The organism is Streptomyces djakartensis, from assembly GCF_014651075.1.
Taxonomy (GTDB): Bacteria; Actinomycetota; Actinomycetes; order Streptomycetales; family Streptomycetaceae; genus Streptomyces; species Streptomyces djakartensis.
The window spans coordinates 282,948-339,222 of the sequence record NZ_BMWE01000001.1 but is presented as its reverse complement, the minus strand read 5'-3'; the positions used below and the strand labels follow the sequence as shown (position 1 = coordinate 339,222).

Here is a 56,275-nt window from a genome sequence, read left to right as displayed (position 1 = left end):
GTGATTGCTGGTCACGCCGTCTCTTACGGAAAGCGCTCGCCGCGCGTTCACGATTCGACAACATTTTTCGGTTGGTCCGGAACCGAAGGCCCTCACGGGCCGGGAAAGTACTTTCACTCGCCCCGTTGCGGCCGTGCTGTCCCGCGAAGACACCTCCGGCGCCCTCCCCGGACAGCACGTGCGTCCGCCGGGCCACGACACCAAGGGCGCATGTCACATCAAAGAGAACAAAACGACTGCGGCGGAGCGGTCGCCCAAGGGGGGCCGTGCGCGCACTCCCGCGCCGGTCTCTAGGCTGACCGCTCGGCAGTACATGACAGGAGCCAATCAGGGGGAGACACGGACATGGCGGAAACTCGGCGACGGCTGCGCTCGAGCACGGTGGTGCTGGGTGGCATGGGTGTCCTGGCGGCGGCCCTGTCCGCGTGCGGCTCCGACCCGGACCGCCGCTGCGTGGACCGGGACAGCTACGACTACATCAAGGGCTACAAGATCGTCGCCGACAAGAACTGCAAGTCGGGCAGCTCCTCCGCCGGCAAGAGCCGCAAGACCGGCAAGACCGGCAAGGCCAAGGTCGCGGACGCCGACTGGTACTACGACGCCGACGTCAGCGGCGGCTACGCCGAGGACGGCACCTTCAGCCGCAGCGAGGCCGTCGACCGGGGCGGCTTCGGCTGCTCGGGCTCCGGCAGCGGCGGCGGCTGACCGGGCCGGCCGCACATGGAACGCCGCACCATCGAGCCCCGCCCCGGCTGGCAGCGGACCGTCGAGGAACAGGGCCTGATATACCCCCTCACCCGCTACCCCGACGGCTCCCTGCGCCCCTACTGGGACGAGAGCGCGTACTACGTCTTCTCCCTTCCGGAGGTCGAGGCGCTGGAAGAGGTCGTCGAGGAACTCCACCGCATGTGCCTGGCGGCGGCCGACCACATCGTCTCCGAGGACCGTTTCGCGGACCTGGGCATCACCGACCCGCGGGTGGCTCGGGCCGTCGCCGAGTCCTGGCACCGCCGCGCCGAACTCCCCTCCGTCTACGGCCGCTTCGACCTCCGCTACGACGGCACCGGCCCGGCCCGACTGCTGGAGTACAACGCCGACACCCCCACCTCACTGGTGGAGGCCGCGTCCCCCCAGTGGTTCTGGATGGAGGAACGCTTCCCCGGCGCCGATCAGTGGAACTCCCTCCACGAACGCCTCATGGACGCCTGGCGCAGACAGGCCGCCCTCCTCCCGCCCGGCAGCCCCCTGTACTTCGCGTACTCCTCCGCCGACGAACTCGGCGAGGACCTCATGACGGTCGCCTACCTGAAGGAGACCGCCGAGCAGGCAGGCCTGGCCACCGACTGGATCTCCATGGAGGAGATCGGCTGGGAGCGCCTCTCCGGCCGCTTCGTCGACAACCGCCTCCGCTTCATCCGCAGCATCTTCAAGCTCTACCCCTGGGAGTGGCTGACCACCGACCGCTTCGCCGACCACGTCCTCGACACCCTCGACAACGGCGGAGGCACCGGCTCCACCCTGTGGATCGAACCGGCCTGGAAGATGCTCCTCAGCAACAAGGCGCTGCTGGCGATCCTCTGGGAGCTGTACCCGGACCACCCGAACCTTCTCCCCGCCTACCTGGACGGCCCCCGGGACCTGCCCGCGAAGGGCTGGGTCGCCAAGCCCCTCCTCGGCCGCGAGGGCGCGGGCGTCACGATCCACCAGCCCGGCTCCGACCCCGTCCTCCGCGACGAGCCCTGCTGCTACCAGCAGCTGGCCCCGCTGCCCGACTTCGACGGCAACCGCGTGGTGCTCGGCGCCTGGGTGGTGGAGAACGAGTCGGCGGGCCTGGGTATCCGGGAGTCCTCGGGCCTGATAACGGACGAGTACGCCCGGTTCCTGCCCCACGTGATTCTTTGAGTTGGGCCGGGGTCCGACGCCCTCAGGGGCGCGGAACTGCGCGATCAACCACGGCGGACCCGCACCCGACGACGGAGGACAACCCGGCAGACGCTCCCCGCCCACCTCACCCGGTAGGCTGGCCGAGGGCCGTGACTGGCGCGCTGGGATGGGCTGAACCATCGGGGAGCGGCCCGAGCAGAGAGAGCCGTGCGCCTGGGCCGTACCGTGAACGCTGAACACAACGTCCGGAGGTCCACCATCATGTCAGCCGAGCCCCTCTCCACCGCTTCCACCGCCTACCGCGCAGCCCTCGACGTCATCCGCGCCGTGGAACCCCGCGTGGCGGACGCCATCGGCCAGGAGGTCGCCGACCAGCGCGAGATGCTCAAGCTGATCGCCTCCGAGAACTACGCCTCCCCGGCCACACTCCTGGCGATGGGCAACTGGTTCAGCGACAAGTACGCCGAGGGCACCGTCGGCCGCCGCTTCTACGCCGGCTGCCGCAACGTCGACACCGTCGAGTCCCTCGCCGCCGAGCACGCCAAGGAGCTCTTCGGCGCCCGCCACGCCTACGTCCAGCCGCACTCCGGCATCGACGCCAACCTCGTCGCCTTCTGGGCCGTCCTCGGCGCCCGAGTCGAGGTTCCCTTCCTGGAGAAGACCGGCGTCCGCCAGATCAACGACCTGACCGACGCCGACTGGGCCGAGCTGCGCCAGGCCTTCGGCAACCAGCGGATGCTCGGCATGTCCCTGGACGCCGGCGGCCACCTCACCCACGGCTTCCGCCCGAACATCTCCGGCAAGATGTTCGACCAGCGCTCCTACGGCACCGACCCGGCCACCGGCCTGATCGACTACGAGGCGCTGCGCGCCCAGGCCCGCGAGTTCAAGCCGCTGATCATCGTCGCGGGCTACTCGGCCTACCCCCGTCTGGTGAACTTCCGGATCATGCGCGAGATCGCCGACGAGGTCGGCGCGACCCTCATGGTCGACATGGCGCACTTCGCGGGCCTGGTCGCCGGCAAGGTCCTCACCGGCGACTTCGACCCGGTGCCGCACGCCCAGATCGTCACGACGACCACCCACAAGTCGCTGCGCGGCCCCCGTGGCGGCATGGTCCTGTGCGACGACTCGCTCAAGGACCAGGTCGACCGCGGCTGCCCGATGGTCCTCGGCGGTCCGCTCCCGCACGTCATGGCCGCCAAGGCCGTCGCCCTCGCCGAGGCCCGCCAGGAGTCCTTCCGCGACTACGCCCAGCGCATCGTCGACAACTCCCGCGCCCTCGCCGAAGGCCTGATGCGGCGCGGCGCGACGCTGGTGACGGGCGGCACGGACAACCACCTGAACCTCATCGACGTCGCCTCCTCCTACGGCCTCACCGGCCGCCAGGCCGAGGCCGCCCTGCTCGACTCCGGCATCGTCACCAACCGCAACGCGATCCCCGCCGACCCGAACGGCGCCTGGTACACGTCGGGCATCCGCATCGGCACGCCCGCCCTGACGACCCGTGGCCTCGGCACCGCCGAGATGGACGAGGTGGCCGGCCTGATCGACCGCGTCCTCACCTCCACCGAGCCGGGCACCACCAAGTCGGGCGCCCCCTCCAAGGCGGCCCACGTCCTCGACGCGAAGATCGCCGACGAGATCTCCCGCCGCGCCACCGACCTCGTGGCCGGTTTCCCGCTGTACCCGGAGATCGACCTGGGCTGACGCCCACGGCCCGTCACTCGTCCAGGTCGATCAGCACCTGACGCGGCTCCTCCCGCGGCGGTCCGGCTTCCCGCCGGGCCGCCGCGCGGCGTATCAGCAGCGTGCCGCCGGCGCCGGCCACCAGTCCGGCGGCCAGGCCCGCCACCGCCCACCGGGCGTCACCCCGCACCGGGCCGGACAGCCCGCCCGCGGCCGTGCTCCCGACGGGCCCGCCCTCCGTACCGCCGTCACCGAGCAGCCGCCCCAGATCGAGCCGATCGAGGACGGAGCGCGGCGCCCGGTGCCAGCGGATGTCGTCGTCCGCCACGGCCGGCGCGGGATCCGAGCGCACCCAGGGCGTGCCGTCCTCGGCCACGAACAACTGGTCCTGACGCTCGACGGCCACGTCTCCACCCGGCGGCCGGTTCGTGCTCGGCCAGCCGCCGACCCCGGACAGCCCCCACACCACCGTGAGCCGGACCGGCGGATACCGTCCCTCGGCCCAGTCCTCGGGCACCCGTTCCGACCCCGCGTGCATCGGCTGCAGCAACTGCCACAGACGGGCGAAGGCCGGCTCGCCCGACCGCACCGCCGTCGCCCGGCCCGTGCCGCCCGCGACGACCATCGCCACGTCGGGCACGTCCCGCCCCCGCCCCTCGAGGGCCGCCGCGGCGGTCGTCGCCGTCGCGCACAGCACCAGAGCGGCCGCCACCGTCACGAGCAGCGCCCGCCACACCGTTCCGCCCGGGCCCCACCCCGGCCCCGGCCCGCATCGCGCCCCCATCGCCTCGCCTCCCCCTCCGCCTCCACGTCCTCACCCCTTGTTACACCGGAGTGGCGGAAGGGCAGCCCCTCTGTTTCCGGCCGGTTCCCGATCGCTCCCCGGGACCTGAGAGAATGGTGAACATGGCCTCTGACCGACCTCGCGTGCTCTCCGGGATCCAGCCCACCGCCGGCTCGTTCCACCTCGGCAACTACCTCGGCGCCGTCCGCCAGTGGGTGGCCCTGCAGGAGACTCACGACGCGTTCTACATGGTCGTCGACCTGCACGCGATCACCGTCCCGCAGGACCCGAAGGACCTGCGCGCGAACACCCGCCTGGCCGCCGCGCAGCTGCTCGCCGCGGGCCTGGACCCGGACCGCTGCACGCTCTTCGTCCAGAGCCACGTCCCCGAGCACGCCCAGCTCGCCTGGGTCATGAACTGCCTCACCGGCTTCGGCGAGGCGAGCCGGATGACCCAGTTCAAGGACAAGGCCGCCAAGCAGGGCGCCGAGCGCGCCTCCGTCGGCCTGTTCACGTACCCGATCCTCCAGGTCGCGGACATCCTCCTCTACCAGGCCCACGAGGTCCCGGTCGGCGAGGACCAGCGCCAGCACGTCGAGCTCACCCGTGACCTCGCCGAGCGCTTCAACGGCCGTTTCGGCCAGACCTTCACCGTCCCGAAGCCGTACATCCTCAAGGAGACGGCGAAGATCTACGACCTCCAGGACCCGTCGATCAAGATGAGCAAGTCGGCGTCCACGCCGAAGGGCCTCATCAACCTCCTCGACGAGCCGAAGGCCACCGCCAAGAAGGTCAAGAGCGCCGTCACGGACACCGACACCGTCATCCGTTACGACGCGGCGGAGAAGCCGGGCATCAGCAACCTCCTCGGCATCTACTCGACCCTCACCGGGGCGAGCGTCGCCGAGCTGGAGGAGAAGTACGCCGGCAAGGGGTACGGCGCGCTCAAGACGGACCTCGCCGAGATCATGGTCGACTTCGTCACGCCGTTCCGGGAGCGCACCCAGCAGTACCTGGACGACCCGGAGACGCTCGACTCGATCCTCGCCAAGGGCGCCGAGAAGGCACGCGCCGTCGCCGCGGAGACCCTCTCCCAGGCGTACGACAGGGTCGGCTTCCTGCCCGCCAAGCACTGAACCCGCTCCCGCGCACAGCCGTACCACCGGACAGCGCTGTACATCACTCCGGTTGCGCCTGCCCGTAACCGGGTCGTGGTCGTACAGTCGATAACCGGGTGGTCGTATCAGCGGCCCGCTAACTGAAACGACAGGAGACGACGTGGGGACCGTAACGATCGGTGTTTCGATCGCGGTCCCGGAGCCTCACGGCAGCCGGCTTCAGCAGCTGCGCGCGGGCTTCGGCGACGCCGCGGCTCACGGTATCCCCACGCACGTCACGCTGCTCCCACCGACAGAGGTCGACGAGTCCGCCCTGCCCGCCGTCGAGGCACACCTGACCGAGGTCGCCGCGGCCGGCCGCCCGTTCCCGATGCGGCTGTCCGGCACCGGTACGTTCCGGCCCCTGTCGCCGGTCGTCTTCGTCCGGGTCGTCGCCGGCGCGGAGGCCTGCACCGCGCTGCAGGAACAGCTCCGCGACCCCGCCGGGCCGATCGCACGCGAACTGGCGTTCCCGTACCACCCGCACGTCACCGTCGCCCACGGCATCGACGAGGCGGCGATGGACCACGCCTTCGAGGAACTCGCCGACTACGAGGCCCAGTGGCCCTGCACCGGCTTCGCCCTCTACGAACAGGGCGCCGACGGCGTGTGGCGAAAGCTGCGCGAGTTCCCCTTCGGCGGTGCGGTCGTCCCGCCCCAGGCCGGCCACGTCGAGCGCGGCTCGGTCCCCACGCGCTGACCGTCCCGACCGGACCGGCAGACCCACCGGGACGCCGCGCGCGGTCCGGATCGCTGACCGCGCCGGATCTCCATGAGCGCGCCGAACCAGCGGCCCCCGGCGCATCGCACGCCGACCGGACCGGCGAACCGCCGGAACATCGCGCCGGTTCAGGTCGCCGAAATCGCCCGAACACCGCCCTGGTTCAGACCGGCACCGCCGGAACACCCCCGCTTCAGACCGGCAGCCGCCGGAACACCGCGCGTGGCAGGTGCCGCAGGGCCGACATCACCACGCGGAGCGCGCCCGGTACCCACACCGTCTCCGAGCGGCGGCGCAGCCCCAGCTCCACGGCCGCCGCGACCGCCTCGGGCGTGGTGGCCAGTGGCGACTCGGGCAGGCCGGCGGTCATCCGGGTCCGGACGAAGCCGGGGCGGACGACCATGACGTGCACGCCGGTGCCGTGCAGCGCGTCGCCCAGGCCCTGCGCGAAGGCGTCGAGGCCCGCCTTGCTGGAGCCGTAGATGAAGTTGGCGCGGCGGGCCCGCTCGCCCGCGACGGAGGACAGGACGACCAGGGAGCCGTGCCCCTGGGCCTGGAGCGAGCGGGCACACACCAGGCCCGCCGAGACCGCGCCGGTGTAGTTGGTCTGCGCGACCCGCACCGCCGCCTGGGGGTCCCTTTCGTCGCGGGCCTGGTCGCCGAGGAGGCCGAAGGCGAGCAGCACCATGTCGACGTCGCCCTCGGCGAAGACCTTGCCCAGTACGGCCTCGTGGGAGGTGGGGTCGAGCGCGTCGAAGGCGACGGTGTGCACGTCGGCCCCGAGCCCGCGCAGCTGCCCGGCGGCCTCCTCCAGGGCGGGTGAGGGGCGGCCCGCCAGCCAGACCGTGCGGGTGCGGCGGGCGATCAGCCGGCGGGCGGTCGCCAGCGCGATCTCCGACGTGCCGCCGAGGACGAGCAGGGACTGGGGGAGGCCGAAGGCGTCCTTCATGACAGCTCCTAGAGGTTGCCTAGAGATCGAGGCGGCGGGCCAGGTCGGAGACGAACACCCCGCGCGGGTCCAGCTCGGCGCGCAGGGCGCGGAAGTCGTCCAGACGGGGGTACATCGCCGCGAGCAGCTCCGGGCGGAGCCGGGCGTCCTTGGCGAGGTAGACGCGTCCGTCCGCGGCGGCGACCTCCTCGTCGAGTTCGTCGAGGAACGCGCCGAGGCCGGGCAGGCCCGCCGGGATGTCCAGCGCCAGCGTCCAGCCCGGCACGGGGAAGGACAGCCAGCCCGGGTCGGACTCCCCGAAGCGCTTCAGGACGGCCAGGAAGGACGGACAGCGGCGCCCGGAGATGCGGCGCACGACGCGCCGCAGGGTGTCCTCCTGGCCGTGGCCGACGACGAACTGGTACTGCACGAATCCGCCGCGGCCGTACACCCGGTTCCAGTGGGGCACACCGTCCAGAGGGTGGAAGAAGGCGGAGATCCGCTGGAGTTGGCCGGACCGCGCGCGGGGGGCCTTGCGGTACCAGAGTTCGTTGAAGAGGCCCACGGTGGTCCGGCTGAGCAGGCCCTCGGGCAGGACGGCGGGGGCGGAGGGGAGGCGCAAGGTGCGGAAGGACAGCGGGTCGCGGCGCGCGCGTGCGGGGAGCGCGTCCAGGGGCGCGTGGTCGCCCCGGGTGAGGACCGCCCGGCCGGTGGCGGCGCCCCGGGCCAGCAGGTCGATCCAGGCGACCGAGTAGCGGTAGCGGTGGTCGGTGGCCGCCAGCCGGGCCATCAGATCGTCGAGGTCCGCGACCCGTTCGGTGTCGACGGACATCATCGCGGTCTCGACCGGCTGGAGCCGGATCGTCGCGGTGAGGATCACACCGGTGAGCCCCATGCCGCCCGCCGTCGCGTCGAAGAGCGGCGTGCCGGGGACCAACGTGCGGATCTCACCGTCGGCGGTGAGCAGTTCGAGGGAGAGCACGTGCCGCGAGAACGACCCCGAGACGTGGTGGTTCTTGCCGTGGATGTCGGCGCCGATCGCCCCGCCGACGGTCACATAGCGCGTGCCGGGGGTGACCGGCACGAACCAGCCGAGCGGCAGCAGCACCTCCATCAGCCGGTGCAGCGAGACGCCCGCGTCGCACAGCACGATGCCGCCGTCGGCGTCGATCGCGTGGACGCGGTCCAGGCCCGTCATGTCGAGCACGGCACCGCCCGCGTTCTGCGCCGCGTCCCCGTAAGCCCGTCCGAGACCCCGGGGGATACCGCCGCGCGCTCCGCAGTCCCGGACGGCCGCCGCGGCTTCCTCGTACGTCCGCGGGCGGATCAGCCGGGCCCCGCTGGGGGCGGTGCGGCCCCAGCCGGTGACCGTGGTGTGGTCCAGGCCCGTGACGTGCGGGGTGGAGTCGGTGTCGGCAGACATGTTCGTGACCGTAGCGCCCTGTTATGACCTATCAGTCAGAGAACATGGCATCCCTCCCCGAAATGGGTGATTAATGGGATGTCGCCCAATATTGCCGGAATTTGGGGCGGTCGGGCGTGAACAGTGAGTCCACATGGACGACCTCGACGACCTGCACGACATGGACCACCGGATCGTTTCGGCGCTGAGGGCGTGCGGCACCGACCCGCGTGTGGCCGGCGCCGCGCGCGCCCTGTCCTGGGCGGGGGAACACGCGGCGCTGTGGCTGGTGGCCGGGCTCACCGGAGCCGCAGTGGACGGCGGGCGGCGCGGCGCCTGGCTGCGCGGCACGGCCCTCACCGCGGGGGCGCACGTCGTCAGCATGGGCGTGAAGCGGGTCGTGCGCCGGCCGCGCCCCGCGCACGTCCAGCCCCTGGTGCGCACCGCCGGACGGCACTCCTTCCCCAGCTCGCACGCCACCTCCGCCGCGGCCGCCGCCGTCGCCTTCGGCGCCCTGGGGGCCCGCGCGGTCCCGCCCCTGGCCGCCCTGGTGTGCGTCGCACGGCTGGTGGCCGGCGTCCACTACCCCTCGGACATCGCGGCCGGTGCGGCCCTCGGCGCGCTCACGGCCCGGCTCGGCGCCCGCTGGATGAGGGGAGGCGCCCACCATGACTGAGACGGCCGTCCTGCGGCAGCGCACCCCCGAGGAGCGGCCCGCGCCACCCCGCAGGGGCGGTCTCCTGGCCGGTCTCGTCAGGACCACCCGCCCCCGGCAGTGGATCAAGAACGTCCTCGTGGTCGCCGCGCCGGCCGCCGCCGGGGAACTCTTCTCGCGGCACGCCCTCATCCAACTCGGCCTCGTCTTCCTTCTCTTCACCGCCTGCGCGGCCGCCGTCTACCTCGTCAACGACGCCCGCGACGTCGATGCCGACCGCGCCCACCCCACGAAGCGGCACCGCCCGATCGCCGCCGGGCAGGTCCCGGTACCCGTCGCCTACGCCGTCGGCGGCTGCCTCGCCGTCCTCGCGCCCGCCGCCGCGGCCTGGCTGTGCTCCCCGGTCGTCGCCGCGCTGCTGACCGCGTACGTGGGCATGCAACTGGCCTACTGCGTCAGCCTCAAGCACGTCCTCGTCGTCGACCTCGCCGTCGTCACGACCGGGTTCCTGATGCGGACGATGGCCGGCGGGCTCGCCCTCGGCATCCCGCTGTCGCGCTGGTTCCTGATCACGACCGGATTCGGCGCGCTGTTCATGGTCTCGGCCAAGCGCTACTCGGAGGCCGTGCAGATGGGCGGGTCGGCGGGCACCACGCGCGCGTTGCTCACCGAGTACACCACCGGCTACCTCCGCTTCGTCTGGCAGCTCGCGGCCGGCGTCGCCGTCCTCGGCTACTGCCTGTGGGCCCTGGAGGAGGGCGGCGTACCGCACACCAGCGTGCTGCCCTGGCGGCAGCTCTCCATGGTCGCCTTCATCCTCGCCGTCCTCAGGTACGCCGTCTTCGCCGACCGCGGCACCGCCGGCGAACCCGAGGACGTCGTGCTGCGCGACCGGGCGCTCGCCCTCATCGGCCTGGCGTGGGCGGCGATGTACGGCCTGGCGGTGGCCAATTGGTGACGACGCGCGCGTGGGAGAACCGGCCGGCTCTCCCCGGGCGCCGCGAACTGGCCGGCTTCGCCGTCGTCGGTCTCCTCGCCTACACCGTCGACCTGGCCCTGTTCACCTGCCTGCGCGGCCCCGCCGGACTCGACCCGCTCACCGCCAAGGCCCTGTCCTTCCTCGCCGCCTGCTCGGTCGCCTACGCGGGCAACGCCCTCGGCACCTACCGGAACACCCGGATCAAGGGCCTGCGGCCGTACGCCGTCTTCTTCGCGGTGAACCTCGCCGGTGCCGCCGTGCAGCTGCTGTGCCTGGCCGTCAGCCACTACGGCCTCGGCCTCACCTCGCAGCGCGCCGACACCGTCTCGGGCGCGGTCGTCGGTATGACGCTGGCCACAGTCCTGCGGTTCTGGGGTACCCGTACATGGGTGTTCCGGGCGGAGGGCAGAGTCGGATCATGGACTGGCTGAAAACGCTCCCTGTGGTGGGGCCGTGGGTGGGACGGTTGACGATCACCCACGCGTGGCGCTCGTACGAACGGCTCGACCGCGTGAAGTGGACGCGGCTGGCCGCCGCGATGACCTTCACGAGCTTCGTCGCGCTGTTCCCGCTGCTGACGGTGTCCGCCACCATCGCCGCCGCCACGCTCAGCACGGAGCAGCAGGACAGGCTCCAGGACAAGCTCGCCGAACAGGTGCCCGGCATCTCCGACCAGCTGGACATCGCCGGGCTGGTCGACAACGCCGGGACGATCGGCCTCATCGCCGGCGCCCTGCTGTTCTTCACCGGCGTCAGCTGGGCCGGTTCGATGCGCGAGTGCCTGCGGGCGGTGTGGGAGCTGCCCGACGAGGAGGAGAACCCCGCCCTGCGCTACGGCAAGGACGCGGGCGTCCTGATCGGCCTCGGCGGCGCGCTCCTGGTCACCATCGGCGCGTCCGCCGTCGCCTCCGCGATGGTCGGCTGGATCACCCGGCACCTGGGTGTCGACGAGGGCGGCTGGGGCGGCGTCCTGCTGCACGTCGCCGCGTTCCTGATAGCCGTGCTCGCGAACTTCCTGCTCCTGCTCTACGTCCTGACGCTGCTGCCCGGCGTCGAGCCGACGCGCCACCGCCTGGTCGTCGCCGCGCTGACCGGCGCGGTCGGCTTCGAACTGCTGAAACTGCTGCTCAGCGGCTATCTCCAGGGCGTAGCCGCGAAGAGCATGTACGGCGCCTTCGGCGTGCCCGTCGCGCTGCTGCTGTGGATCAACTTCACCTCGAAGCTGGTGCTGTTCTGCGCCGCCTGGACGGCGACGCAGAGCAAGGAGGAGGACGAGATCCCGGCCGTCAGGGGCGAGTCCGGCGGCGCACCAGATCCGGCAGCGGCCAGCGGCGGTTGACCAGGAACGCGCCGCCCGCGAGCAGCACCAGCACACCACCGGCGATGCCGAGCGCCGTCCCGATGCCACTGGCGCCGTCCGCGCCCGCGGCACCGGCCACCGGCTTGGAACCGGCCCTGGCCGTGCCGCTCCCGCCGTCCCCGGAGCCGCCGGCCTCGCCGGAGGGGTTCGCGCCGGGCCGGTCACCGGCCCCCGCGGCGCTCTTCGGCGGCACCAGCTCGCCCACCGGCTGCACCTTCCCGGCCGCCTGGAAGCCCCAGTCGAACAGCCTGGCGGTCTCCTTGTAGACCTCGTTGTGCTCCCTCTTCTCCGGGTTCATCACCGTGACCAGCAGCACCTTGCCGTTCCGCTCGGCGACACCGGTGAAAGTGGCTCCCGCGTTGGTGGTGTTGCCGTTCTTGACGCCCGCGATGCCCTGGTAGACGGGCAGGCCCGCGTCGCCGCTCAGCAGCCGGTTGGTGTTCTGGATCTCGAAGGGCGTGCGGACCTTCTTGCCCTTCTTCGTCTCGCCGGGGAACTTCGCGGTGACCGTCGAGGCGTACTCGCGGAAATCCTTCTTCTGCATCCCGGAGCGGGCGATCAGCGTCAGGTCGTAGGCCGACGACACCTGCCCCTCGGCGTCGTAGCCGTCCGGGCTGACGACATGCGTGTCGAGGGCCTGGAGCTCCTCGGCGTGCTCGTTCATCTCCTTGACGGTGTTGCCGACGCCCTTGTTCATCGCGGACAGCACGTGCACGGCGTCGTTGCCGGAACGCAGGAAGACCCCGAGCCACAGATCGTGCACGGTGTAGGTCTCGTCCTCCTTTATCCCCACCATGCTGGAGCCCGGGCCGATACCGGCCAGGTCGGCGGGGACGACCTTGTGCTCGGCCGTCCTCGGGAACTTCGGCAGCAGCGTGTCCGCGAACAGCATCTTCAGCGTGCTCGCCGGGGCGAGCCGCCAGTGCGCGTTGTGCGCGGCCAGCACGTCGCCGGTCTCGGCGTCGGCGACGATCCAGGAGCGGGCGCTGACGTCCTTCGGCAGCACCGGCACGCCGCTCGCCAGGTTCACCTGCGTCCCCGGCCGCCCGAGCCGGGCCCCGCCCACCGTCGACATCGACGCCGGGGGAGTGGCCGAGGGGCTCGCCGACGAGCTGCCCGAGGGCTTCGGGGCGGCGACGGCGGCGGGCACGGCCAGGGCCAGGGACGACAGGACGACGGAGGTGACCAGCAGGGATCGCCTGCTGGTCTTCTTCGGAGCGGGCACGGTCGGAAACGTACATGCCGTCCGGGGGGAAGTCCCGCCTCCGCCCCCACCCCGGGAACGGAACCGGACACGCGGTGGCGATACTGGGTGCATGAAGCTCAGCCGTCCCGTCTCCTGGTTCCTGCTCGCCTTCGGGGTGTGGAGCTGGGTCATCTGGATCACTTTCGTCAAGAACCTCGTCAAGGACGGCAGCGGGCTCGCCTTCGACGATGGTCATCCCACGGCGTACTTCTGGGTGCACCTGCTGCTCGCGGTCGTCTCCTTCGTATTGGGGACGGCCATCGGGGCCATCGGGTTGCGTGGTCTGCGCGCACTGCGCCGGACGTCATAACGGCAGTCGGGAGACACCACACCGTGATCATCGCCTTCGTGCTCGTCGCGACTGTGGTCCTGGCCGTCCTCGTGACGGCCAACTGGTACGTGTGGCGACGCCTGTTCCGCGACACGACCCGCGGCCCCGGGCTCGCCCGTCGCGCGGGCGCCGCCCTCATCGCCGGCGGCTGGGCCCTCGCGATCGCCGCCCTGGTCGCCGAACGCACCGGCGCCCCCTTCTGGCTCCAGCGGACCCTCGCCTGGCCGGGCTTCCTGTGGCTGGCCCTGTCGGTCTACCTGCTGCTGGGCGTGGTGGCGGGGGAGGCCGTACGGCCACTGCTGCGGCGGTTCCTGGCACGGCGGGCGAGCGCGAGCGCCGTAACGGGGCCGGGGACGGCGGTGAAGCCCGGCGCACCGGCGGAATCCGGGGCGGCAGCCGACGCCGGGCCCGGCACCGGCACTCCCGCCGCGCACGGCGGACCGGCGACCTCCGCGCCGCGGGCGGACCGGTCCGGCGCGCCCGGCGCGGCGCCCGCCCCAGCGGCCGCCACCGCCCAGACCGCCCACGGCGGCGGAGCGACCACTTCCGCCACGGCCGCCGAACTTTCCGCGAAGGCCGCGGATCCTTCCGCGAAGGCCGCCGATCATGCCGCCCCCGACCCGCGGGCGGAGCTCACGCCCCGCGCCCCCGGGGCTTCCCCGCAGTCACTCACCACCGCGACCGGCACGAACAACACCACCGCACCCGGTCCGTCCCGGCGTCTCTTCGTGTCCCGCGTCGTCGCCGGGGCAGCCGCAGCCGCCGCCGCCGGGACCGTGGGGTACGGCACCTACGGCGTGCTGAGGGGGCCCGGGGTCAAGCGCGTCACCGTGCCGCTGGCGAAGCTGCCGCGTGCCGCGCACGGCTACCGCATCGCCGTGGTCAGCGACATCCACCTCGGCCCGGTCCTCGGCCGCGGCTTCGCCCAGAAGGTCGTCGACACGATCAACTCGACCCAGCCCGACCTGATCGCGGTGGTCGGCGACCTGGTCGACGGCAGCGTGAAGGACCTGGGCCCCGCCGCGGCGCCCCTGGCCCGGCTGAGGGCCCGTCACGGCTCGTACTTCGTCACCGGGAACCACGAGTACTTCTCCGGCGCCGAACAGTGGGTCGAGGAGGTCCGGCGCCTGGGTCTCGACCCGCTGGAAAACGCCCGCAGGGAGATGCCGTACTTCGACCTGGCCGGAGTCAACGACGTGGCGGGCGAGGAGGAGGGCCAGGGCCCCGACTTCGCACGGGCCCTCGGCGACCGCGACACCGCACGCGCCTGCGTCCTGCTCGCCCACCAGCCCGTCCAGATCCACGACGCCGTCGAGCACGGCGTCGATCTCCAGCTCTCCGGCCACACCCACGGCGGCCAGCTCTGGCCCGGCAACCTCATCGCCGCCGGCGCCAACCCGACCCTCGCGGGCCTGGAGCGCTACGGCGACACCCAGCTCTACGTCTCCCGAGGCGCGGGCGCCTGGGGCCCGCCCACCCGGGTGGGCGCACCGTCGGACATCACACTGATCGAGCTGGCGTCGAAGCAGGCCTGACCTGTGAGAACGCTGTGAAAACGGACCTCCGGATCTGAGGTCTAGGAGCCGGTGCCGCGCGCTGACGGGTCCGGGACCGCCTTCGTCATGCCCGGCAGGAAGTCCGTGAACAGCTCGTGCACCTCCCGCACGAGCGGCCGCAGCACCCGGAAGCGGGCCAGGGCGACGCCCCGTGCGGTGAGCCGGGCCCCGCGCTCGGCGAGCCGGTAACTGCGCTCCCGGCCCTCGGTCCGGTCGAAGACCCAGTACAGGACGAGTCCCATCTGCGACAGCCACATCAACTCGGGCAGGACATCCCGCAGTTCCTCCGGAACCTTCGTCTTCGTCGCCCCGGCCAGCACCTCCCGGTGGATGCTGATGGCCTCCTCGCGCGCGTGCTCCGACTCGGGCGAGAAGGGGCTGAGCGGGCTGTCCGGGTCGGCGGCGTTCTTGAAGAACTGCACCGCGAACTCGTGGTACGGCCTGGCGATGTCCAGCCAGGCCCGCAGCACACCCGCGAGCCGCGCCTCCAGGTCGGTCTCCCGCGCCAGGACCTCCCGCACCGCCACCTGGTGCTCGGTGGCGATCCGGTCGTAGAAGCCCTGGATCAGGTGCTCCTTGCCCGCGAAGTAGTAGTACGCGTTGCCGACGGAGACCCCGGCCTCCTTGGCGATGGCCCGCATCGTCGTCTTGTCGTACCCGCGCTCCTGGAACAGCCGCATGGCCGTCTCCAGGATCAGGGCGCGGGTCTGCTCGGACTTGCTGGGGGCGGCGCCGTCACCGGGGCCGTCGTTCTTCGCGCACACGGGAAGAGAGCCTATCGCCGGTACCGGCGCGGTCACCGGGGGGCGCAGGTGCCGTCGGCGCAGCCGGGCGCGGTGTGGCTCCAGCCGCCGTCCGGGTCGTACGTCCACCCGTCCGCGCGCCGGTACCCCCGGCCGCCCCACTGCGCCCCGCGCCACTTGGCGGCGGTGAGCACCGCGCCTCTCGCGAGCCAGGCCCCGGACGGCGTGCTGAGCCGGTGGGCGAGCGGCCGGTACTCCCGCAGCGCCCACAGGGTGACGACCCACGCGGCGGGCCCCCGGTAGACCTGCCCGGCGTCGCCGACGACGGTGATCTCCTCGAGGGTGGTGCCGTGGTCGAGGCCGGGGAACCGCCGCCGGGCCTCCTCGGAGCCGGCCGGGACCGGCTCCAGCGGCACCAGCTGGGGCTGCCGCCGGAGCCAGTCGCGCAGGAACGCGCACAGGGAGCACTCGGCGTCGTACAGGACGGTGAGCCGGCGGACCGGTGCGGTGGCGTCCATGCCGCTCTCCGCTCAGGCCTTGGCCTGCGGGGCCACCCAGCCCTGCGGCGGCACCGGCGGCGTCTGCTCCCGCTCCATCGCACCCCGCCGCCGGATCCGGTTGAGCACGTAGACGTTGCCCAGGTGCATCACACCCAGCACCAGCAGCACGACGCCGAGCTTCGTCGACAGCGCCTCGAAGACGCCACGGGCGGTGGTGATGGTCTCGTCGCCGCTCAGGTACAGCGCGACGAACCCGAGGTTGACGAGGTAGAAGCCGACCACGAGGAGGTGGTTGACGGCATCGGCGAGCTTCTCGTTGCCGTGCAGCACGTCGGCGAGGAAGACCCTCCCGTTACGGCTCAGCGTGCGAGCCACCCAGACGGTCAGCCCGATGCTGACCAGCAGGTAGATGACGTAGGCGACGACCGTGCGGTCCATTGCCCCACCCTTCTTGAACACGTTCAACCGCTGTCGTGGATGACTCTATCCTATTTTTGAACGTGTTCAACAAGCTGGGTCGATGTGTGTGGGCAGGGCCTCGGACAGCCCGGGACACGAGAGAGGGCCGGGACCGTCTGCCGAAGACGGCGGTCCCGGCCCTCATGTCTCGACGACGTCACCCGAGCCGGCCCACGCCTGGACGTCGAAGATCGAACCGACCGGCGGCGGCACCGGCTGCAAGTCGGCCAACGGCACCACCAGGGGCCCCGGACCACCTACGCCTTGTCCTCGGGCCCGGTAGCCGACGCACCCGACGCGGCAGCGGACGCCACCGCCCCCGACGACCCCTCGCTTCGACCCTCGCGGCGGCGGCCCCGGCCCGCGACACGGTGGCCACGGGCACGACGGCCTACCACCATTCGTTCACCTTCGACTGGCTCGGCAACCGGCCAAGCTTACGGAACACGACCCTGCGGACGCGGCGAGAAACGTCACCTGCACGTACGGCTACAGCAAGACGGTTGCGGGCAGCGGCACATCGACCTACACGTCCCAACCGCACACCATGACGTGGATCCTCCGTGAGCCGGTCGCGGCCACGTTCACTCCCGTTTCCAGCGGGACGCCGTTGGCTGATCTGATCGGCAACCACAACAGTCGTTTGCGTCTCAGCGACACGCCGGCCTTACCGCGTGCCGCTGAGACTGAGCGGACACTCACCGCTCGCTCGGTGCGCCGGCCTTGCTGATCAGTCGGCCGCTTTCGGCTGGCCGGCCTTGAGGATCTCGGCCACGTCGAGGGTCACTTTGGCGCCGATGGAGTCGGGGAGGGTGACGAGCTCGCCGGGGGCGTGCGGGCGGTGGTTCTCGTAGGTGCTTCCCGCCGGGTCGGTCAGGACGTGGAGACGTTGGTGCTTGCGGTCCACGATGACGTAGACCGGAACTTTCGCCTCGGCGTAGGCGGCCACCTTCGTCTTCAGGTCGTTCTTCCAATTGCTGGAGGTGACCTCCAGCACCAAGCGGAAGCAGACCGCGTCGTAGGCGTTGTTCTCGACGTGATGGTCCTCGAAATCGGCGTCCACGATCGCAAGATCAGGGATGGCGTAGTCCTCCGGCTCCATGGGCAGCCAAAGACCGACGCCCTGAAGGACCTCGGTTTCGCCTCCATCCAGGTCGGCTGCCATGAAGGGACGCATGAGCTTGGTCAGCGCGCGAGCATGGGCGCCGTCAGGGGACGGGGTCACGAGGAGATGGCCTCCGATGATCTCGACGCGGTAGCCCGGATGGCGCTCCATGATCTCGTCGGCGATGGTCGTCAGGGTGACCGGCTCTTCGTCGTGGAAGGGCTGCTCGACGGAAGCTGCGGACATCAGGTGCCTCCTGGGGGCTGGTGTCGAGAGCATCATCGTAGGTCGGAGGGTGCCAGGGCGTCCTTCGCAGCCGCTTCACCCGAAGGTGTGGCATATGCCAGAGGGCCCCGTCACCAGCGGAAACGGGGCCCTCATGAGCAAGCGGCGAAGCTCAGTACCGGCGCGTGATCAGCGCCCGCTTCACCTCGGCGATCGCCTTCGTGACCTCGATACCGCGCGGGCAGGCGTCCGTGCAGTTGAAGGTCGTGCGGCAGCGCCACACGCCGTCGCGGTCGTTGAGGATCTCCAGGCGCTGCTCGCCCGCCTCGTCACGCGAGTCGAAGATGAAGCGGTGCGCGTTGACGATGGCGGCCGGGCCGAAGTACTGGCCGTCGTTCCAGAAGACCGGGCAGGACGTGGTGCAGGCCGCGCAGAGGATGCACTTCGTGGTGTCGTCGAAGCGCTCGCGGTCCTCGGCGGACTGCAGCCGCTCACGCGTGGGCTCGTTCGTGTCCTTCGTGATGAGGAAGGGCATGACGTCCCGGTACGCCTGGAAGAACGGCTCCATGTCGACCACGAGGTCCTTCAGGACCGTGAGGCCCTTTATGGCCTCGACCGTGATCGGCTTCTCGGGGTTGATGTCCTTGATCAGGGTCTTGCAGGCGAGACGGTTCTTGCCGTTGATCCGCATGGCGTCGGAGCCGCAGATGCCGTGCGCGCAGGAGCGGCGGAACGTCAGCGTGCCGTCGAGCTCCCACTTGATCTTGTGGAGGGCGTCGAGGACACGCTCCTTGGGGTCGATCTCCACCTGGAAGTCTTCCCACACCGCCTCCGCCGCGACCTCGGGGTTGAAGCGGCGGATGCGGAAGGTGACCGTGATGTAGGGGGAGTCGGCGAAACCGGCCTCGGGCTTGCCGGCCGCGTCTCCCTTGTCCAGAACGGGGGTAGCCATCAGTACTTACGCTCCATCGGCTGGTAGCGGGTCTGGACGACCGGCTTGTAGTCGAGACGGACGGTTTCGGTGCCGTCGGCGCCGACCTCGCGGTACGCCATGGTGTGCCGCATGAAGTTGACGTCGTCGCGGTTCGGGTAGTCCTCGCGGTAGTGACCGCCGCGGGACTCCTTGCGGGCGAGCGCGGAGACCGCCATGACCTCGGCGAGGTCCAGCAGGTTGCCCAGCTCGATGGCCTCCAGCAGGTCCGTGTTGAACCGCTTGCCCTTGTCCTGGATCGAGACGTTCTTGTAGCGCTCGCGCAGCTCCGCGATCTTCTCGACCGCCGTCTTGATCGTCTGCTCGGTGCGGAACACCATGACGTTGGCGTCCATGGTCTCCTGCAGCTCGCGACGCAGCACCGTCACGCGCTCGGTGCCGGTGGAGTTGCGCAGCCTCTCCACCTGCTCGATCACGAGCTCCGCGGGGTTCTCCGGCAGCTCGACGAACTCCGCCTTCTGCGCGTACTCCGCGGCCGCGATGCCGGCGCGCTTGCCGAACACGTTGATGTCCAGCAGGGAGTTCGTGCCGAGCCGGTTCGCGCCGTGCACGGACACGCAGGCGACCTCGCCGGCCGCGTACAGGCCGGGGACGACCGTGGTGTTGTCCGCCAGGACCTCACCCTCGACGTTGGTCGGGATGCCGCCCATCGCGTAGTGCGCGGTGGGCTGGATCGGGATCGGGTCCGTGTAGGGCTCGATGCCGAGGTAGGTGCGGGCGAACTCGGTGATGTCGGGCAGCTTGGCGTCCAGCTGCTCCGGCGGGAGGTGCGTGAGGTCGAGGTAGACGTGGTCGCCCTCGGGGCCGCAGCCGCGGCCCTCACGGATCTCCGTGTAGATCGAGCGGGACACGACGTCCCGGGACGCGAGGTCCTTCATGACCGGCGCGTACTTCTCCATGAAGCGCTCGCCGTCCTTGTTGCGGAGGATGCCGCCCTCACCGCGGGCGCCCTCCGTCAGCAGGATGCCCATGCGCCAGATGCCGGTCGGGTGGAACTGGAAGAACTCCATGTCCTCCAGCGGCAGACCGCGGCGGTAGACCGCCGCCTGGCCGTCACCGGTCAGGGTGTGCGCGTTGGACGTCACCTTGAAGAACTTGCCGCAGCCGCCGGAGGCGTAGATCACGGACTTCGCCTGGAAGACGTGGATCTCACCGGTGGCCAGCTCGTACGCCACCACACCGGCGGACTTCTTGACGCCGTCGACCTCGGTGATCAGCTGGTCGAGGACGTAGAACTCGTTGTAGAACTCCACGCCCTCCTTGACGCAGTTCTGGTACAGCGTCTGGAGGATCATGTGGCCGGTGCGGTCGGCCGCGTAGCAGGAGCGGCGGACCGGGGCCTCGCCGTGGTTGCGGCTGTGACCGCCGAAGCGGCGCTGGTCGATGGTGCCGTTCGGGGTGCGGTTGAACGGCAGGCCCATCTTCTCCAGGTCGAGGACCGAGTCGATGGCCTCCTTCGCGAGGATCTCGGCGGCGTCCTGGTCGACCAGGTAGTCACCGCCCTTGACCGTGTCGAAGGTGTGCCATTCCCAGTTGTCCTCCTCCACGTTGGCCAGCGCGGCGGCCATGCCGCCCTGCGCGGCGCCCGTGTGGGAGCGGGTGGGGTAGAGCTTGGTGAGCACGGCGGTGCGGCTGCGCTTCGTCGACTCGATGGCGGCGCGCATACCGGCGCCACCGGCGCCGACGATGACGGTGTCGTACTTGTGGATCTTCATGATTCTCGCAGCCCCGTGCCTAGCGGATGTTCGGGTCGAAGGTGAAGATCACCAGCGTGCCCAGCAGGATGGTGAACACCGTGGCGGTGTAGAGCAGAGCCTTCAGCCACAGCCGGGTGTTCGCGCGCTCCGCGTAGTCGTTGATGACCGTGCGCAGGCCGTTGGCGCCGTGCAGCATCGCGAGCCACAGCATCAGCAGGTCCCAGACCTGCCAGAACGGGGATGCCCAGCGGCCGGCCACGAAGGCGAAGCCGATCTTGGACACGCCGCCGTCCAGCACCAGCTGGATGAGCAGGTGGCCCAGGACCAGGACGACCAGCACGATGCCGGACAGGCGCATGAACAGCCAGGCCGCGAGCTCGAAGTTGCCCCGGGTGGTCTTCGGGGTCTTCTTGGTGCGCTTGCGCGGGGCCTCGATGAAGGGCGCCGGGTTGTCTACGGTGTAGACGGCGCCGCCCTCGACGGGGCCGACGCCGGCGGCGGTCTTGTCAGTCGTGGACATTGGCGTCAGCTCCCGAACAGTTCACGAGCGGCGTGGCCGAGGACGGGGTAGATCGCCCCCAGCATCAGCACGACCCACACGGCGACGACGGTCCAGAGCATCTGCTTCTGGTACCGGGCCCCCTTGATCCAGAAGTCGACGGCGATGACACGCAGGCCGTTGAGCGCGTGGAAGAGGATGGCGGCGACGAGGCCGTACTCCAGCAGCGCGACGATCGGCGTCTTGTACGTGGCCACGACGTTGTCGTAGGCCTCCGGGGACACACGGACGAGTGCGGTGTCCAGCACGTGAACGAACAGGAAGAAGAAAATGAGGACGCCGGTGACTCGGTGAGCCACCCAGGACCACATTCCTTCCCGGCCGCGGTACAGCGTTCCAGCCGGCACGGAAGTTTCCTCCGGGAGCGGGGATTGGGGCCGCGCCGGCTTGGTGTGTCGGTCGGGCCCGGCCGGGTACGGTCCACCGGCCCCCAGCATCGTAGCGAGACGCTGTCGCTCGGTTGAGCGGGGGTCCCCGGGTGTGATCAAACCGGCATGCAAAGAGGTACTGGTGGGCTAGTGCGGCCAGGGGGTGTGGGGCGGGCCGGGGCCGCCGGGTGCGGGTCGTCAGTGGTTGATCGCGCAGTTCCCCGCGCCCCTGAGGCACTTCAGCAGACGTCCCCTCGCGAGGCGCCGCAGTTCGTCCGCCACCACCGTCCGCTCCTCCTCCGGATCGTTGGTCAATCGTGACCGGACGGCCTCCAGGAGGCGGTCCAGGACCTCACCCGGTGCCACGCCGTCCAGGCAGATGACGAACACGTGCCCGAAGCGGGCCTCGTAGGCGGCGTGGGCCGCGCTCAGGGCCGTGTGGGCCGCCGAGTAGGTGTCCTCGGGGAGGGGAGGGAGGGACTCGGCCGCCAGGGCCTCGATCAGGTCGGGCCAGGTCAGGTCGTAGGCCGCCTCGTCCGCCGCGGCCAGCAGGGAGTCCAGGTCCGGATAGGGGCGGTGTTCCGCGATGCGGCCAGACCAGCGGGGGCTGTGCAGGCAGCTGAGGAGGATCCGGTGCAGGTCCTCGTCGGAGGCCGTGTTGACGTGCTCCACCGGTATGGCGAGTCGGCCGGGGAGGTCTGGGAGACGGTGCGCGGGCAGCGTGTGTCCTCGTGGGCGTCACGTGTGTCGGCAGGGCAATGTTGTGAGAGTTGTGACGTCACGCTATCGAGTACGACCATGACGTGTCCGACGGATGCCCGAATTTCACCCGGGCGAGAGAGTTTCGGAATGCGTGGTGGACGCGCGGGGTGGACGCGCGTGGTGCGCGCGCGCCGGGCCGCCGGGGGTTTTAGGTTGGCGGTGTGAGTCAGCACAGGCGCCGGACAGCGGCGAAGCAGGGGAAGCAGCGGCAGGTGCTGGTCGTGGTCATGGCCGTCGCCCTGGTCGTGGTGGCGGCCGGGGTGAGTCTCGGGCTCTGGATGGCCACGGGTGGCGACGGCGGGTCCGCGGCACCGGAGGCCAGATCCTCCCAGGGCCGTACCGCCGCCCCGACTCCGAGCCCGAGCCGCTCGTACGCCCTGTCCGAGGCGCCGCGGACGATCCCCGCCGTGCGTGACCACACCCCGGCACGCGGCCCGGGCTGGCAGCCCGAGGACGGCAACCGCGTGGTCGTGGACGATCCGGCGCTGGCCGACGAGGGGCGTCTGGTCGCCGGTGAGCTGGGGCTGACGTACGCCGGGGAGAAGAACGACGACCGGGCCGGGGACCTGCGGCTGACGCTCGGCGGCGACAAGAAGGCGAACCCGGAGTCGTACGTCATGACCGTGCGCGACGGGCGGGTGGAGATCAGCGGGTCCGCCGACGCGGGCGTCTTCTACGGCACCCGCACCCTCAAGCAGGAGGTGCACGACGGCGGCACGGCCCCCGAGGGCGTGGTGCGGGACGAACCTGCCAAGGCGCAGCGCGGGTTCATGCTGGACATCGCGCGCAAGAACTTCACGGCCGGCTGGATCGAGGACCGGGTCCGGGAACTGGGTGACCTGAAGTTCAACCAGCTCGGCCTGCACTTCTCCGACGACCAGGGGTTCCGGATCGAGTCCGACTCGCATCCGGAGATCGTGTCCCGGCAGCATCTGACCAAGGCGCAGGTGCGGAAGATCGTCGAACTCGCGGAGAGCCGGCACATCACCGTCGTGCCAGAGATCGACTCGCCCGGGCACCTCGGCGCGGTCCTCGACGCCCATCCCGACCTCCAGCTGCGCACCGCGCAGGGATCGGCGGTGCAGGGCGCCATCGACATCTCCAAGGCCGAGAGCGCGGAGATCGTCGACGACCTGCTGAACGAGTACGCGGGCCTCTTCCCCGGGCGGCCCTGGCACCTGGGCGGCGACGAGTACCAGGCGCTGGTCCGCTCCGACCCGGAGGCGTCCTTCCCGCAGCTGGCCGCCGCCGCCCGGGACAAGTACGGCTCCGGTGCCACCGTCGCCGACCTCACCACGGGCTGGCTGAACGACCGGGCCGCCACCGTCCGCGAGAACCAGCGCACACCGCGCGCGTGGAACGACGGCTTCTTCCGCGGCACGTCCGTGAAGGCCGGCAAGGACATCGAGGTCGCCTACTGGACCGGCAAGGAGATCGGCGCCCGCGAGCCGGCCGAGTACCTGAGCGCCGGCCGGAAGGTGATCAACTACAACGACGAGTTCCTGTACTACGTGCTCGGCGAGCCGCAGACCTTCGTCTATCCGACCGGGCAGCGGATCTACGAGCAGTGGACACCACGGGTGCTGCGCGGCACCGCGGCCGTGCCGGAGCGCTACGACGGCCAGATCCTCGGCGGGTCCTTCGCCGTCTGGTGCGACCTCGCGAACTCCCAGACGGAGGACCAGGTGGCGGCCGGTATCCGGATGCCGCTGCGGGCGACCGTGCAGAAACTGTGGGACCCCGGCGAGCCCCAGCTGTCCTGGACGGAGTTCCGGGCCCTGGCGAACAGGCTCGACTAGCCCGCCAGTCGCCAGTCGCGAGCCCGCCAGCCCGCCGGCCCGCCAGCCCGCCGGCCCGCCAGTCTGCCCGGATTGCCCCATCCGGCTGCGAACTCCCCTGAGGCTGTGGTGGTCTTCTGACGCGAGCCGCATCGGATAAGCCGGGGGGACCGGGACATGGGCTACTGGGGATACTTCGTCGTGGGCCGGGCGGAACGGCCGCTGGCGGAGCTGGACGCGCTGGCGGGGGCCGCGGCCGGGATGACGAAGCGCGCTTCGGCGCCGGGCGGGTGGCAGGTCTGGGAGTACCCGAGCAGCGACGGCGACATCGGCACCATGAACGCCCTCGCCCGGGAGACCCGGGCGCCCGCGCTCTTCGGCTACGTCATGAACAGCGAGTGCGTGGCGCTGGAGGCCTCGGCGCCGGAGAGCGGGGCCTGGACGACCTGCCTCGGGCGGGCCGCGATGGCCGGGCACCTGGGGGCCGGCCGGGAGGGCCTGACGCTGGAGGACTACTTCCTGGAACCCCGTGACGCCGCCGAGCACGCCGTCCGCTGGGCAGCCGAAGCCGGCCACGAGGTGAACGCCGGGGTGCTGGTCGACATACTCGCTTCAGACCCTGATCCCCTGGCCGAAAATCTCTTCTTCCGCTTGCTCGACAGACTGGGCGTGGTGCCCCTGTGACACTCCGGGGCCGTTGCACGCAGTTAGGGGAAGTGCGGGTTCCGTGAGGGGTGAGGGCCGGTAGCGGCCTGACAGGGCCCCGGAGGCGGCCCGCGGAGGGAGGCGTGGATGAGCCTGGTGGAGTTGATCGCACAGGCCGACGAGCGCGGGCTGGCCGCGAGCGGGCTGGCTTGTTTGGATCGGTGCGTGCCCCTGCTGGGCGGCGACGACGAGATCCTGCGGCCGCTGTGGGCGAGCCTCACCGACGGTGCCGGCGCCGGCGAATGGGGTGAGCGGCTGGAGCAGACGCGGGCGAAGCTCGACGCGGCCGGCGCCGAGGACGAGGCGGTCGTGCTCGCCCACCGGATGCTGGAGGCCGCTCCCGTCGAACGGTCCGCCGCAGAGGTACGGGTCTGGGCCGACGCATGCTCCGTCGCCTCGCTCCAGATCCACCGGCTCCTCGACACCATCGAGGACGACGCCTCGTCCGTCGACGCCCGCCGTGAGGGCCGTACGGAGGGCATGTCGCCACTGGTGGCCGCCGAACTGCGCCGGCAGATCGTCGTCCTCGAGGTCCTGGCCGGACACGGACAGGCCGGGCTGCGGCGTGCGCTGGAGGTGTCGGTCGAGGGCCGCCGGGTGCTCCGCGCGGTCGTCTCCCGCCGGACGCGGCAGCAGGGCTGAGGGGAGCGGACCCGGGGAGCACTCCCTTCCTGGGAAGTCCTGTGACTGTCGTGAGGTCGCGTTGGGGTGGTCCTGCGCCGCTTCGGGGAAGGCGCCCGGTTCCGGGTGACGAAACGCTTCTCCCCGGCGCTTTCCCGGATGTGACGACTCAGCAGGAGACCAGGCCCTCGGCTGCGGTGAAGCCGCTGCGGTGGGCGGCGGACGCGGTGGCGACGATGCGCGAGGGAGCCCGGCTGCACCTCGACTACTCGGCGCAGAGTCTGTGGAGCATCGACCGGATGATCGAGGAGATACGGCGGGAAGGGGCCCCGGCCGCCGCCGTGCAGGAGGTGCTGCGCGGGTTCGGGGCCTATGCCGGTGAGGTGATGGCACGCCAGACCGGGGCCGAGTGGTGGGCCACCGGCGGCGACCACTGGATCCGCACCCCCGACGGCCGCCTCTGGGACCCGATCGACGAGGCCCGTCGCTGCTACGCCGGCCACGGCTCGCTGCGGCTGCTGTGCCGGGACGCCACCAGCGGCACGCCCCGGTCCTAGTGCCGCGGCAGGCAACGTTCGGCCCCGTCGCGACGCCCGGCACGTTCCCCCAAGCTCTCGGCTCCGCTCGAGCAGGGGTACCCCCTCGCCGCAACGGCCGAAAGCCCAAGTACATCCAGTACGAGGACTTCCGGCCGGCACGCCGAGCACGCACCGGACGCCGCTCCCTGGCGGGCAAACGTCACCTGCCGAGGGACTGGCGTCAGCGCCCGAACATGCCCTCGAACCCGGACTCGACCGACGCGGGCAGCCCCTCGGCCCCGGGCCCTGCCGATTCCGGGACCGGCTCGGCGAGCGTGCCCGCGTTCGCCGCGAGGGTGCGGATCTCCGGCAGACCGTCGTAGAGGTTCTTCCCGGGGCACTCGGTCGGGTAGCCGTCGCGGTGTCCCGAGATGCGGTGCAGGGTGACCTTCTGGCCCGCCGTGTACTTGCCGTTGTCCGCGCCGGACGTCAGTACCACCGTCCCGGTCGGGTCGATGCCGTACAGGCCGAGCTTCCACGCCGCGACCTTGGCGATCGACGCGCGCACGGCGGAGTTCACCGTCGTCTTGCCGTAGTCGCCGAGTACCGAGACGCTGCTGGTCGCGGTGTTGAAGCCGTAGGTGTGGGCGCCGAGGACGGGCTTGTCGATGCCGCCCGCCCGGCCCTCGAAGACGGTGCCGCACTTGTCGACCAGGAAGTGGTAGCCGATGTCGTTCCAGCCGTTGCTGCGCACGTGGTACAGGAACACGCCGCGCACGACCGACGCCGACTCGGAGCAGGTGTAGTCGTTGGTGCCCGCCGTGTGGTGGACGAACATCGCCTTGGTGGCGCCGGTGTAGGTGGGCGGGTCCTTCACCAGGGACTCGTCGGCGCCCCAGGCGGAGCGCGACGTCACCGGGGGGCGGGGTGCGGCCAGGGGCGCTCCGGCGGCCGGGCGGACGGCGTCCGGCTCGACGGCCGTGGTGTGCACGGTGTCCTGCCCGCCGTCGGGGTCGACCAGTTCGACGCGCAGCCCCTCGGGCAGCCTCGAACCCGAGACACGTACCTGGATGCCGTCCGAGGGCCCGGTCCACAGCGGCTGGGTGCTGCCGCGCACCCCGGTGCGGTCGCGGTCGGGGCCCGACTCGGGCGTACGCACGTCGTTGTCCAGCGCGCGCCACGGGCTCCACGCGCCGCTCTCCCGGGAGCGGGTGCGCACGTGCGCGGTGCCATCCAGGGCGGCGTCCGGATCGTCCCAGGTGACACCGATCATGCTGAACGGCTCGGTGGTACGCGGGGCGAGGGAACGGTCGTACGGACCGCCGTCCGGCACCCGGAGGGTGTGCACACCGTCCGAGGAGGAGGCCCGGGCGGGCTGGGTCAGGCCGAGGGCGCCGAAGGCCAGGGCGGTGGCGACGGCGGTGCGCAGGAGCGGGGACGGCATACGGCGCTCGCCTTTCGTCGGGCGGTGGTGTCGCGTGCAGGGCTCCCCGGTGCGCAGCTCGGCACAAACCTCTCCGGGCCCGCGCTACCGAGGACGGCGGCTCGGGATGACCCGAACGGTGGCGGGCACCGGGCGGCTGACGCGCTGTGACACTTCCGCGCGGACCGGCGCTGATGAGCGTGGGGGGCGTCGCGAAGGAGGGCGCGCACTCGGTACGGACGAGGACGGTATTTGGGTCAGGGAGCGGAGCCCCGGCGCGTGCGGGCGCACGACGGAGAGCTGGGTGCGGCGGTCGCGCGGGCGCAGCAGGGCGACGAGGCGGCCTTCGCGGTGGCCTACCGACTCGTGCAGCCCGGCCTGCTCGGCTATCTGCGCGGGCTCGTCGGGGACGACGCGGAGGACGTGGCGTCCGACGCCTGGCTGGAGATCGCCCGGGACCTCGGGCGGTTCAAGGGCGACGGGGCCGGTTTCCGCGGCTGGACGGCGACCATCGCCCGGCACCGGGCGCTGGACCATCTGCGCCGCCAGCGGGTACGGCCCCGGTCGTCCGCGACGGAACAGGACGTCCTGGAACTGCCCGGGCCGCAGAGCACGCACGACCAGGCGCTGGAGGCCATCTCGACCGAGTACGCCCTGGAGCTGGTCCGCGGGCTGCCGCGCGACCAGGCCGAGGCCGTGCTGCTGCGCGTCGTGGTCGGCCTGGACGGCCCCGCCGCCGCGCGCGTCCTGGGCAAGCGGCCGGGCGCGGTGCGTACGGCCGCGTACCGGGGGCTGAAACGTCTCGCCGGGCGGCTGGGAGCGGAGAGTGTGACGGAAGAGGCTCCCCGGACGCTGGGTGAGTCGACGTGAACATTGTTCAGCTTCGCTGGCCGGACCGGCGGGGCCACGCGGACCTGACGCATTGAACGGGTCCGACGAGCAGGACGTACTGGTGGGGCCGGACGGGCCATGCGGGCGAGCGGATCGAGCAGGGACGGAAACGGACATGGGTGAGCGGCAGAGCGAGGGCGGGCTTGCCGGCCATGGTCCCCGTCATGCCCTTCTTGATTCCGAGGTCGAGGCGCTCATCGTCGCCTCCCTCGTCCGGGACGGTGTCGACGCCGAGGCCGAGCGGCGGGCCGTGGCCGCGTTCCGCATCGCCCGGGGCGCCGGGGCGCGGACGGCGCGCACCCGCCGTCGTGACGACTGGCGCCCCCGGGAGGGCCGGCACCTGGGGCGGTCGCTGAGGACGACGCTCGGCGTGCTGCTCGCGAGCCTCACGCTGGGCGGTGTCGCCGTGGCGGCGATCGGTGTGGCGGGATCCTCGGACGGTCCGGACCACGGCCCGCACGACGGCCCCGGCCACCCGCCCGTCTCGAGCAGCGCCCCGCGCGACCCGGCCCGTACCCCGTCCCGCGACGGCGACGCCGGCCACGGCACCGGCTCGGCACCGGCCCGTCCCGACCGCCCGGCCCCCGCCCGGGACACCGAGGCCCACTGCCGCGCCTACCAACAGGCCGATGGCCGCGGCAGGGCCACGGACGCGACGGCCTGGCGGCGTCTCGTCGACGCCGCGGGCGGTGAGAGCAAGGTCACTGAGTACTGCGCCAGGCAACTGGCGCCTGCGGCGCCCGAGCCGAAGCCGAACAGGAGTCACGGTTCCGCGGACATGGGGTCCGCCGAGGGCAACGGCACGGGCACGGGCCACGACAAGGACACGCCCGCTCGGCCCAACGGCCGCTCCCGGTAAGGGATCCGGCGAACCCGGCGACACCGCCGTGGCGACGGCCGGGGCCGCCACCCCCCACAGGAGAGGCCCCGGCCGTCGCGCGGCACGGGCCGCGCGGCGACCCGTACTTCCTACAGCGCTCGGTGTGCGCTTTGTGTCACACCCCACCGTCTCACGGCATGGTTCCGTCCCCAGCGGACATGGACGGCGAGTGGTTTCAGGTCGTAACGTGCCATTCGCGCCGACAGCGGAGGCGGCAAGACCACCGCAACCACCTGCGGGCTTGTAAAACCGCAACCACCAATTGAGCAACCACGACGGCGAGAACCCGGTCCGCGAGAGCGGCGCCGGTTTAGGCGCAGAAGGGCGCGCGGTGCTGGGGGACGACGCGGAGCTGACCACCGCGGTGCGTGCGGCACAGGACGGAGACGAGAACGCGTTCCGGACTGTGTACCGCACCGTGCACCCGAGGCTGCTCGGGTACGTGCGGACGCTGGTCGGCGACCCCGATGCCGAGGACGTGACATCCGAGGCGTGGCTTCAGATAGCCCGTGACCTGGAGCGGTTCACCGGCGACGCGGACCGCTTCCGCGGCTGGGCCGCCCGTATCGCCCGCAACCGGGCGCTGGACCACATACGGATGCGCGGGCGCCGGCCCGCGATCGGTGGTGACGAGACCGAACTGACGAGCAGGGCCGCCGAGTCCGACACGGCGGGCGAGGCCATCGAGGCGCTCGCCACCGACGGCGCCTTCTCCCTCATCTCCCGGCTGCCGCAGGACCAGGCCGAGGCGGTCGTGCTGCGGGTGGTCGTGGGGCTCGACGCGAAGACCGCCGCCGAGACTCTCGGCAAGCGACCGGGCGCCGTCCGGACCGCGGCCCACCGGGGCCTGAAGCGGCTCGCGGAGCTCCTCGGCGGCGACCCGGAGGCCGATCCGGAATCGGCCGGGGTGCTTGATGCGCTGCCACCCCCGCGCGGACCGCGCGGTGGTGCCATGACCTCCGCACGTGTGACGCAGGGCGTCGCGCGGACGCAGAAGGATGTGTGATGGCCGACGAGCAGTACAGGTGGCTGGACCGCGAAACGGCGGAGCGCTTGCTGAGCGGAGAGCCACTCGAAGCTGTCGACGGTGCCGCCGGGGACCGGGCCGAACGGCTCGCAAGGACACTCGGCGCGCTGTCCGCGCCACCCCCGCTGACCAGCGAGGAACTCCCCGGTGAGGCCGCCGCGCTGGCCGCCTTCCGCAAGGCGCGCGCCGAACGTCCCGACGCCGGGGCGGCCCGTACGGGCGCCGGCGGGCACAGCGGCGACACGGTCGCCGACGCCGGCCTGGTCCGGATCGGAACGCCGCGCGGCAGCGGCTCCGGCGATGTCCGGCGGCCTCGCCGGGCCCGCCCCGCGCGCCTCGCGCTGGCCGCCGTCCTGGCCGTGGGCATGGTCGGTGGCGTCGCCGTCGCGGCCGGAACCGGAGTCCTGAGAGCGCCGTTCGGCGGTGATGAGCCCCACCCCCCGGGCGCCTCCGTCTCGGCCGCTGTCACTCCCCCCGAGCGCCCGCTGGTGTCTCCTTCGCCGGGCGCCGGCGGGCAGGGCGGTTCCGGGCCCGGCGCCTCGCCGGGCGACGCCTCGACGGGTGACGCCCGTGACCCAGGACGGACCGAGGCCCACGACGACACGGCGCCGCAGCCCGGCTCCGGTGACGAGAACGGCGGTCCCGGTGACGGCCGCCGGAAGCTCGCCTCCGCCTGCCGCGACCTGCGCGACGGCAAGCGGCTGACCGCCGACCGCCGGCACGCCCTGCGCGACGCGGCGGACGGCACCCGGGTGTGGAGGTACTGCAAGGGCCTCCTGGCCGGCGCCGACGGCCGCTCCGCGCAGCGGCACGACGAGGACGCGGGCCAGGGCGAGCGCGAGGGCGGAGCCCGCAAGCACGACAGGAAGCGGGACGACGCCGAGCGGAAGGCAAAGGAGTGGACCGAGCGGAAGGCCGAGGAGCGGTCCGAGCGGCACCGCGACGACGATGACGACGCGGGCCGCACCCGGTCGACGCGGTCCCTGTTCCCCCTCCGACCTGCGGTTTCGTACTCCGCGGAAATCTCCTCGCCGAGGGTGTGACGTTTTCGGGCGCCCCGGCGCAGTAATGAGTGAGCCGACTGGTCATCGGCCGTCGCACTGAGCCGGGGTTCCCCCCGTACCTACGGCTCGTGCACCTGGCGCGGGCGGGACACGTTCCCCCGGTCCCGCCCGCGCCCCAACTCCTCACGTCTCTCCCTCAGCGGGACACGACGACCTTGTCGCCGTTGCGGACCTGCGCGTACAGCTCCGCGATCGCCTGCTCGTCCCGTACGTTGACGCAGCCGTGCGAGCCGCCGGCGTAGCCCCGGGCCGCGAAGTCCCGGGAGTAGTGCACGGCCTGGCCGCCGCTGAAGAACATGGCGTAGGGCATGGGCGAGTCGTAGAGCGTGGACACGTGGTCGCGTGACTTCCAGTAGACGGAGAAGACACCCTCGCGGGTCGGTGTGCCCCGTGAACCGAAGCGCACCGCCATCGTCGACACGGTCCGCCCGTCGACCATCCAGCGCAGTGTCCGGCTGGTCTTGTCGATGCACAGCACCCGGCCGGCCCGGCACCGCGCGTCCGGCGGGTCCGCCGGCTGGCCGCCCATCAGGTACAGCTCCCACCGGCCGGGTTCGTGCGTCATCCCCCGCAGCCGCTGCCAGGTGACGGTGTCGGTCCGCCCGGTGCGCGGCAGTCCGCGTTTGCCCTGGAAGCCGCTGACCGCCCGCTCCGTCGCCTCGTCGTACGTCCCGGTCGGCCCGTCGAAGAGCCAGGCGACCTGCCGCAGCCGGGCCTGGAGCTCGCGGACGTCCCGGCCGGTGTCACCGGGGGACCACAGCACGCGGGCGGGCGCGGGAGCGGTGCCCGGCCTGTCGTCGCCGGTGGGGCTGCGCAGGGGCGACGGTGTACTGTCCGGCAGCTCGATGCGCACCGGTGAGCGGTGCCCTTCTTCCCCGGGGGCCTGCACGGTACAGCCGGTCAGGGCGGCCAGCACGGCCAGTCCCGCTGCGATCGCTCTCCCCATGCCCGTGGTACGCACACGGCCCCCCGTCGTCTCACGGTGTACCCGGATGCCACCTGAGATGTTCCCCGGGCGTGACCCGGCGCGAACCTGGGGGCAAGGTGGTGAGCGAGGCACTGCTCTGCGGGAGGCATCACACCATGACGCGTGAGTCGGAGTCCGGACTGCCCATCGCGCCGGTCTACGGGCCGGAGGACCTCCAGGGCTGGGACCCCGCGGAAAAGCTCGGGGAGCCAGGGGCGTACCCGTTCACCCGCGGCGTGTACCCGAACATGTACACGGGTCGTCCGTGGACGATGCGCCAGTACGCGGGTTTCGGCACGGCGGCGGAGTCCAACGCCCGCTACCGCCGGCTGATCGCCCACGGCACGACGGGCCTGTCCGTCGCCTTCGACCTGCCCACCCAGATGGGCCACGACTCCGACGCGCCGATCGCGCACGGCGAGGTCGGCAAGGTGGGCGTGGCGATCGACTCGATCGACGACATGCGGGTGCTGTTCGGCGGGATCCCGCTGGACCAGGTGTCCACCTCGATGACGATCAACGCCCCGGCCGCGCTGCTGCTGCTCCTGTACCAGCTGGTGGCGGAGGAACAGGGGATCGAGGCGGACCGGCTCACCGGCACGATCCAGAACGACGTGCTGAAGGAGTACATCGCCCGGGGCACCTACATCTTCCCGCCCAAGCCCTCGCTGCGTCTGACCGCCGACATCTTCAGGTACTGCAAGGCCGAGATGCCGCGCTGGAACACGATCTCGATCTCCGGGTACCACATGGCCGAGGCGGGCGCGTCCCCGGCGCAGGAGATCGCCTTCACCCTCGCCGACGGCGTCGAGTACGTGCGCACGGCGGTCGCGGCCGGCATGGACGTCGACGACTTCGCGCCGCGGCTGTCGTTCTTCTTCGTGGCCCGTACGACGATCCTGGAGGAGGTCGCCAAGTTCCGTGCGGCGCGCCGTCTCTGGGCCCGGGTGATGCGCGAGGAGTTCGGCGCGAAGAACCCCAAGTCGCTGATGCTGCGCTTCCACACGCAGACGGCCGGCGTGCAGCTGACCGCCCAGCAGCCCGAGGTCAACCTGGTCCGGGTCGCCGTCCAGGGCCTCGCGGCGGTCCTCGGCGGCACCCAGTCCCTGCACACCAACTCCTTCGACGAAGCGATCGCCCTGCCCACCGACAAGTCCGCCCGCCTGGCCCTGCGCACGCAGCAGGTCCTGGCCCACGAGACGGATGTGACGGCCACGGTGGACCCGTTCGCCGGGTCGTACGTCGTCGAGAGGATGACCGACGACATCGAGGCCGCGGCCGTGGAGCTGATGGCCAAGGTCGAGGAGCTGGGCGGCGCGGTGGCCGCCATCGAGCGGGGTTTCCAGAAGAGCGAGATCGAGCGCAACGCCTACCGCATCGCCCAGGAGACCGACTCCGGCGAGCGGGTCGTGGTCGGCGTCAACCGCTTCCAGCTGGACGAGGAGGAGCCGTACGAGCCGCTGAGCGTCGACCCGGCCATCGAGGCCCGGCAGGCCGAACGCCTGGCCGAGCTGCGCGCCGAGCGCGACCAGCCGGCCGTGGACGCGGCTCTGGCGGCCGTGCGCAAGGCCGCCGAAGGCGATGACAACGTCCTGTACCCGATGAAGGAGGCGCTGCGGGCCCGGGCGACGGTGGGGGAGGTGTGCGGCGCGCTGCGGGAGGTCTGGGGGGCGCACGTGCCGTCGGACGCCTTCTGATCCCGGCCGCCACTCCGAACGAGTGATCAGGGCGGAAGCGGCGTACCCCGGTCATGCTCCAGCCCGAACCGGGCCAGGTAGTCCTTCAGCCCGGCCGCCCGGTCGCCGGCCCACCCCACGTAACCGTCCGGCCGTACGAGGAACACACCGCTGCCGTACGACTTCTGCGCCTCCCCGTGCACCACCCGCACCGCCCCCGGCACTGCGGGCGCCGCCACGCCCACCGCCACCACCGTCCAGTGTGGCCCCCGGAAGGCGTCAAACAGCCGTACGCCGCCCACCACCCCGTCCGGGGCCCGGTCCCCGGCCCGTACCGCACCCGGCGCCTCTCGCGTCTCGGCCGTCAGGCTGGACTTCCGGTACCCCAGCCCCAGTTGACGCGTTGCCTCGCCACGCCGCACTTCCCCGCGGTGCACGTTCGCCGACAACTCCAGCATGTCCTGTGCGATGGGCCGCCGCTCCTCCTCATAGGTGTCCAGCAGAGCCTCGGTCGCGCCGTCGCGCAGCACCGCGCCCAGCTTCCAGCCCAGGTTGTAGGCGTCCTGGACGCTGGTGTTGAGGCCCTGGCCGCCGGCCGGGGAGTGCACATGCGCCGCGTCGCCGGCGAGGAAGACGCGCCCGGACCGGAAGCGGTCCGCCAGGGCGGCCCGGGGGCGGAAATCCGAGGCCCAGCGCAGTTCGGTCACGGCCTCCGGCGCGAGGTGCGAGCGCGCGGCGACGACCTTCCGCACGCCCTCCAGGGACAGGTCCGGGGCCGTCCCGTCCGTGAACCGCGCCACCAGCTGGAAGTCCTCCGTGCCGGTCAGCGGGCAGACGGCGAGAAAGCCGCCGTCGGCGCCACCCGGCGGAAAGATGTGCCAGTTGTCCCGGTCCAGACCGCTGATCCGGACGTCCGCCACGAGGGTCGGATACGGGTCGAGGGCCTCGCCGTTCATGCCGATGCCGAGCAGCCGGCGCACCGTCGAGCGGCCGCCGTCCGCCGCCACGGCGTACCGGGCGGAGACGGCCTCGCCCGAGGCGAACCGGGCGCGAACCCCGTCCGAGTCCTGCGTCAGGCCGACGACCTCCCTGCCGAAGGCCACCGACCCGCCCAGCTCCTCCAGCCGTGCCAGCAGGATCTCCTGCGTACGCCACTGCGGCACCATCCACGGCTCCGCGTAGGGCGAGTCCTCGCTCGCCTCGGCCGGGTCGAACATCCGGTGTTCGCCCGTGCGCCTGCCGTCCTGCCAGATCATTCCGACCGGGTAGGCGCCGCCGGCCGCGCGGATCGCGCCGAGCACGCCCAGGTCGTCGAAGACCTCCATGGTGCGTGGCTGGATGCCCTTGCCGCGCGACCCGGGGAACAACGCCTCCGCCCGCTCCACCACCATCGCGGCCACCCCGCGCCGGGCGAGGTCGATGCCGAGCGCCAGACCGGTCGGACCCGCGCCCACCACCAGCACGTCCGTGTCCATGAGCCACCCCGTCCTTAACGTCGTTAAGTTCCTGCGCTCACGAGGTTGGCTTTAACGGTGTTAAGTTGTCAAGCGTGAGTACGGGACGACGTGAGCCCCTGGACCGCCGACGGGTCGCGGACACCGCGCTGCGGCTGCTGAACGAGGGGGGCCTGGACGGACTGACCCTGCGCGCCATCGCCCGGGAACTGGACGTGAAGGCGCCCGCCCTCTACTGGCACTTCAAGGACAAGCAGGCGCTGCTGGACGAGATGGCGACCGAGATGTACCGCCGGATGGTCGAAGGGACACCCCTCGATCCCGCCGACACCTGGCGGGAACGGCTGCTGAGATCCAACCGGGGGCTGCGTGCCGCCCTGCTGCGTTACCGGGACGGCGCGAAGGTGTTCAGTGGGTCCCGCTTCACCGGCATCGAGCACGCCGGGCCGATGGAGGACAACCTGCGCCTGTTCACGGCCGCCGGCTTCACGCTCCCGCAGGCGGCCCGCGCACTCACCACGGCCTACCTCTACACGCTGGGCTTCGTCACCGAGGAGCAGGGCGTGCATCCCCTGCCGGGCGAGCGCCGCGAGGGCTACGACATGGACGAACGCGCCCGCCTGATGGCCGACTTCCCGCTGTCGGCCCAGGCGGGCGCGGAGATCTTCGAGGATTACGAGCAGCACTTCGAGGAGGGGCTGGCCCTCGTCGTCGAGGGGATCGGGGCGCGCTACGGGGTCTCATGACACCCCGGTGTCAGGAGCGCTTGGCGCGGGCCCGCCGTACGGCCCGTGTGACCACGGGCGGCAGCAGGTCCTTGGCGAGCCGGCGGGCCCGGGACGGGGCCGGCCGGGCCGGGCGGGCCGCGCGGGGCTCGGTGACGCGGGCGGCCGGGACGCTCGCCGGCGGCACGTAATGCCGGGAGGTCGGGAAGGGCGGCGGCTTCATGCCCCTGGACCGGGCGCGGACCAGCCGGTGTCCCGCCGCCTCCTGCACGCTCAGACCGCAGTCCGGGCGCTGCCTGAGCATGTCGAGCAGCTCCTCCTGGACCGGCCCGGGGTCGCCCCAGGTGCCGTACAGCTTCTGCGTGCTGAGGCAGATCGGACGCAGCCCCCGGTTGAGGACGGCCTCCCAGGCGGCGACCGAGACGCCCGGCGTGTGCTCGGAGCGGAAGTCGTCGAGGACGACGATGCCGTCCGGCAGCAGGATGTCGTGGGCCGCGCCGATGTCGCCGTGCACGTGCTCGTACAGGTGCGAGGCGTCGATGTGGACGAAGCGGCAGGTGTCCGGGGCCACCTTCTCGGGCACCACGGAGCTCGGGGCCGCGAGCACCGTCGGCAGGGTGTCGTGGAAGGAGAGGTAGTTCCGCTCGAAGGCCTGCCGGGTGAGTGTGGCGTAGGACTTCGTGGACTCCGCCCGGTTGGCCTCGTCGGGGGCGTCGCCCTCGAACAGGTCGCAGACCGTGAACCGCTCGCCGTCCTGGAGGTGATGGCCGAGGAGGATCGCGCTCTTGCCCATGTAGACGCCGAGTTCCAGCAGGTCACCGCGCATGCCCTGGGCCTTCTGCCGCTCCAGGAACCAGGTGAACAGTATCTGGTCCAGCGGCGGGAACCAGCCCGGTACGTCCGCGAGTTCGCCGGGGTGCTTGTCGGTCGCTTGTGCGTTGGTCATGAGGCGAGCCTTCTCCCTCAGCGTTGCCGGAACCGACGGTTGGTTGAACGCCGCGTGAACACCCTCAGCGGGCTTTCGTCAGCACCGCCCGCAGCCGTGGCGTCAGCGGCTTCTCCACATAGTGGTTCAGCAGCCACGCCAGCAGCAGCATCGCGGCCGCGGTCAGGGCGAATGTCACCCCGGATGGCAGGTGCAGACCGCGGTGCAGGGCGTGGATCACCACCCAGCCGAGGTGCTCGTGGACGAGGTAGAACGGGTACGTCAGCGCTCCGGCCACCGTCAGCCAGCGCCAGTTCGCCCGGCGCAGCCAGCCCAGCGCGATGGCCGCGACCGCCACGAAACCGAAGGTCACGACGGCCATGATGCCGAGCGAGGAGCGGTACGAGAAGCCGTCCGCGCCGGGCGCGTGCCACAGGCTCTGCACCGCGTAGTGCTGACCGATCAGCCAGCTCACGGCGACGATGCCCCAGGCGTAGGCGTCCCGCCGGTCCTGGTGGACGAGGTAGAGGCCGACGCCGCCGATGAAGAACGGGGCGTACTCGGGCATCACGACGATGTCGAGCAGCGGCATGTGCGCGTTCTCGGTGATCACCGCCGCCAGCATCCAGACCGCGCAGAACATGATCACTCGGCGGCGGTTCGCCCCGGGGAGCACGACGCACAGCGCGAACAACGCGTAGAAGCGGACCTCCGCCCACAGCGTCCAGCAGACCCCGAGCACCCGGTCCACGCCCAGCGGCATCTGCAGCATGGTCAGGTTGACCAGCGCGTCGCTCGGCGACACCGCCTGGTACGTCACCACCGGCAGGGCGAACACCGCCGTCACGAGCAGGACCGCCACCCAGTAGGCGGGCAGCAGCCGGGAGGCGCGGGAGGCGAAGAACGACTTCAGCGGCCGGCCCCAGCCGCTCATGCAGATCACGAACCCGCTGATCACGAAGAAGACCTGGACGCCGAGGCAGCCGTAGGCGAAGAACTCGTGCAGGGTCGGGAACTGCTCCTTGGGCGAGGTGCCCCAGGCCTCGCCCACCTCCCCGTCACGACCGCCGTAGTGGTACGCCGCCACCATCAGCGCCGCAACCAGCCGCAGCCCGTCCAGGGCCCGCAACCGGCCGCCGGAGCCGCTCCGGCGGCGCGGGACGGCCGTGGCGCCCGGGGGTTCGACCAGCACGGCGACACCGGACTGGGGCTTACGGGTGCTGACGACCGTCTCGGTCACGCTGAAAACCTCTGTAGCTCGTCTGTCCTTCGTCCCTCACCTGAGCCGCCGGTGGGCGGGCAGGGCGCCGGGAGTCACCCTAGGACGAAGATTGACGCTAAAACGTTCGACAGAGGCAGGGTTCGCCTTACGGTCTCCCCGGGTTCATCTGAATGACACCGGCTCAGCGCCGTACCGCCTTGCGCAGTGCCCGCGCCCGGCGCACCACCCTGCGGGCCGTGGAATTACGGGGCAGGAACGCCAGCCGCTGCGGAATTCCGCCGGGAAGTCCGAGCGCGGTGAGACGGCGCTTCTTGAAATAGCGCCTGGTGCGCGGACCGAGATACCGGGAAAGGAACCGCTCCGCCCGCGGACGCAAGTCCGGATAGATCTGCGGCTGCATCGTGAATCCGACGGCGGTGACCAGGTCAGGCAGCTGATCGGCCGGCAGGACGTCGCCGTCCTCGCCGTCCTCCAGACCGGGCAGCAGCGCGTCCGCCAGGGTGGTGGGGATCCGGTTGCTGTTCTGGTAGGGCGTCAGCCGCTCCAGCAGCAGCCCGGTGCCGATGCGGGCGACCGGCAGGCCGTAGAGCGCCGAGGCGGTGAACAGGGCGGTCGAGAAACAGCCGATGACCAGGGCCGGCCGGGCCCGGTCGAACAGCACCTCGGCGAGTACGGGCGTGTCCAGCACGGTGAGGTCGACGCCGAGCTTCTCGGCCTCCGACTCCAGGGCACGGCTGTAGCGGGCCGGTGCGGTGGGGTGCGGCTTGAAGACGACCGTGCGGTGGCCGCGGGCGGCGGCGCCCCGCATCATCCGCACGTGCAGGTCCTCTTCCTCCTCCGGGGAGAGGATGTTCAGCGCCGACAGGTACTGGCCGAGCAGCAGCGCCGCGTCGCCGGGCAGGCCGGGCAGCTCGGGGACGGTCTCGGTGACCTCGCCCAGCACCTTCAGGAAGGCGGGCGTAGGCACCAGGTGCGCCGGCACGTCGAACTCGGTCAGCAGCATCGGCGTGAGCCCCGGCACCAGGTCCAGATGCAGCAGGCGCCGCACGCGCGTGCCGACCAGCGGGTCGAGCTTGTTGCGGGTGGGGCCGTAGCTCATCAGCCCGTCGGCGTAGACGTCGACGGGCGCGTCGGTGAACAGCTGGGCCACCGTGAGCGCGGGCGCGACCTGGATGGACTCCAGGACCAGGCTCACCCGGTCGTCGCCGAGGCCCCACAGCATCCTCAGGTACCGCTCGAAAAGCGGGATGTCGTCGGAGCGCGGTGTCCAGGCCCCGGGGTGGAAGGGGCGGATGGCCTCGTTCCAGGACAGCACCTCGTCGAAGTGCTCGCGCAGCGGAGCGAAGCCCGGCATCTCGTCGAGGGCCGGGGTGGTCTCCGGGTTCGCCGAGTTGTTGAACACCAGCAGCACCCGGCGGTCCGGTTCCTCGAAGAGGTCGGAGTCGATCGCGGCGGCCAGGGTGGCGACGCCGTACAGCGTCGATGCGCAGAAGATCTGTGTGGTCCCGGGCATCAGGCGGCCGCTCCCGTCGTGGTCACCCGGCGCCGCAGCCGCCGCAGCTTGGCCGAGCGGTCCATGTCCATGGCCTCCAGTGCGTCACTGAGCACGTCCTGCGGCATGCGCCTGATGGCCGCCGCGCTCATCGACCGCAGCTGCCTGGCCACGGCCGGTTCGAACCTGTCCTCGTTGGAAAGATGGTGAGCGATGATCGCGCAGTACGTGCGCACCGCCTTGGGCAGCAGCCGGTCCGCCTCGCGGTCCGCGGCCGTCTCCTCGATCACCTGGTCGAAGGCGCGGATGAAGTCGAGCTGGCGGACATCGCCGATCTGGGTCAGGGACGAGGCCACCCCGCGCCGGTAGAACACGCCCAGCAGGCTCACCACGGCGAACGACTCCGCCTCGCGGTGCAGCTTCCAGATCCACGGCCGGTCCTCGGCCGTGCGCAGACCGTCGGTGAAGTGCAGCACGCCCTTCTCCAGCAGGCGCCGGTGGTAGGCGCCGGCCCAGGCGTACGCGTAGTCGACGGAGGTCGAGCGGTGGGAGGGCAGGATGGCGTCCCGCGGGCTGAACGCCTCCCAGCGCCTGCCGATCGGGACCCGGCTCACGGAACGGGCCCGGGCGGTCGCCTGCACATGGTCGGTGCGGACGAAGTCGCAGCCCAGCTCGTCCATGGCGGACACCAGTTCGGTGAGATAGCCGGGGGCCAGCCAGTCGTCGCCGTCCAGGAACGTCAGGTACTCGCCCTGCGCCGCGTCCAGGCCGGTGTTGCGGGCCGTGGCCAGCCCGCCGTTCTGCTCGTGGCGGATGTAGCGCACGCGCGCGACATCCGAGAGGTCCTCGGCGGCCCGTTCGAGGATGGCCGGGGTTTCGTCCTTCGAATGGTCGTCGACCAGGATGAACTCGAAATCCCGGTCGGCGTTCAGCGACAGGCTTCTGAGGGTGTCCGGGGCGTATTGCTGCACGTTGTAGAAGGGCACGATCACGGAAAGCTTAGGCACCCGCAAAACATTAGGAGCCCGTCCGGCAGTGGAACTTTCCGGTGAACATACACTGGGTGAACTCAATGTGTCAGAACGGTGCACCGCGTGTACTTCCCGCCTTCCGGCAGGCCAGTTCGGCTCTCAGTGGGGTGTTGTTAACTTTTCGTTGAGTCGCGGTTCCGCCATACCTAGGAATTGCTTCCTAGCGTCTTCGATGTGCCAGCAAGTACACCGAAGCGCCCGCGCATCGCGGTCCTCGCCGACTCCGACACCCGATGGAAATGGGGTGCGCTCACCGCGCGCCGCATCGCCCCTGGGCCGTCCATGGAAACCGGACCGCGCGAGGACGCGCAAGTAGGCCCCGTCCTCGACGGCTTCCTGCTGCGCGGCCGGGCCACGCCCACCCCGCGCCAGCTGGAAGAGGTGGGCGTGCGTGCCGACTCGCTGCGGGAGGTCACCGCCGTCGAGTTCCTGCGCACCATGGCCGAGGAGTCGTACGACCTCCTGGTCCTCTCCCTCGTGGGCGGCGGTGTGCAGGCGATGCTGCACGGCCTGAAGCGGGTCTGGGAGAACCGGGCTTCGCGTCCCGTGGTGGTCACCGGCTACGTCGGTGTCGTCTACGAGAAGCTCACCGACGGCCTGCTGCTGCGGCACGGCGCGGACCTCGTCCTCGCCAACTCCCGCCAGGACGCGAACCGTTTCCGGGCCGTCTACGAAGGGGTCGGCGCCGACGCCTCGTCGGTGACCGAGGTGGCCCTGCCGTTCCTCGGCGGCGCGGCCTACGAAGGTGAACACGACCCCTACACGGTCGTGTTCGCCGCCCAGCCCTCCGTGCCGGACAGCCGCAGGGACCGTACGTACCTGCTGAACCGGCTGGTCCAGCACGCCCGCAGGCACCCCGAACGCGAGGTGCTGCTGAAGCTGCGTTCCAAGCCGGGCGAACACACCACCCACATCGAGGAACTGCCGTACCAGAAGCTGGCGCAGCGCCTCGATCCGCCGGCCAACTTCCGTCTGGTGTACGGCAACATGGGCGAGGTCCTCGACCGCACCGACCTGCTGGTCACGGTCAGTTCCACGGCCGCCCTGGAGTCGCTGCACCGCCGCATCCCGACCGTCGTACTCACCGACCTCGGCATCCGTGAGGCCCTCGGCAACCACCACTTCGTCGGCTCCGGCTGTCTCGCCTCCTGGGACCAGCTCGACGCCGGACACCGGCCGGTCCCAAACCAGGAGTGGGTGGCCCGGCAGGGCGTCGTCGCGGACGGCTCCTACGAGTCCGCCTTCGACACGGCACGCGAGCGCATCGCCAAGCTGCTCGACCGGCCCGGCGGCCTGCCGCCGCTGACCCCGTACTACACCCCTGTCACCGCGCCCGGCTACCTGCCCGGCATCCTCGCCCGCCACCACCTCGGCCCGGACGGCACCCCGCTGCCCGGCGCGCCCGCCGCCGACAGGGAGCCCGGACCGGTCCGGCAGATCGTGCGCCGGGCGGCGCGCGGCGCATACCGGCACGGCGTGCAGCGCGTGGCGCCCGTCATCCGGCGGATGGGCGAGCTGTGAGCCGCCCGATCCCACGTCAAGGAGCAGAAACCATGTCCAACCCGGAAGCGGGCCACAGCACTTCGGTGCGCCGCGTCCTCGCGGTGATCCCCGCGCGCGGCGGCTCCAAGGGCGTGCCGGCGAAGAACCTCCTGCCGGTCGGCGGTGTGCCGCTGGTGGCCCGCGCGGTACGCGAGTGCCTCGCCTCCCGGCTGGTCACCGACGTCGTCGTCTCCACCGACGACCAGGCCATCGCCGCCGCCGCCCGCGAGGCCGGCGCGGAGATCGTGCTGCGTCCCGCCGCGATCGCCGGGGACACGGCGACCTCCGAGGCCGCGGTGCTGCACGCCATGGACGCCCATGAGGCCCTGCACGGGGCGCGGGTGGACGTGGTGCTGCTGGTGCAGTGCACCAGCCCGTTCATCATCCGCGAGGACGTGGACGGCGTCGTGGAGGCGATCGCCGAGAACGGCGCCGACACCGCGCTGACCGTGGCCCCGTTCCACGGCTTCGTGTGGCGCGACGCTGAGTACGCCGAGGACACGATCACGTCCGGCAGCGACGCGGCCACCGGCGGCGGCTACGGCGTCAACCACGACAAGTCCTTCCGCCCGCGCCGCCAGGACCGCCCCCAGGACTTCCTGGAGACCGGCGCCGTCTACGGCATGGACGCGATCGGCTTCCGCGAGCACCAGCACCGCTTCTTCGGCCGCACGGAGCTCGTGCGCACCGACCCCGCCCGGGTTCTGGAGATCGACGATCCCCACGACCTGGCCCGCGCCCGGGCCCTCGCTCCGCTCTTCGACGCGGCCCGGCCCGGCGCCCTCCCGACCGCCGACGACATCGACGCGGTCGTCCTCGACTTCGACGGCACCCAGACCGACGACCGGGTGCTCGTCGACTCCGACGGACGGGAGTTCGTCTCCGTGCACCGCGGGGACGGACTCGGCATCGCGGCGCTCCGCAGGAGCGGCCTTCAGATGCTGATCCTGTCCACGGAACAGAACCCTGTGGTCGCCGCCCGCGCCCGGAAGCTCAAGCTCCCGGTGCTGCACGGCATCGACCGCAAGGACCTCGCGCTGAAGCAGTGGTGCGAGGAGCAGGGCATCGCGCCGGAGCGCGTGCTCTACGTCGGCAACGACGTCAATGACCTCCCGTGCTTCGCCCTCGTCGGCTGGCCCGTGGCGGTCGCGAGCGCCCACGACGTCGTGCGCGGCGCCGCACGCGCGGTCACCACCGTCCCCGGTGGCGACGGCGCGATCCGAGAGATCGCCAGCTGGATCCTCGGCCCCTCTCTCGATTCCCTCACCAAGTAAGGACATCTCTGCCATGAGCACCAACTCCCGTATCCGCCGGTTCGGTTCGCGCGAGGTCGGCCCGGGCCGTCCGGTCTACGTCTGCGGTGAGATCGGCATCAACCACAACGGCGAACTCGAGAACGCCTTCAAGCTGATCGACGCCGCCGCCGAGGCCGGCTGCGACGCCGTCAAGTTCCAGAAGCGCACCCCGGAGATCTGCACCCCGCGCGACCAGTGGGACATCGAGCGGGACACCCCCTGGGGCCGGATGACCTACATCGACTACCGCCACCGCGTCGAGTTCGGCGAGGACGAGTACCGCGCCATCGACGACTACTGCAAGTCGAAGAACATCGACTGGTTCGCCTCCCCGTGGGACACCGAGGCCGTCGCCTTCCTGGAGAAGTTCGACGTCCCCGCCCACAAGGTCGCCTCCGCCTCCCTCACCGACGACGAGCTGCTGCGCGCCCTGCGCGCCACCGGCCGCGCGGTCATCCTCTCCACCGGCATGTCGACGCCGAAGCAGATCCGCCACGCGGTCGAGGTCCTCGGCTCCGACAACATCCTGATGTGCCACGCCACGTCGACCTACCCGGCGAAGGCCGAGGAGCTCAACCTCCGGGTGATCAACACGCTGGAGAAGGAGTACCCGAACGTCCCGATCGGCTACTCCGGCCACGAGACCGGCCTGCAGACCACCCTCGCCGCGGTCGCCCTGGGCGCCACCTTCGTCGAGCGCCACATCACCCTCGACCGCGCCATGTGGGGCTCGGACCAGGCCGCCTCCGTGGAGCCGCAGGGCCTCACCCGCCTCGTCCGTGACATCCGCACCATCGAGGCCTCCCTCGGTGACGGCGTGAAGAAGGTCTACGAGTCCGAGCTGGCCCCGATGAAGAAGCTGCGCCGCGTCGCCGGTGTGGTCGCCGAGGCGGAGATCGCCGACGCGGCGGGCGAGCCGGTCGGCGTCTGAGCGCACAACTCCCCACACCCCCCTTACGACGGGACGGTCGTACGTCGATGAGCCCCCGCGCCGGGAACGCCGGCCCCCACACCCTCGCCTTCGTCGAGAGTCCGGTACAGCTGCTGAACGTGCTGGAGTGGGCGCACGCGCACGCGCCCGGCGTGGGGCTCACCCTCGTGGTGCTGTCACCCGTCGACCCGATGACGCGCGGCCAGCTGCGGCGGATGTCCGACCTGGCCCGCGACGAGGGCCACGAGGTCCGCTGGGAGGAGGCGCGCGGCGGCCCGCTCGCACCCTTCCAGACCGTCGGAGGCCTCACCGGCCTGCTCCGCGGGGCGCGCCGGGTGGTGCTGGGGGACCCCTTCTCCCGCTACGTCCAGCTGCTGCTGACCATCACTCGTGCCCGTGACCTGGTCGTCGTCGACGACGGCACGGCCACCATGGAGTTCGTCGGCCAGCTGGCCCGGGGTGAACGGCTGGTGCGCTGGCACCGCAAGGGCGGCCGGCCCGGCCCACGGGACCTGATCTTCGCGCCGGTGTCCTCCTCGGCCCGCCGCCGGCTGACCCCCGGGGGCAAGCGCCGGGTCGAGGTGTTCTCGTCCATGCCGGTGGGGGACACCCCGGCGGGCGTCACCGTCACCGCCAACGACTTCGCCTGGACCCGGGCCCGCTTCGGTCCGCCCCGCATCACCAAGGGCGCCGACATGGTCGGCACGTCCCTGGTGGAGACGGGCGTGGTGGACGACGACCACTACCTGGAGGCCGTCCGCGCCCTGGCCGGGGCCCACGGCGCCACCCGCTACTTCGCCCACCGCCGCGAGAGCCCGGCGAAACTCCACCGCCTCGCGGCCGAGACGGGCCTGGAGATCGTCCGCCCCGAACTCCCCCTGGAACTGATCGCCCGCCGCGGCCCCATCGGCCGGACGATCCTCAGCTTCCCGTCCACGGTCGTCCACACGCTGCCGCTCGCCCTGTCCGGCACGGACGTCCGGGTCGCGGTGTGCGACATCGACCCCACCTGGCTGACGGAACACGCCTCCCCCCGGGCCCAGGGCTTCCTGTCCGGGGTCACGGGAACGGCGCGGGACGTGCACCGGCTGCCCACGGTGGACGCGGCGCCCCCGGCGCCCCCGGCACATCCGCAACCTCCGGCAGACCCGGGGAGCAGCACGGGCACGGCGGACGCGGCCGGGAAGGCGGCCTCACCGGGATCGGCGGCCGACCCGGCGACCATGGCCGGCCCGGCGGGTGCCGCGGGCCCGGTGGCGGCGGGCTAGGGACCCGGGGCGCCGGGCGGGACGACCGCAGGCTGAGCCCCTGCCGCCTCCCACTCCGGGGAGGCGGGTCGGGCAGCGGACCGGGTGACCGTGGGAGTGCGTGCGTCACGGTCCCGGACGTTGGGGTCCAAACCCCACGACAGCAGCGCACCCGCCGGAGACTCGCTGGTCGCGACGGACCGGGACGGCATCGCCAGCACCCCGCAGCGGCACCTGCCGTGGTGTGGTGGCCGCAGGCCGACCACCCGGTTCCGTCGGCGCGGTGGCCGCCGGCCGGCTGTCACGAATCCCCGGTGACCAACGCCGGTCTGCGTGCCAGCAGGAACGTGCGAGGGCGCTTCTCCCCGTCCACGGCCTCCCGCAGCACACAGGCGTGCAGCTCCAGGCCGGCCCGCGTGAAGTGCGACGCGACGGTGTCCGGGGTGCGCCAGTAGTAGTCGAGTGAGATCTCCTGCCCGAAGCGCTCGGTGAGCCGCTCATGGCCGTCCTCGTCGCCGCTCTGGAAGCCGAGCAGCACGGGCGCGCCCGGCACCAGGACGCGGTGGAACTCGGCGAAGACCGAGGGCAGATGACCGTCCGGCACATGGATGATCGAGTAGAGCGCGACGATGCCGCCGAGCGTCTCGTCCGGCAGGTCCAGGGCCGTCATCGAACCGACGTGGAACCGCAGCTCCGGGTGCGCCTTGCGGGCCAGGGCCACCATGCGGGGTGAGACGTCGACCCCGAACACCGGCAGCCCGAACTCGTGCAGCCGCGCCGCCACGTGCCCGGGACCGCTGCCGATGTCGGCGACCGGGGGCTGCCTCGGAGCCCCGGCGGCCCGGACCAGATCCACGAAGGCCGTGAGCAGGGCCCGCTCCAGAGGTCTGCCCGCCAGACTGTCCGGGAACTCGGCGGCGTAGGCCTCGGCGATCGCGTCGTACGAGGTCTGGGTTGCCTGGAGGAACTCGGGAGAGTCGGCGCGCACGGGGCGCACACTATCGGCGCGGGCGCCGGCGGACGAACGAGGCGGTGTTCCGCGCGCAGGGCGTGGTATCCGTGGAGGAGGATGGATGGATACCGGAGCGGTGACTCTCGTGTGGTGGATGTCACATTCCGGGGGATGGGGTGGTCGGCCCGGCCCAAAAGGCCAGCGAGCATACCCGTCTCAGTTGATAGCTATGCGCCCGGCGGTCATATTTTCTTCCCCCAACGGGTTGAAGTTTTGTTGATCGAGGGTCAGCCGACCGCCTTGGCGCCCTACCCTTCAGAGGGTGAAGCAATTGATGTCACTGGAGTCCGAGGTCGATCTTCCCGGGGGAGCCGTGCTTCCCGGTGCGCTGCCCGACGCTCTGCGCGCCGAGCTCATCGCGTTCCGACGCGACCTGCACATGCACCCGGAGCTGGGCAACCAGGAGTTCCGCACGACCGCCGCGATCAAGGAGCGGCTCGAGAGGGCGGGCCTCAAGCCGCGCGTGCTCGACGTCGGAACCGGACTCGTCTGTGACATCGGCGTAGCCGGCGAGCAGTGGGACGGGGGCCCCAGCATGCTCGCCCTGCGGGCCGACATCGACGGCCTGCCCATCCCCGACACCAAGGCCGACTGCCCGTACCGCTCGACCGTGCCCGACCGCGCGCACGCCTGTGGCCACGACGTGCACACCACGGTCGTCCTCGGTGCCGGCCTGGTCCTCGCGGAACTGCACAAGCAGGGCGTGCTGCCCCGCCCCGTGCGGCTGATCTTCCAGCCCGCCGAGGAGGTGCTGCCCGGCGGCGCCGCCGACGCCATCAAGGGCGGGGCGCTGGAAGGGGTCGGCGCGATCATCGCCGTGCACTGCGACCCCCGGGTGGACGCGGGCCAGATCGGTCTCCGCGAGGGGCCCATCACCTCCGCCTGCGACCGGCTGGAGATCGCCCTGAACGGCCCGGGCGGCCACACCGCGCGTCCCCACCTCACGACCGACCTGGTCACCGCCGCCGCCCGCGTCGTCACCGACGTGCCCGCCCTGGTCGGCCGTCGCTTCGACAGCAGGAGCGGGCTCGCCATCACCTGGGGCCGCGTCGAGTCGGGGCACGCGCCCAACGTGATCCCGCAGCACGCCGAACTCTCCGGCACGGTGCGGTGCCTCGACATCGAGGCGTGGCGGCAGGCCCCCGACGTCGTGGTCGCCGCGATCGACGAGATCGCCAACCTGTACCGCGCCAAGTCGGAGATCAACTACGTGCGCGGAGTCCCGCCCGTCGTCAACGAACCGGGCGTGACCGAGCTGCTGCGGGACGCCATGATCGCCCGGCGCGGGGTCGAGTCCGTGGTGGGGACCGAGCAGAGCCTCGGCGGCGAGGACTTCTCCTGGTACCTGGAACGCGTCCCCGGCGCCATGGCCCGCCTGGGCGTGCGCACCCCGGGCGAGCGTCACGTACGCGACCTCCACCAGGGTGACTTCGACGTCGACGAGTCCGCGATCACGGTCGGCGTGGAACTCTTCACCGCCGCGGCCCTGGTCGACGGTCTCCGGTAGTTTTCCGCTCGCCCCCTCCGGCCGGGGCCGGAGGGGGCGAGGCGGCCCGCTGGCGTCACGGGAGGCGCCGCTTGTTTCCAGGTGCACTTTTCGTCCCTGTTCGACCCCGTGGTTCACGCGGGTGTAACGGCCACCGCCACGAATGGATAACAGCCCGGCGGCGACCCGTTCCCAGGAGTTTCTACGCGCGTTAATGTGCGCCGGACCGAGCTCCCACTGCAGGGGCTTTGGAGAATGGGGAACTTCAGATGCGTCGGACATCCAAACTGACCCGGGTCGCGGTGGGGGTCGCGTCACTCGGGCTCGTCGCCACGGCCTGTGGTGGCACCAGCAGTGAGAGCGGCGGCGGCGACAGCGGCGACGGCGGCGGCCGCGGCCTCGCCATCGCCTACGACGTCGGCGGCAAGGGCGACCAGTCCTTCAACGACGCCGCCTACAGCGGCCTCACCAAGGCCAAGGACGAGTACGGCTACAAGACCGCCGACATCGAGCCCACCGAGGGCGAGACCGACGCCGACAAGGAACAGCGCCTGACCTCGCTGGCGAAGCAGGGCTACAACCCGGTCATCGGTGTCGGTTACGCCTACGGCCCGGCGATGAAGGCCGTGGCCGCCAAGTACCCGAAGACCACGTTCGGCATCGTGGACGCCGTGGTCGAGGGCAAGAACGTAGCCTCTCTGGTCTTCGCCGAGGAGCAGGCCTCCTACCTGGCCGGTGTCGCCGCGGCCAAGGCCACCAAGTCGAAGGTCGTCGGCTTCGTCGGCGGTGTGGACATCCCGCTGATCCACAAGTTCGAGGCCGGCTACAAGCAGGGCGTCACGGACACCGACCCCAAGGTGAAGGTCCTGTCGCAGTACCTGACGCAGACGGCCCAGGAGGGCGGCTTCGCCAGCCCCGAGAAGGGCAAGGCCGCCGCCGAGGGCCAGATCGAGAAGAAGGCCGATGTGGTCTACGCGGCCGCCGGCCTGTCCGGTCAGGGCGTGATCGAGGCCGCCGCCAAGGCGAAGGTCTGGGCGATCGGCGTCGACTCCGACCAGTACAAGCAGGAACCCCTCGCCGCGTACAAGAACTTCATCCTCACCTCCGCCCTCAAGGACGTCGGCGGCGCCGTCTACGCGCTGGCCAAGTCTGTGCACGACGACAAGCCGCTGAGCGGCACCCGGACCTTCGACCTGAAGGTGAACGGCGTCGGCCTCTCCGAGTCGAACCCGGAGTACGCGAAGGTTCCGGGCCTCGCGGACGCGGTGAACAAGGCCAAGGAAGGCATCACCGGCGGCTCCATCAAGGTCAAGACCGAGTAGGGCACCGGTTCACAAGCGGTCCGAGCGGGCGGGCACCACGGGTGTCCGCCCGCTCGCTGCTTTCCGGGGCCCGGAATCACCCTGCGCCACCCTTCGTTTGCGGTCGGCAACGCCTCGGCCGACTGGGGTGAGGGCTTGGCCACGGGCGCATAACAAGGTGGACAGAAGGGGTTTTCAGGCAGGTCTACGCGCGTTAATCTGCGGCGAAACCAGCGCCGTAGCTGTCCAGCTGTCCGTCCGGCGCTTGTACGACAGGAGCACCCACACATGCGCCGGATTTCCCGGATCACGGTCGCAGGCGCAGCGACCGCTTCCCTGGCCCTCGCTCTCTCCGCCTGCGGCGGCACCTCGACCTCCGCCGGGTCGTCCGACTCGAAGGGCGACAAGGGCCTCGCCATCGCCTACGACGTCGGCGGCAAGGGTGACCAGTCCTTCAACGACGCCGCCTACGCGGGCCTGGAGCAGGCGAAGAAGGAGTTCGGGTACCAGACTGCCGACGTGGAGCCCACCGAGGGTGAGACGGGTGCCGACAAGGAGCAGCGCCTGGTCTCGCTCGCCAAGCAGGGCTACAACCCCGTCATCGGTGTCGGCTACGCGTACGCCTCGGCCGTCAAGGGCGCCGCGGAGAAGTTCCCGGACACCACCTTCGGCATCGTCGACGACGAGACGATCAACGCCAAGAACGTCGCCGACCTGGTCTTCAACGAGGAGCAGGCCTCCTACCTGGCCGGCGTCGCCGCCGCCAAGAGCAGCAAGTCGAAGGTCGTCGGCTTCGTCGGCGGTGTGGACATCCCGCTGATCCACAAGTTCCAGGCGGGCTTCGCGCAGGGCGTCAAGGACACCGACCCGAAGGTGAAGGTCCTGTCGCAGTACCTGACGCAGACCGCCGAGGAGGGCGGCTTCGCCAGCCCCGACAAGGGCAAGACGGCCGCCGAGGGCCAGATCGAGAAGAAGGCCGACGTGGTCTACGCGGCCGCCGGCCTGTCCGGTCAGGGCGTGATCGAGGCCGCCGCCGCCAAGAAGGTCTGGGCGATCGGCGTCGACTCCGACCAGTACGAGCAGGAAGCCCTCGCCAAGTACAAGGACTCCATCCTCACCTCGGCGATGAAGGACGTCGCCAAGGCCGTGTACAGCCTGGCGAAGTCCGTTGAGGACGGCAAGCCGGAGACCGGTATCGTTCGTGGCGATCTGAAGACCGGCGAAGTGAGCCTGTCGAACTCCAACCCGAAGTTCGCGGACGACGCCGAGCTCCAGGAAGCCATCAAGACGGCCAAGGAGAAGATCATCAGCGGCGAGATCAAGGTCAAGAGCAGCTGACGAGCGACTGCCTCGAGCAGGTAGTAACCCCGGGGTTACGCCCGCGGGCGGGGTACGGGGAGGCTGCTCCTCGTGCCCCGCTGCCGCGGGGCGCGGCCCCCTTGTACGCCATAGGGGCGCTACGCGCGTAGACGACCCCCGTCCCCAGGAGAGTGCGTTATCAACGCGTCCAGCAGCCCTCCGGCCGGAGCGGCGGTCAACGGATCGGTGACCGCCGTCGAACTCGCCGGGATCACCAAGCGTTTCCCCGGAGTCGTGGCCAACCACGACATCCACCTCAGCGTCCGCAAGGGCACCGTCCACGCCCTCGTCGGCGAGAACGGCGCCGGCAAGTCGACGCTGATGAAGATCCTCTACGGCATGCAGAAGCCGGACGAGGGCACCATCGCCGTCGACGGCGAGCAGGTGAGCTTCTCCTCGCCCGCCGACGCCATCGCCCGCGGCATCGGCATGGTCCACCAGCACTTCATGCTCGCCGACAACCTCACGGTCCTCGAGAACGTGGTGCTCGGCAGCGAGAAGCTCCACGGCATCGGCGCCAAGGCCCGCCGCAAGATCAAGGAGCTCTCCGACCGCTACGGCCTCGGCGCCGAGCCCGACCTCCTGGTCGAGGAGCTGGGTGTCGCCGCCCGCCAGCGCGTGGAGATCCTCAAGGTCCTCTACCGCGGCGCCACCACGCTCATCCTCGACGAGCCCACGGCCGTCCTGGTGCCGCAGGAGGTCGACGCCCTCTTCGCCAACCTGCGCGAACTGAAGTCCGAGGGCCTCTCCGTCATCTTCATCTCCCACAAGCTGGGCGAGGTGCTCTCCGTCGCCGACGAGATCACCGTCATCCGCCGCGGCACCACCGTCGGCACCGCCGTCCCCGCCGAGACCACCCCGCGTCAGCTCGCCGAGATGATGGTCGGCAGCCAGCTGCCCACCCCCGAGACGGCCGAGTCCACCGTCACCGACCGCCCGGTCATCACCGTCGACCGGCTCCGCCTGACCGCCCCCGGCGGCAAGGCGCTGCTCGACGACATCAGCTTCACCATCCACGCGGGCGAGGTCCTCGGCATCGCCGGCGTCGAGGGCAACGGCCAGACCGAACTCGTCGACGCCCTGATCGGCCTCAGGCACGCCGAATCCGGCACCATCCGGCTCGCCGACGAGGAGATCACCGCCTGGCCCACCCGCAGGCGCCGCGAGCAGGGCATCGGCTACATCCCCGAGGACCGGCACCGCCACGGCCTCCTCCTGGAGTCGCCCCTCTGGGAGAACCGCATCCTCGGCCACGTCACCGAGAAGCCCCTCGCCAAGGGCGTCTGGCTGGACCCCAAGGCGGCCCAGGAGGACACCCGCCGCATCGTCGAGACCTACGACGTGCGCACCCCCGGCATCGACGTCACCGCCGCCTCCCTCTCCGGCGGCAACCAGCAGAAGCTGATCATCGGCCGCGAGATGAGCCACAAGCCGCGCTTCCTCATCGCCGCGCACCCCACCCGCGGCGTGGACGTCGGCGCCCAGGCCGCCATCTGGGACCACATCCGCGAGGCCCGCCGCGAGGGCCTGGCCGTGCTGCTGATCTCCGCCGACCTGGACGAGCTGATCGGTCTGTCCGACACGCTGCGCGTGATCTACAACGGCAAGCTGGTCGCGGACGCCGACCCGGCCACCATCACCCCCGAGGAACTCGGCTCGGCCATGACCGGTGCCGCGACCGGGCACCTCGAGCACGAAGAGACCCCCGAGACCTCGAAGGCCGACGCCCCCGAGTCTCCGGAAGACGAGGCCCGCTGATGAAGAAGTTCGACAAGGAGCGCGTGCTCCTCGCCGTGGCCGGACCGGTCATCGCGCTCGCCGTGGCCTTCGTGCTGAGCGCGATCGTGCTGGTCGCGTCGGGCAAGAACCCGGTCGAGCCGTTCGCCGTGATGTTCGAGCAGGCCGGATTCTCGGACATCCAGGTGCTGATCATCAACCAGGCCTCGATGTACTACATCGCGGCGCTCGCGGTGGCCATCGGCTTCCGCATGAACCTGTTCAACATCGGCGTCGACGGCCAGTACCAGCTCGCCGCCATGACGGCCGCCGTCGTCGGTGCCCACGCCGACCTGCCGGCCGCCCTCCAGGTCCCGCTGCTGCTCCTGACCGCGGTCCTCACCGGCGCCTTCTGGTCCGGCATCGCCGGTGTCCTCAAGGTCACCCGCGGCGTCAGCGAGGTCGTCGCCACCATCATGCTCAACGCGATCGCCACCTCCGTGATCGCCTACATGTGGCTGCCGGACGTCTTCGGTGTGAAGGTCGGCAACAACAACACCACCGGCGAGATGCACGAGTCCGGCTGGATCCCCGGCATCGACCTGGGCGCGGCCGGCGAGATCTACGGCCTGGTCCTGCTCGCCGTCCTGCTCGGCATCGGCTACTGGGTCGTCCTCAACCGCACGCGCTTCGGCTTCGACCTGCGCGCCTCCGGCGCCTCGTCGACCGCGGCGGCGGCCAGCGGCGTCGACCCGGGGCGCATGGTGCTCACCGCGATGCTGCTCTCCGGCGGCATCGCGGGCCTCGCCGGCCTGCCGATCCTGCTCGGCGACACCCACACCTACAGCCTGAACTTCCCCACCGGCATCGGCTTCCTCGGCATCGGCATCGCCCTGCTGGGCCGCAACAGCCCCGTCGGCATCGCCTTCGCCTCCCTGCTGTGGGCCTGGCTCGACAAGGCCTCGCCCGAGCTGGACTTCCACGGCTACGACAAGGAGATCGCGGTCATCATGCAGGGCCTGATCGTCCTCTCGGTCGTCGTCTCCTACGAGGCCGTCCGCGAGTGGGGCCTGCGCCGCCAGCAGCGCCGGGTCGGCGCCGAACTGGCCGCCGGTCACGTGCTCGGCGCCCACAACAACACCACGAAGGAGGTGGCTGGCCGATGACCGCCCCCGTTACGGCGACCGACCTGAACCAGCCCACGCTGCAGCCCGCGGCGCCCACCGGCCGCCGGCTGTCGTGGCCCGTCCTGCTGCTGATCATCGCCGCGGGCCTGGCGCTCACCTCGATGGTCCGCCTCATCACCGGCGCCGACGGCATCACCAACGTCAGCCAGATGTCCACCGCGCTCCAGCTCGCCGTGCCGATCGGCCTCGCCGGTCTCGGCGGCCTGTGGGCCGAACGTGCCGGTGTGGTCAACATCGGCCTCGAGGGCATGATGATCCTCGGCACCTGGTTCGGCGCCTGGGCCGGATTCCAGTGGGGCCCGTGGACCGGTGTCCTGGTGGGCATCGCCGGCGGCGCGATCGGCGGCCTGCTGCACGCCTTCGTCACCGTCACCTTCAACGTCAACCACATCGTCTCCGGTGTGGCCATCAACATCCTCGCCCTCGGCGCCACCCGCTACCTCGCGCCCCTCGCCTTCGAGGGCCACACCGGCGGCTCCGCCAAGCAGTCCCCGGCGGTCGACTCCCTCGGCAACTTCACGGTGCCGGGCCTGTCCGACGCGCTCCGGGACCTGAACAACCAGGGCTGGTTCTTCGTCTCGGACATCGCCGGACTCCTCGGCGGCCTGGTCACCAACGTCTCCTGGCTGACCCTGATCGCCGTGGCGCTGATCCCCGCGACCTGGTGGATCCTGTGGCGCTCCGCGTTCGGCCTGCGGCTGCGCTCCTGCGGCGAGAACCCGGTCGCCGCCGAGTCCCTCGGCGTCAACGTCTACAAGTACAAGTACATCGCCGTCGTCGTCTCCGGCGGCCTGGCCGGCCTCGGTGGTGCCTTCCTGTCGATCGTCGCCAACCCCTTCTACCTGGAGGGCCAGGTCAGCGGCCGCGGCTTCATCGGCCTCGCCGCGATGATCTTCGGCAACTGGATGCCGGGCGGCCTCGCCCTCGGCGCGGGCCTGTTCGGCTACACCGACAGCCTCAACCTGCGCGGCGGCTCCGCCAACGTCCACGCCCTGCTGCTGCTCGGCGCGCTGCTGCTCGTCATCGGCGCGATCTGGCTGGTGGTCCGCAAGAAGTACGTCCCGGCCGGGTGCACTCTGATCGCCGGTGCCCTGGTGTTCACCTGGTACGCGACCACCGACGAGGTGCCCAACCAGGTCGTCTCCGCCACGCCGTACGTCATCACCCTGGTGGTCCTCGCACTGTCCGCCCAGCGCCTGCGCATGCCCAGGGCGAACGGCATGCCGTACCGGAAGGGGCAGGGCAAGTGACCGGCGACGGCCCCGCAGCCGACTGGGAGAAGCTGCGCGCCGTGGCCCGGGACGCCATGTCCCGGGCGTACGCCCCGTACTCCGGCTACCCGGTCGGCGTGGCCGCCCTGGTCGACGACGGGCGGATCATCTCCGGCTGCAACGTCGAGAACGCCTCGTACGGGCTCTCCCTGTGCGCCGAGTGCGGCCTGGTGTCCGAGCTGCACAACACCGGCGGCGGCCGTCTGACGCACTTCACCTGCGTCGACCGGGACGGGGAGCCGCTCGTCCCGTGCGGCCGCTGCCGCCAGCTGCTGTACGAGTTCGGCGGCCCGGACCTCCTGCTGGAGACTCCGGCGGGCATTCTGCCGCTGTCGGAGATGCTGCCCCAGGCCTTCGGACCCGGCCACCTCGGCAACTGACTCCGTACGGCCCCTCCCAGCCGCTCAGGAGGGGCCGTACGGCTTTTTGAAACCTCGGAAGGAAGCCCATCCCATGGCCATGGACGCCATCTCCGTCATCCGCACCAAGCGGGACCGCGGCGAGCTCAGCGACGAGCAGATCGACTGGGTCATCGACGCGTACACCCGCGGGGAGGTGGCCGACGAGCAGATGTCGGCCCTCGCGATGGCCATCCTGCTCAACGGCATGAACCGCCGCGAGATCGCCCGCTGGACGGCGGCCATGATCGCCTCCGGCGAGCGCATGGACTTCTCGTCCCTGTCCCGCCCGACGGCGGACAAGCACTCCACGGGCGGTGTCGGCGACAAGATCACGCTCCCGCTGGCCCCCCTCGTCGCCGCCTGTGGCGCCGCCGTCCCGCAGCTGTCGGGCCGCGGCCTCGGCCACACCGGCGGCACCCTGGACAAGCTGGAGTCCATCCCCGGCTGGCGTGCCCTGCTCTCCAACGACGAGATGCTGTCGGTGCTGGACGGCACCGGCGCGGTGATCTGCGCGGCGGGCGACGGCCTGGCCCCCGCGGACAAGAAGCTGTACGCGCTCCGGGACGTCACGGGCACCGTCGAGGCGATCCCGCTGATCGCCTCGTCCATCATGTCCAAGAAGATCGCGGAGGGCACGGGCTCCCTGGTCCTGGACGTGAAGGTCGGCACGGGCGCCTTCATGAAGACCCTCGACGACGCCCGCGAACTGGCGTCCACGATGGTCGGTCTGGGCACTGACCACGGCGTGAAGACGGTCGCGCTGCTCACGGACATGTCCACCCCGCTCGGCCTCACCGCGGGCAACGCCCTGGAGGTCCGCGAGTCGGTGGAGGTCCTGGCGGGCGGCGGCCCGGCGGACGTGGTCGAGCTGACGATCGCCCTGGCCCGCGAGATGCTCGACGCGGCGGGCATCAAGGACGCGGACCCGGCGAAGGCCCTGGCGGACGGCTCGGCGATGGACGTCTGGCGCCGCATGATCAAGGCGCAGGGCGGCGACCCGGACGCGACCCTGCCGGTGGCCCGCGAG

At 71.4% G+C, this 56,275-nt stretch carries 54 protein-coding genes, 1 pseudogene and 1 riboswitch (2 of these 56 only partly in view); of the genes and pseudogenes, 33 read left to right on the top strand and 22 right to left on the bottom strand.

Annotated elements, in window-relative coordinates; translation table 11 throughout:
• Positions 1-15, bottom strand: a pseudogene (locus IE212_RS34745) (hypothetical protein) (it extends 455 nt beyond the left edge of the window).
• A 330-nt stretch (positions 16-345) separates the two neighbouring features.
• Here IE212_RS34745 and IE212_RS01560 point away from each other — a divergent pair.
• The 3 genes from IE212_RS01560 (at position 346) to IE212_RS01550 (ending at position 3,594) form a co-directional block, all read left to right on the top strand.
• The gene (locus IE212_RS01560; RefSeq protein ID WP_190195830.1) at positions 346-705 is read left to right on the top strand and encodes a hypothetical protein; all 360 of its coding nucleotides are present in this window, start codon (positions 346-348) and stop codon (positions 703-705) included.
• 15 nt (positions 706-720) lie between these two features.
• Entirely contained in the window at positions 721-1,902 is a 1,182-nt protein-coding gene (locus tag IE212_RS01555; protein ID WP_190195829.1) for a glutathionylspermidine synthase family protein, read from the top strand.
• A 121-nt stretch (positions 1,903-2,023) separates the two neighbouring features.
• A riboswitch (ZMP/ZTP riboswitch) is annotated at positions 2,024-2,110 on the top strand.
• Between the two features lie 35 nt (positions 2,111-2,145).
• Positions 2,146-3,594, top strand: coding sequence for a glycine hydroxymethyltransferase (locus IE212_RS01550; protein ID WP_190195828.1), 1,449 nt, complete (start codon positions 2,146-2,148; stop codon positions 3,592-3,594).
• Between the two features lie 13 nt (positions 3,595-3,607).
• Here IE212_RS01550 and IE212_RS01545 read toward each other — a convergent pair whose 3' ends face one another.
• On the bottom strand, positions 3,608-4,357 hold the full coding sequence (locus IE212_RS01545; protein ID WP_373301312.1) for a hypothetical protein: 750 nt from the start codon (positions 4,355-4,357) through the stop codon (positions 3,608-3,610).
• A gap of 122 nt (positions 4,358-4,479) precedes the next feature.
• On the opposite strand from IE212_RS01545, the gene trpS reads away from it, so the two are divergent.
• Both trpS and IE212_RS01535 read left to right on the top strand, forming a co-directional pair.
• A complete protein-coding gene (gene trpS, locus IE212_RS01540) occupies positions 4,480-5,493 on the top strand; it encodes a tryptophan--tRNA ligase (protein WP_190195827.1) in 1,014 nt (337 codons plus the stop codon).
• A 142-nt stretch (positions 5,494-5,635) separates the two neighbouring features.
• Positions 5,636-6,214, top strand: coding sequence for a 2'-5' RNA ligase family protein (locus IE212_RS01535; protein ID WP_190195826.1), 579 nt, complete (start codon positions 5,636-5,638; stop codon positions 6,212-6,214).
• Positions 6,215-6,428: 214 nt separating this feature from the next.
• Here the strand turns inward: IE212_RS01535 and dprE2 are convergent, their stop codons facing one another.
• Entirely contained in the window at positions 6,429-7,184 is a 756-nt protein-coding gene (dprE2, locus tag IE212_RS01530; RefSeq protein WP_190195825.1) for a decaprenylphospho-beta-D-erythro-pentofuranosid-2-ulose 2-reductase, read from the bottom strand.
• Positions 7,185-7,203: 19 nt separating this feature from the next.
• A complete protein-coding gene (dprE1, locus tag IE212_RS01525) occupies positions 7,204-8,586 on the bottom strand; it encodes a decaprenylphosphoryl-beta-D-ribose oxidase (RefSeq protein ID WP_190195824.1) in 1,383 nt (460 codons plus the stop codon).
• A 133-nt stretch (positions 8,587-8,719) separates the two neighbouring features.
• On the opposite strand from dprE1, the gene IE212_RS01520 reads away from it, so the two are divergent.
• The 4 genes from IE212_RS01520 to IE212_RS01505 are packed head-to-tail and all read left to right on the top strand — an operon-like array spanning position 8,720 to position 11,538.
• Entirely contained in the window at positions 8,720-9,241 is a 522-nt protein-coding gene (locus IE212_RS01520; RefSeq protein ID WP_190195823.1) for a phosphatase PAP2 family protein, read from the top strand.
• A complete protein-coding gene (locus IE212_RS01515; protein WP_190195822.1) occupies positions 9,234-10,178 on the top strand; it encodes a decaprenyl-phosphate phosphoribosyltransferase in 945 nt (314 codons plus the stop codon). Before IE212_RS01520 ends, IE212_RS01515 begins: the two co-directional genes overlap by 8 nt.
• Entirely contained in the window at positions 10,175-10,630 is a 456-nt protein-coding gene (locus IE212_RS01510; protein WP_190195821.1) for a GtrA family protein, read from the top strand. The genes IE212_RS01515 and IE212_RS01510 overlap by 4 nt, the downstream gene beginning before the upstream one ends.
• Positions 10,618-11,538 carry a YihY/virulence factor BrkB family protein gene (locus IE212_RS01505; RefSeq protein ID WP_190195820.1) on the top strand — a complete coding sequence of 307 codons (921 nt, stop codon included), beginning with the start codon at positions 10,618-10,620 and terminating at the stop codon, positions 11,536-11,538. The genes IE212_RS01510 and IE212_RS01505 overlap by 13 nt, the downstream gene beginning before the upstream one ends.
• Here the strand turns inward: IE212_RS01505 and IE212_RS01500 are convergent.
• Positions 11,486-12,784, bottom strand: a complete 1,299-nt coding sequence (locus IE212_RS01500; RefSeq protein ID WP_373301311.1) for a D-alanyl-D-alanine carboxypeptidase family protein — start codon at positions 12,782-12,784, stop codon at positions 11,486-11,488. The two genes, IE212_RS01505 and IE212_RS01500, sit on opposite strands and share 53 nt — an antisense overlap.
• Before the next feature lie 91 nt (positions 12,785-12,875).
• Here IE212_RS01500 and IE212_RS01495 point away from each other — a divergent pair, with 91 nt between their 5' ends.
• On the top strand, positions 12,876-13,115 hold the full coding sequence (locus IE212_RS01495; RefSeq protein ID WP_030233351.1) for an SCO4848 family membrane protein: 240 nt from the start codon (positions 12,876-12,878) through the stop codon (positions 13,113-13,115).
• Positions 13,116-13,138: 23 nt separating this feature from the next.
• Positions 13,139-14,671: a metallophosphoesterase gene (locus tag IE212_RS01490; RefSeq protein WP_190195818.1), complete on the top strand. Its 1,533-nt coding sequence runs from the start codon at positions 13,139-13,141 to the stop codon at positions 14,669-14,671.
• A 41-nt stretch (positions 14,672-14,712) separates the two neighbouring features.
• Here the strand turns inward: IE212_RS01490 and IE212_RS01485 are convergent, their stop codons facing one another.
• The 9 genes from IE212_RS01485 to IE212_RS01445 all read right to left on the bottom strand — a co-directional run bounded on the left by IE212_RS01485 (position 14,713) and on the right by IE212_RS01445 (position 22,011).
• Positions 14,713-15,456 (bottom strand): TetR/AcrR family transcriptional regulator, encoded by a 744-nt coding sequence (locus tag IE212_RS01485; protein ID WP_190195817.1) that lies wholly within the window; start codon positions 15,454-15,456, stop codon positions 14,713-14,715.
• Between the two features lie 32 nt (positions 15,457-15,488).
• Positions 15,489-15,953: a thiol-disulfide oxidoreductase DCC family protein gene (locus tag IE212_RS01480; RefSeq protein WP_190195816.1), complete on the bottom strand. Its 465-nt coding sequence runs from the start codon at positions 15,951-15,953 to the stop codon at positions 15,489-15,491.
• 12 nt (positions 15,954-15,965) lie between these two features.
• Positions 15,966-16,373 carry a hypothetical protein gene (locus IE212_RS01475; protein WP_190195815.1) on the bottom strand — a complete coding sequence of 136 codons (408 nt, stop codon included), beginning with the start codon at positions 16,371-16,373 and terminating at the stop codon, positions 15,966-15,968.
• Between the two features lie 751 nt (positions 16,374-17,124).
• A complete protein-coding gene (locus IE212_RS01470; RefSeq protein WP_190195814.1) occupies positions 17,125-17,745 on the bottom strand; it encodes a Uma2 family endonuclease in 621 nt (206 codons plus the stop codon).
• Positions 17,746-17,896: 151 nt separating this feature from the next.
• Positions 17,897-18,676: a succinate dehydrogenase iron-sulfur subunit gene (locus IE212_RS01465; RefSeq protein ID WP_190195813.1), complete on the bottom strand. Its 780-nt coding sequence runs from the start codon at positions 18,674-18,676 to the stop codon at positions 17,897-17,899.
• Positions 18,676-20,430 carry a succinate dehydrogenase flavoprotein subunit gene (gene sdhA / locus IE212_RS01460; RefSeq protein ID WP_190195812.1) on the bottom strand — a complete coding sequence of 585 codons (1,755 nt, stop codon included), beginning with the start codon at positions 20,428-20,430 and terminating at the stop codon, positions 18,676-18,678. Before sdhA ends, IE212_RS01465 begins: the two co-directional genes overlap by 1 nt.
• Before the next feature lie 19 nt (positions 20,431-20,449).
• Complete coding sequence (locus IE212_RS01455; RefSeq protein ID WP_190195811.1) at positions 20,450-20,932, bottom strand: succinate dehydrogenase hydrophobic membrane anchor subunit; 483 nt, start codon at positions 20,930-20,932, stop codon at positions 20,450-20,452.
• A 5-nt stretch (positions 20,933-20,937) separates the two neighbouring features.
• Positions 20,938-21,318, bottom strand: coding sequence for a succinate dehydrogenase, cytochrome b556 subunit (sdhC, locus tag IE212_RS01450; protein ID WP_030233323.1), 381 nt, complete (start codon positions 21,316-21,318; stop codon positions 20,938-20,940).
• A 219-nt stretch (positions 21,319-21,537) separates the two neighbouring features.
• Positions 21,538-22,011: a 2-oxo-4-hydroxy-4-carboxy-5-ureidoimidazoline decarboxylase gene (locus IE212_RS01445; RefSeq protein ID WP_190195810.1), complete on the bottom strand. Its 474-nt coding sequence runs from the start codon at positions 22,009-22,011 to the stop codon at positions 21,538-21,540.
• Between the two features lie 317 nt (positions 22,012-22,328).
• Between IE212_RS01445 and IE212_RS01440 the strand changes: the two genes are divergently transcribed.
• From IE212_RS01440 to IE212_RS01425, 4 genes are all read left to right on the top strand, one after another.
• Positions 22,329-23,900, top strand: a complete 1,572-nt coding sequence (locus IE212_RS01440; protein ID WP_190196151.1) for a beta-N-acetylhexosaminidase — start codon at positions 22,329-22,331, stop codon at positions 23,898-23,900.
• 156 nt (positions 23,901-24,056) lie between these two features.
• On the top strand, positions 24,057-24,563 hold the full coding sequence (locus IE212_RS01435) for a hypothetical protein (protein ID WP_190195809.1): 507 nt from the start codon (positions 24,057-24,059) through the stop codon (positions 24,561-24,563).
• Between the two features lie 108 nt (positions 24,564-24,671).
• A complete protein-coding gene (locus IE212_RS01430; protein ID WP_190195808.1) occupies positions 24,672-25,226 on the top strand; it encodes a hypothetical protein in 555 nt (184 codons plus the stop codon).
• Between the two features lie 140 nt (positions 25,227-25,366).
• Entirely contained in the window at positions 25,367-25,762 is a 396-nt protein-coding gene (locus IE212_RS01425; RefSeq protein ID WP_190195807.1) for a hypothetical protein, read from the top strand.
• A 202-nt stretch (positions 25,763-25,964) separates the two neighbouring features.
• Here the strand turns inward: IE212_RS01425 and IE212_RS01420 are convergent, their stop codons facing one another.
• A complete protein-coding gene (locus IE212_RS01420) occupies positions 25,965-27,167 on the bottom strand; it encodes an N-acetylmuramoyl-L-alanine amidase (protein ID WP_190195806.1) in 1,203 nt (400 codons plus the stop codon).
• A 231-nt stretch (positions 27,168-27,398) separates the two neighbouring features.
• Between IE212_RS01420 and IE212_RS01415 the strand changes: the two genes are divergently transcribed.
• The 4 genes from IE212_RS01415 (at position 27,399) to IE212_RS01400 (ending at position 30,987) form a co-directional block, all read left to right on the top strand.
• Positions 27,399-28,016, top strand: coding sequence for an RNA polymerase sigma factor (locus IE212_RS01415; protein ID WP_190195805.1), 618 nt, complete (start codon positions 27,399-27,401; stop codon positions 28,014-28,016).
• 136 nt (positions 28,017-28,152) lie between these two features.
• The gene (locus IE212_RS01410) at positions 28,153-28,896 is read left to right on the top strand and encodes a hypothetical protein (RefSeq protein WP_190195804.1); all 744 of its coding nucleotides are present in this window, start codon (positions 28,153-28,155) and stop codon (positions 28,894-28,896) included.
• Positions 28,897-29,248: 352 nt separating this feature from the next.
• Entirely contained in the window at positions 29,249-29,923 is a 675-nt protein-coding gene (locus tag IE212_RS01405) for an RNA polymerase sigma factor (protein ID WP_190196150.1), read from the top strand.
• Positions 29,923-30,987 (top strand): hypothetical protein, encoded by a 1,065-nt coding sequence (locus IE212_RS01400; protein WP_190195803.1) that lies wholly within the window; start codon positions 29,923-29,925, stop codon positions 30,985-30,987. Before IE212_RS01405 ends, IE212_RS01400 begins: the two co-directional genes overlap by 1 nt.
• A gap of 157 nt (positions 30,988-31,144) precedes the next feature.
• On the opposite strand, the gene IE212_RS01395 is transcribed toward IE212_RS01400, so the two are convergent.
• Positions 31,145-31,954 (bottom strand): L,D-transpeptidase family protein, encoded by an 810-nt coding sequence (locus IE212_RS01395; protein WP_190195802.1) that lies wholly within the window; start codon positions 31,952-31,954, stop codon positions 31,145-31,147.
• A 137-nt stretch (positions 31,955-32,091) separates the two neighbouring features.
• Here IE212_RS01395 and IE212_RS01390 point away from each other — a divergent pair, with 137 nt between their 5' ends.
• On the top strand, positions 32,092-33,672 hold the full coding sequence (locus tag IE212_RS01390) for an acyl-CoA mutase large subunit family protein (protein ID WP_190195801.1): 1,581 nt from the start codon (positions 32,092-32,094) through the stop codon (positions 33,670-33,672).
• A gap of 26 nt (positions 33,673-33,698) precedes the next feature.
• Here IE212_RS01390 and IE212_RS01385 read toward each other — a convergent pair whose 3' ends face one another.
• Positions 33,699-35,126 carry an FAD-dependent oxidoreductase gene (locus IE212_RS01385; RefSeq protein WP_190195800.1) on the bottom strand — a complete coding sequence of 476 codons (1,428 nt, stop codon included), beginning with the start codon at positions 35,124-35,126 and terminating at the stop codon, positions 33,699-33,701.
• Between the two features lie 74 nt (positions 35,127-35,200).
• Between IE212_RS01385 and IE212_RS01380 the strand changes: the two genes are divergently transcribed.
• Positions 35,201-35,851 carry a TetR/AcrR family transcriptional regulator C-terminal domain-containing protein gene (locus tag IE212_RS01380; protein WP_190195799.1) on the top strand — a complete coding sequence of 217 codons (651 nt, stop codon included), beginning with the start codon at positions 35,201-35,203 and terminating at the stop codon, positions 35,849-35,851.
• A gap of 10 nt (positions 35,852-35,861) precedes the next feature.
• Here IE212_RS01380 and IE212_RS01375 read toward each other — a convergent pair whose 3' ends face one another.
• The 4 genes from IE212_RS01375 to IE212_RS01360 all read right to left on the bottom strand — a co-directional run bounded on the left by IE212_RS01375 (position 35,862) and on the right by IE212_RS01360 (position 40,476).
• Positions 35,862-36,776 (bottom strand): class I SAM-dependent methyltransferase, encoded by a 915-nt coding sequence (locus tag IE212_RS01375; RefSeq protein WP_190195798.1) that lies wholly within the window; start codon positions 36,774-36,776, stop codon positions 35,862-35,864.
• A gap of 64 nt (positions 36,777-36,840) precedes the next feature.
• A complete protein-coding gene (locus IE212_RS01370) occupies positions 36,841-37,995 on the bottom strand; it encodes an acyltransferase family protein (protein WP_190195797.1) in 1,155 nt (384 codons plus the stop codon).
• 163 nt (positions 37,996-38,158) lie between these two features.
• Positions 38,159-39,490: an alpha-2,8-polysialyltransferase family protein gene (locus IE212_RS01365; protein WP_190195796.1), complete on the bottom strand. Its 1,332-nt coding sequence runs from the start codon at positions 39,488-39,490 to the stop codon at positions 38,159-38,161.
• Positions 39,490-40,476 carry a glycosyltransferase family 2 protein gene (locus tag IE212_RS01360; RefSeq protein ID WP_190195795.1) on the bottom strand — a complete coding sequence of 329 codons (987 nt, stop codon included), beginning with the start codon at positions 40,474-40,476 and terminating at the stop codon, positions 39,490-39,492. Before IE212_RS01360 ends, IE212_RS01365 begins: the two co-directional genes overlap by 1 nt.
• A gap of 198 nt (positions 40,477-40,674) precedes the next feature.
• Between IE212_RS01360 and IE212_RS01355 the strand changes: the two genes are divergently transcribed.
• The 4 genes from IE212_RS01355 to IE212_RS01340 are packed head-to-tail and all read left to right on the top strand — an operon-like array spanning position 40,675 to position 45,536.
• A complete protein-coding gene (locus tag IE212_RS01355) occupies positions 40,675-42,021 on the top strand; it encodes a DUF6716 putative glycosyltransferase (protein ID WP_190195794.1) in 1,347 nt (448 codons plus the stop codon).
• 32 nt (positions 42,022-42,053) lie between these two features.
• Complete coding sequence (locus tag IE212_RS01350; protein WP_190195793.1) at positions 42,054-43,316, top strand: N-acylneuraminate cytidylyltransferase; 1,263 nt, start codon at positions 42,054-42,056, stop codon at positions 43,314-43,316.
• Positions 43,317-43,329: 13 nt separating this feature from the next.
• On the top strand, positions 43,330-44,268 hold the full coding sequence (locus tag IE212_RS01345) for an N-acetylneuraminate synthase family protein (RefSeq protein WP_190195792.1): 939 nt from the start codon (positions 43,330-43,332) through the stop codon (positions 44,266-44,268).
• A gap of 47 nt (positions 44,269-44,315) precedes the next feature.
• The gene (locus IE212_RS01340; protein ID WP_190195791.1) at positions 44,316-45,536 is read left to right on the top strand and encodes a ferritin family protein; all 1,221 of its coding nucleotides are present in this window, start codon (positions 44,316-44,318) and stop codon (positions 45,534-45,536) included.
• 280 nt (positions 45,537-45,816) lie between these two features.
• Here the strand turns inward: IE212_RS01340 and IE212_RS01335 are convergent, their stop codons facing one another.
• Positions 45,817-46,503, bottom strand: a complete 687-nt coding sequence (locus IE212_RS01335; RefSeq protein ID WP_190195790.1) for a class I SAM-dependent DNA methyltransferase — start codon at positions 46,501-46,503, stop codon at positions 45,817-45,819.
• A 298-nt stretch (positions 46,504-46,801) separates the two neighbouring features.
• On the opposite strand from IE212_RS01335, the gene IE212_RS01330 reads away from it, so the two are divergent.
• The 8 genes from IE212_RS01330 to IE212_RS01295 form a co-directional block, all read left to right on the top strand.
• A complete protein-coding gene (locus tag IE212_RS01330; RefSeq protein ID WP_190196149.1) occupies positions 46,802-48,034 on the top strand; it encodes a M20 family metallopeptidase in 1,233 nt (410 codons plus the stop codon).
• Positions 48,035-48,282: 248 nt separating this feature from the next.
• Positions 48,283-49,335 carry a BMP family lipoprotein gene (locus tag IE212_RS01325; RefSeq protein WP_190195789.1) on the top strand — a complete coding sequence of 351 codons (1,053 nt, stop codon included), beginning with the start codon at positions 48,283-48,285 and terminating at the stop codon, positions 49,333-49,335.
• Positions 49,336-49,602: 267 nt separating this feature from the next.
• The gene (locus IE212_RS01320) at positions 49,603-50,652 is read left to right on the top strand and encodes a BMP family lipoprotein (RefSeq protein WP_190195788.1); all 1,050 of its coding nucleotides are present in this window, start codon (positions 49,603-49,605) and stop codon (positions 50,650-50,652) included.
• Between the two features lie 207 nt (positions 50,653-50,859).
• On the top strand, positions 50,860-52,431 hold the full coding sequence (locus tag IE212_RS01315) for an ABC transporter ATP-binding protein (protein ID WP_190195787.1): 1,572 nt from the start codon (positions 50,860-50,862) through the stop codon (positions 52,429-52,431).
• Positions 52,431-53,555, top strand: a complete 1,125-nt coding sequence (locus tag IE212_RS01310; protein WP_190195786.1) for an ABC transporter permease — start codon at positions 52,431-52,433, stop codon at positions 53,553-53,555. The genes IE212_RS01315 and IE212_RS01310 overlap by 1 nt, the downstream gene beginning before the upstream one ends.
• Complete coding sequence (locus tag IE212_RS01305; RefSeq protein ID WP_190195785.1) at positions 53,552-54,826, top strand: ABC transporter permease; 1,275 nt, start codon at positions 53,552-53,554, stop codon at positions 54,824-54,826. The genes IE212_RS01310 and IE212_RS01305 overlap by 4 nt, the downstream gene beginning before the upstream one ends.
• Positions 54,823-55,227 (top strand): cytidine deaminase, encoded by a 405-nt coding sequence (locus tag IE212_RS01300; protein WP_190195784.1) that lies wholly within the window; start codon positions 54,823-54,825, stop codon positions 55,225-55,227. Before IE212_RS01305 ends, IE212_RS01300 begins: the two co-directional genes overlap by 4 nt.
• Before the next feature lie 79 nt (positions 55,228-55,306).
• Positions 55,307-56,275: the 5' portion of a thymidine phosphorylase gene (locus IE212_RS01295; protein ID WP_190196148.1), read on the top strand. The gene runs 309 nt beyond the window's last position; 969 of the gene's 1,278 nt are visible here — the first part of the coding sequence; it begins with the start codon at positions 55,307-55,309; its stop codon lies beyond the right edge, outside the window.

Bases quoted from the DNA above. Each gene is read 5' to 3' on its own strand.
- IE212_RS01555 (WP_190195829.1), top strand. From the start codon at position 721: ATGGAACGCCGCACCATCGAGCCCCGCCCCGGCTGGCAGCGGACCGTC.
- IE212_RS01310 (WP_190195786.1), top strand. From the start codon at position 52,431: ATGAAGAAGTTCGACAAGGAGCGCGTGCTCCTCGCCGTGGCCGGACCG.
- IE212_RS01345 (WP_190195792.1), top strand. From the start codon at position 43,330: ATGAGCACCAACTCCCGTATCCGCCGGTTCGGTTCGCGCGAGGTCGGC.
- IE212_RS01420 (WP_190195806.1), bottom strand. From the start codon at position 27,167: ATGCCGTCCCCGCTCCTGCGCACCGCCGTCGCCACCGCCCTGGCCTTC.
- dprE1 (WP_190195824.1), bottom strand. From the start codon at position 8,586: ATGTCTGCCGACACCGACTCCACCCCGCACGTCACGGGCCTGGACCAC.
- IE212_RS01560 (WP_190195830.1), top strand. From the start codon at position 346: ATGGCGGAAACTCGGCGACGGCTGCGCTCGAGCACGGTGGTGCTGGGT.
- IE212_RS01440 (WP_190196151.1), top strand. From the start codon at position 22,329: ATGGCCGTCGCCCTGGTCGTGGTGGCGGCCGGGGTGAGTCTCGGGCTC.
- IE212_RS01305 (WP_190195785.1), top strand. From the start codon at position 53,552: ATGACCGCCCCCGTTACGGCGACCGACCTGAACCAGCCCACGCTGCAG.
- trpS (WP_190195827.1), top strand. From the start codon at position 4,480: ATGGCCTCTGACCGACCTCGCGTGCTCTCCGGGATCCAGCCCACCGCC.
- IE212_RS01340 (WP_190195791.1), top strand. From the start codon at position 44,316: ATGAGCCCCCGCGCCGGGAACGCCGGCCCCCACACCCTCGCCTTCGTC.
- IE212_RS01325 (WP_190195789.1), top strand. From the start codon at position 48,283: ATGCGTCGGACATCCAAACTGACCCGGGTCGCGGTGGGGGTCGCGTCA.
- IE212_RS01320 (WP_190195788.1), top strand. From the start codon at position 49,603: ATGCGCCGGATTTCCCGGATCACGGTCGCAGGCGCAGCGACCGCTTCC.
- IE212_RS01395 (WP_190195802.1), bottom strand. From the start codon at position 31,954: ATGGGGAGAGCGATCGCAGCGGGACTGGCCGTGCTGGCCGCCCTGACC.
- IE212_RS01390 (WP_190195801.1), top strand. From the start codon at position 32,092: ATGACGCGTGAGTCGGAGTCCGGACTGCCCATCGCGCCGGTCTACGGG.
- IE212_RS01550 (WP_190195828.1), top strand. From the start codon at position 2,146: ATGTCAGCCGAGCCCCTCTCCACCGCTTCCACCGCCTACCGCGCAGCC.
- IE212_RS01365 (WP_190195796.1), bottom strand. From the start codon at position 39,490: ATGCCCGGGACCACACAGATCTTCTGCGCATCGACGCTGTACGGCGTC.
- IE212_RS01330 (WP_190196149.1), top strand. From the start codon at position 46,802: ATGTCACTGGAGTCCGAGGTCGATCTTCCCGGGGGAGCCGTGCTTCCC.
- IE212_RS01465 (WP_190195813.1), bottom strand. From the start codon at position 18,676: ATGGCTACCCCCGTTCTGGACAAGGGAGACGCGGCCGGCAAGCCCGAG.
- IE212_RS01470 (WP_190195814.1), bottom strand. From the start codon at position 17,745: ATGTCCGCAGCTTCCGTCGAGCAGCCCTTCCACGACGAAGAGCCGGTC.
- IE212_RS01385 (WP_190195800.1), bottom strand. From the start codon at position 35,126: ATGGACACGGACGTGCTGGTGGTGGGCGCGGGTCCGACCGGTCTGGCG.
- sdhA (WP_190195812.1), bottom strand. From the start codon at position 20,430: ATGAAGATCCACAAGTACGACACCGTCATCGTCGGCGCCGGTGGCGCC.
- IE212_RS01520 (WP_190195823.1), top strand. From the start codon at position 8,720: ATGGACGACCTCGACGACCTGCACGACATGGACCACCGGATCGTTTCG.
- IE212_RS01400 (WP_190195803.1), top strand. From the start codon at position 29,923: ATGGCCGACGAGCAGTACAGGTGGCTGGACCGCGAAACGGCGGAGCGC.
- IE212_RS01495 (WP_030233351.1), top strand. From the start codon at position 12,876: ATGAAGCTCAGCCGTCCCGTCTCCTGGTTCCTGCTCGCCTTCGGGGTG.
- IE212_RS01435 (WP_190195809.1), top strand. From the start codon at position 24,057: ATGGGCTACTGGGGATACTTCGTCGTGGGCCGGGCGGAACGGCCGCTG.
- IE212_RS01410 (WP_190195804.1), top strand. From the start codon at position 28,153: ATGGGTGAGCGGCAGAGCGAGGGCGGGCTTGCCGGCCATGGTCCCCGT.
- IE212_RS01505 (WP_190195820.1), top strand. From the start codon at position 10,618: ATGGACTGGCTGAAAACGCTCCCTGTGGTGGGGCCGTGGGTGGGACGG.
- IE212_RS01375 (WP_190195798.1), bottom strand. From the start codon at position 36,776: ATGACCAACGCACAAGCGACCGACAAGCACCCCGGCGAACTCGCGGAC.
- IE212_RS01515 (WP_190195822.1), top strand. From the start codon at position 9,234: ATGACTGAGACGGCCGTCCTGCGGCAGCGCACCCCCGAGGAGCGGCCC.
- IE212_RS01430 (WP_190195808.1), top strand. From the start codon at position 24,672: ATGAGCCTGGTGGAGTTGATCGCACAGGCCGACGAGCGCGGGCTGGCC.
- IE212_RS01475 (WP_190195815.1), bottom strand. From the start codon at position 16,373: ATGGACCGCACGGTCGTCGCCTACGTCATCTACCTGCTGGTCAGCATC.
- IE212_RS01480 (WP_190195816.1), bottom strand. From the start codon at position 15,953: ATGGACGCCACCGCACCGGTCCGCCGGCTCACCGTCCTGTACGACGCC.
- IE212_RS01545 (WP_373301312.1), bottom strand. From the start codon at position 4,357: ATGGGGGCGCGATGCGGGCCGGGGCCGGGGTGGGGCCCGGGCGGAACG.
- dprE2 (WP_190195825.1), bottom strand. From the start codon at position 7,184: ATGAAGGACGCCTTCGGCCTCCCCCAGTCCCTGCTCGTCCTCGGCGGC.
- IE212_RS01350 (WP_190195793.1), top strand. From the start codon at position 42,054: ATGTCCAACCCGGAAGCGGGCCACAGCACTTCGGTGCGCCGCGTCCTC.
- IE212_RS01455 (WP_190195811.1), bottom strand. From the start codon at position 20,932: ATGTCCACGACTGACAAGACCGCCGCCGGCGTCGGCCCCGTCGAGGGC.